This is a genomic window from Dysgonomonas sp. BGC7 (genome assembly GCF_001261735.1).
In the GTDB taxonomy this organism is placed as follows: domain Bacteria; phylum Bacteroidota; class Bacteroidia; order Bacteroidales; family Dysgonomonadaceae; genus Dysgonomonas.
In genome coordinates this window covers 1-57671 of the sequence record NZ_CVRP01000007.1, presented here as the reverse complement: position 1 = coordinate 57671, position 57671 = coordinate 1, and the positions used below count along the sequence as shown (strand labels likewise).

General features: G+C 37.2%; 55 protein-coding genes and 2 pseudogenes (1 of these 57 running past the window's edge). 17 read left to right on the top strand and 40 right to left on the bottom strand.

The features are described 5' to 3' along the window. A protein-coding gene (locus BGC7_RS05450; RefSeq protein ID WP_050700560.1) for a polysaccharide biosynthesis/export family protein crosses the window boundary here: on the bottom strand, positions 1-52 show its beginning. 758 nt of this gene lie to the left of the window's left edge; only the first 52 of its 810 coding nucleotides appear in the window; it begins with the start codon at positions 50-52; its stop codon lies beyond the left edge, outside the window. A 200-nt stretch (positions 53-252) separates the two neighbouring features. Next, complete coding sequence (locus BGC7_RS05445) at positions 253-843, bottom strand: D-sedoheptulose 7-phosphate isomerase (protein WP_050700559.1); 591 nt, start codon at positions 841-843, stop codon at positions 253-255. Positions 844-1047: 204 nt separating this feature from the next. Here BGC7_RS05445 and BGC7_RS05440 point away from each other — a divergent pair, with 204 nt between their 5' ends. Beyond that, positions 1048-1929, top strand: a complete 882-nt coding sequence (locus BGC7_RS05440) for an HU domain-containing protein (protein WP_050700558.1) — start codon at positions 1048-1050, stop codon at positions 1927-1929. 74 nt (positions 1930-2003) lie between these two features. On the opposite strand, the gene upp is transcribed toward BGC7_RS05440, so the two are convergent. From upp to BGC7_RS05425, 3 genes are all read right to left on the bottom strand, one after another. Beyond that, complete coding sequence (upp, locus tag BGC7_RS05435) at positions 2004-2660, bottom strand: uracil phosphoribosyltransferase (RefSeq protein WP_050700557.1); 657 nt, start codon at positions 2658-2660, stop codon at positions 2004-2006. 54 nt (positions 2661-2714) lie between these two features. Next, on the bottom strand, positions 2715-3458 hold the full coding sequence (locus BGC7_RS05430) for a shikimate dehydrogenase family protein (protein ID WP_050700556.1): 744 nt from the start codon (positions 3456-3458) through the stop codon (positions 2715-2717). Positions 3459-3560: 102 nt separating this feature from the next. Further along, positions 3561-4175, bottom strand: a complete 615-nt coding sequence (locus BGC7_RS05425; protein ID WP_050700555.1) for an OmpH/Skp family outer membrane protein — start codon at positions 4173-4175, stop codon at positions 3561-3563. Positions 4176-4392: 217 nt separating this feature from the next. Here BGC7_RS05425 and BGC7_RS05420 point away from each other — a divergent pair, with 217 nt between their 5' ends. The 5 genes from BGC7_RS05420 to BGC7_RS05400 all read left to right on the top strand — a co-directional run bounded on the left by BGC7_RS05420 (position 4393) and on the right by BGC7_RS05400 (position 10070). Further along, positions 4393-5850: an aminoacyl-histidine dipeptidase gene (locus tag BGC7_RS05420; protein WP_050700554.1), complete on the top strand. Its 1458-nt coding sequence runs from the start codon at positions 4393-4395 to the stop codon at positions 5848-5850. A gap of 151 nt (positions 5851-6001) precedes the next feature. Beyond that, a complete protein-coding gene (locus BGC7_RS05415; protein ID WP_255351455.1) occupies positions 6002-6718 on the top strand; it encodes a DsbA family oxidoreductase in 717 nt (238 codons plus the stop codon). Continuing rightward, a complete protein-coding gene (locus BGC7_RS05410; protein ID WP_255351454.1) occupies positions 6681-8129 on the top strand; it encodes a choice-of-anchor Q domain-containing protein in 1449 nt (482 codons plus the stop codon). The genes BGC7_RS05415 and BGC7_RS05410 overlap by 38 nt, the downstream gene beginning before the upstream one ends. Further along, complete coding sequence (locus tag BGC7_RS05405) at positions 8113-9165, top strand: endonuclease/exonuclease/phosphatase family protein (protein ID WP_242034415.1); 1053 nt, start codon at positions 8113-8115, stop codon at positions 9163-9165. Before BGC7_RS05410 ends, BGC7_RS05405 begins: the two co-directional genes overlap by 17 nt. Positions 9166-9197: 32 nt before the next feature. Further along, the gene (locus BGC7_RS05400) at positions 9198-10070 is read left to right on the top strand and encodes a beta-1,6-N-acetylglucosaminyltransferase (protein WP_050700551.1); all 873 of its coding nucleotides are present in this window, start codon (positions 9198-9200) and stop codon (positions 10068-10070) included. Between the two features lie 7 nt (positions 10071-10077). On the opposite strand, the gene BGC7_RS05395 is transcribed toward BGC7_RS05400, so the two are convergent. Then, on the bottom strand, positions 10078-10548 hold the full coding sequence (locus BGC7_RS05395; RefSeq protein WP_050700550.1) for a MarR family winged helix-turn-helix transcriptional regulator: 471 nt from the start codon (positions 10546-10548) through the stop codon (positions 10078-10080). 148 nt (positions 10549-10696) lie between these two features. On the opposite strand from BGC7_RS05395, the gene rpsF reads away from it, so the two are divergent. The 7 genes from rpsF to pgl all read left to right on the top strand — a co-directional run bounded on the left by rpsF (position 10697) and on the right by pgl (position 16389). After that, the gene (rpsF, locus tag BGC7_RS05390; protein WP_050700549.1) at positions 10697-11053 is read left to right on the top strand and encodes a 30S ribosomal protein S6; all 357 of its coding nucleotides are present in this window, start codon (positions 10697-10699) and stop codon (positions 11051-11053) included. Beyond that, the gene (gene rpsR, locus BGC7_RS05385; RefSeq protein ID WP_183305946.1) at positions 11054-11323 is read left to right on the top strand and encodes a 30S ribosomal protein S18; all 270 of its coding nucleotides are present in this window, start codon (positions 11054-11056) and stop codon (positions 11321-11323) included. Positions 11324-11341: 18 nt separating this feature from the next. Continuing rightward, positions 11342-11785, top strand: a complete 444-nt coding sequence (rplI, locus tag BGC7_RS05380; RefSeq protein ID WP_050700548.1) for a 50S ribosomal protein L9 — start codon at positions 11342-11344, stop codon at positions 11783-11785. A gap of 144 nt (positions 11786-11929) precedes the next feature. Next, entirely contained in the window at positions 11930-12712 is a 783-nt protein-coding gene (locus tag BGC7_RS05375; protein ID WP_050700547.1) for a hypothetical protein, read from the top strand. 235 nt (positions 12713-12947) lie between these two features. After that, positions 12948-13844 (top strand): phosphogluconate dehydrogenase (NAD(+)-dependent, decarboxylating), encoded by an 897-nt coding sequence (gene gnd / locus BGC7_RS05370; RefSeq protein WP_050700546.1) that lies wholly within the window; start codon positions 12948-12950, stop codon positions 13842-13844. A gap of 287 nt (positions 13845-14131) precedes the next feature. Continuing rightward, positions 14132-15667, top strand: a complete 1536-nt coding sequence (zwf, locus tag BGC7_RS05365) for a glucose-6-phosphate dehydrogenase (RefSeq protein ID WP_050700545.1) — start codon at positions 14132-14134, stop codon at positions 15665-15667. After that, a complete protein-coding gene (gene pgl / locus BGC7_RS05360; RefSeq protein ID WP_050700544.1) occupies positions 15664-16389 on the top strand; it encodes a 6-phosphogluconolactonase in 726 nt (241 codons plus the stop codon). The genes zwf and pgl overlap by 4 nt, the downstream gene beginning before the upstream one ends. Before the next feature lie 74 nt (positions 16390-16463). Here the strand turns inward: pgl and BGC7_RS05355 are convergent, their stop codons facing one another. From BGC7_RS05355 to lon, 6 genes are all read right to left on the bottom strand, one after another. Then, a complete protein-coding gene (locus BGC7_RS05355; protein ID WP_050700543.1) occupies positions 16464-16706 on the bottom strand; it encodes a DUF4834 family protein in 243 nt (80 codons plus the stop codon). Positions 16707-16844: 138 nt separating this feature from the next. Further along, complete coding sequence (locus BGC7_RS05350) at positions 16845-17420, bottom strand: manganese efflux pump MntP (RefSeq protein WP_082206555.1); 576 nt, start codon at positions 17418-17420, stop codon at positions 16845-16847. Continuing rightward, a complete protein-coding gene (locus BGC7_RS05345; RefSeq protein ID WP_050700541.1) occupies positions 17417-17935 on the bottom strand; it encodes a nitroreductase family protein in 519 nt (172 codons plus the stop codon). The genes BGC7_RS05350 and BGC7_RS05345 overlap by 4 nt, the downstream gene beginning before the upstream one ends. A 53-nt stretch (positions 17936-17988) precedes the next feature. Further along, positions 17989-18936: a glycosyltransferase family 2 protein gene (locus BGC7_RS05340; RefSeq protein WP_050700540.1), complete on the bottom strand. Its 948-nt coding sequence runs from the start codon at positions 18934-18936 to the stop codon at positions 17989-17991. 3 nt (positions 18937-18939) lie between these two features. Then, a complete protein-coding gene (locus BGC7_RS05335) occupies positions 18940-19497 on the bottom strand; it encodes a DUF4199 domain-containing protein (RefSeq protein ID WP_050700539.1) in 558 nt (185 codons plus the stop codon). Positions 19498-19571: 74 nt separating this feature from the next. Beyond that, the gene (gene lon, locus BGC7_RS05330) at positions 19572-22058 is read right to left on the bottom strand and encodes an endopeptidase La (protein ID WP_050700538.1); all 2487 of its coding nucleotides are present in this window, start codon (positions 22056-22058) and stop codon (positions 19572-19574) included. 131 nt (positions 22059-22189) lie between these two features. On the opposite strand from lon, the gene BGC7_RS05325 reads away from it, so the two are divergent. Further along, a complete protein-coding gene (locus tag BGC7_RS05325) occupies positions 22190-22903 on the top strand; it encodes a tRNA1(Val) (adenine(37)-N6)-methyltransferase (RefSeq protein WP_050700537.1) in 714 nt (237 codons plus the stop codon). A gap of 22 nt (positions 22904-22925) precedes the next feature. Here the strand turns inward: BGC7_RS05325 and BGC7_RS05320 are convergent, their stop codons facing one another. The 3 genes from BGC7_RS05320 to panC are packed head-to-tail and all read right to left on the bottom strand — an operon-like array spanning position 22926 to position 25554. Further along, positions 22926-24281 (bottom strand): MATE family efflux transporter, encoded by a 1356-nt coding sequence (locus BGC7_RS05320; RefSeq protein WP_050700536.1) that lies wholly within the window; start codon positions 24279-24281, stop codon positions 22926-22928. A 54-nt stretch (positions 24282-24335) separates the two neighbouring features. Beyond that, positions 24336-24689, bottom strand: a complete 354-nt coding sequence (gene panD, locus BGC7_RS05315) for an aspartate 1-decarboxylase (protein ID WP_050700535.1) — start codon at positions 24687-24689, stop codon at positions 24336-24338. Between the two features lie 16 nt (positions 24690-24705). Beyond that, on the bottom strand, positions 24706-25554 hold the full coding sequence (panC, locus tag BGC7_RS05310) for a pantoate--beta-alanine ligase (protein WP_050700534.1): 849 nt from the start codon (positions 25552-25554) through the stop codon (positions 24706-24708). Positions 25555-25784: 230 nt separating this feature from the next. On the opposite strand from panC, the gene BGC7_RS05305 reads away from it, so the two are divergent. From BGC7_RS05305 to BGC7_RS05295, 3 genes are all read left to right on the top strand, one after another. Continuing rightward, on the top strand, positions 25785-26591 hold the full coding sequence (locus BGC7_RS05305) for a glycogen/starch synthase (RefSeq protein WP_050700533.1): 807 nt from the start codon (positions 25785-25787) through the stop codon (positions 26589-26591). Between the two features lie 97 nt (positions 26592-26688). Then, a complete protein-coding gene (locus tag BGC7_RS05300) occupies positions 26689-28092 on the top strand; it encodes a DUF4270 domain-containing protein (RefSeq protein WP_050700532.1) in 1404 nt (467 codons plus the stop codon). A 299-nt stretch (positions 28093-28391) separates the two neighbouring features. Next, positions 28392-29039, top strand: coding sequence for a LysE family translocator (locus tag BGC7_RS05295; protein WP_050700531.1), 648 nt, complete (start codon positions 28392-28394; stop codon positions 29037-29039). Between the two features lie 4 nt (positions 29040-29043). Here the strand turns inward: BGC7_RS05295 and BGC7_RS05290 are convergent, their stop codons facing one another. The 25 genes and pseudogenes from BGC7_RS05290 to BGC7_RS05175 all read right to left on the bottom strand — a co-directional run. Continuing rightward, a complete protein-coding gene (locus BGC7_RS05290) occupies positions 29044-30432 on the bottom strand; it encodes a DUF3329 domain-containing protein (RefSeq protein WP_050700530.1) in 1389 nt (462 codons plus the stop codon). Between the two features lie 225 nt (positions 30433-30657). After that, positions 30658-32055 (bottom strand): asparagine--tRNA ligase, encoded by a 1398-nt coding sequence (gene asnS / locus BGC7_RS05285; RefSeq protein ID WP_050701046.1) that lies wholly within the window; start codon positions 32053-32055, stop codon positions 30658-30660. A 25-nt stretch (positions 32056-32080) separates the two neighbouring features. Further along, positions 32081-33439: a pseudouridine synthase gene (locus BGC7_RS05280; protein WP_050700529.1), complete on the bottom strand. Its 1359-nt coding sequence runs from the start codon at positions 33437-33439 to the stop codon at positions 32081-32083. Positions 33440-33507: 68 nt separating this feature from the next. Beyond that, positions 33508-34851 carry an adenylosuccinate lyase gene (gene purB, locus BGC7_RS05275; protein WP_050700528.1) on the bottom strand — a complete coding sequence of 448 codons (1344 nt, stop codon included), beginning with the start codon at positions 34849-34851 and terminating at the stop codon, positions 33508-33510. A 162-nt stretch (positions 34852-35013) separates the two neighbouring features. Then, the gene (locus BGC7_RS05270; RefSeq protein WP_050700527.1) at positions 35014-36117 is read right to left on the bottom strand and encodes a DegT/DnrJ/EryC1/StrS family aminotransferase; all 1104 of its coding nucleotides are present in this window, start codon (positions 36115-36117) and stop codon (positions 35014-35016) included. Between the two features lie 10 nt (positions 36118-36127). Beyond that, positions 36128-37786: a DNA repair protein RecN gene (gene recN / locus BGC7_RS05265; RefSeq protein WP_050700526.1), complete on the bottom strand. Its 1659-nt coding sequence runs from the start codon at positions 37784-37786 to the stop codon at positions 36128-36130. Between the two features lie 23 nt (positions 37787-37809). Then, on the bottom strand, positions 37810-39012 hold the full coding sequence (locus tag BGC7_RS05260) for a metallophosphoesterase (protein WP_050700525.1): 1203 nt from the start codon (positions 39010-39012) through the stop codon (positions 37810-37812). Further along, positions 39009-40151: a metallophosphoesterase gene (locus BGC7_RS05255; RefSeq protein WP_050700524.1), complete on the bottom strand. Its 1143-nt coding sequence runs from the start codon at positions 40149-40151 to the stop codon at positions 39009-39011. Before BGC7_RS05255 ends, BGC7_RS05260 begins: the two co-directional genes overlap by 4 nt. 134 nt (positions 40152-40285) lie before the next feature. After that, on the bottom strand, positions 40286-40975 hold the full coding sequence (locus BGC7_RS05250) for a zinc metallopeptidase (protein ID WP_050700523.1): 690 nt from the start codon (positions 40973-40975) through the stop codon (positions 40286-40288). Between the two features lie 108 nt (positions 40976-41083). After that, a complete protein-coding gene (locus tag BGC7_RS05245) occupies positions 41084-42349 on the bottom strand; it encodes an adenylosuccinate synthase (RefSeq protein ID WP_050700522.1) in 1266 nt (421 codons plus the stop codon). Further along, the gene (locus tag BGC7_RS05240) at positions 42346-42855 is read right to left on the bottom strand and encodes a Fur family transcriptional regulator (protein ID WP_050700521.1); all 510 of its coding nucleotides are present in this window, start codon (positions 42853-42855) and stop codon (positions 42346-42348) included. The genes BGC7_RS05245 and BGC7_RS05240 overlap by 4 nt, the downstream gene beginning before the upstream one ends. A 143-nt stretch (positions 42856-42998) precedes the next feature. Further along, the gene (locus BGC7_RS05235) at positions 42999-43754 is read right to left on the bottom strand and encodes a NigD1/NigD2 family lipoprotein (protein WP_050701045.1); all 756 of its coding nucleotides are present in this window, start codon (positions 43752-43754) and stop codon (positions 42999-43001) included. A gap of 133 nt (positions 43755-43887) precedes the next feature. Continuing rightward, positions 43888-44337 (bottom strand): nucleoside deaminase, encoded by a 450-nt coding sequence (locus BGC7_RS05230; protein ID WP_050700520.1) that lies wholly within the window; start codon positions 44335-44337, stop codon positions 43888-43890. Beyond that, the gene (locus BGC7_RS05225) at positions 44334-44549 is read right to left on the bottom strand and encodes a hypothetical protein (protein WP_050700519.1); all 216 of its coding nucleotides are present in this window, start codon (positions 44547-44549) and stop codon (positions 44334-44336) included. Before BGC7_RS05225 ends, BGC7_RS05230 begins: the two co-directional genes overlap by 4 nt. 65 nt (positions 44550-44614) lie before the next feature. After that, positions 44615-45700, bottom strand: a complete 1086-nt coding sequence (gene dinB / locus BGC7_RS05220; RefSeq protein WP_050700518.1) for a DNA polymerase IV — start codon at positions 45698-45700, stop codon at positions 44615-44617. Positions 45701-45763: 63 nt separating this feature from the next. Next, positions 45764-46603 (bottom strand): glutamate racemase, encoded by an 840-nt coding sequence (gene murI / locus BGC7_RS05215; RefSeq protein WP_050700517.1) that lies wholly within the window; start codon positions 46601-46603, stop codon positions 45764-45766. 62 nt (positions 46604-46665) lie between these two features. After that, on the bottom strand, positions 46666-47187 hold the full coding sequence (locus BGC7_RS05210; protein WP_050700516.1) for an OmpH/Skp family outer membrane protein: 522 nt from the start codon (positions 47185-47187) through the stop codon (positions 46666-46668). Between the two features lie 197 nt (positions 47188-47384). After that, complete coding sequence (infB, locus tag BGC7_RS05205; RefSeq protein ID WP_050700515.1) at positions 47385-50246, bottom strand: translation initiation factor IF-2; 2862 nt, start codon at positions 50244-50246, stop codon at positions 47385-47387. Between the two features lie 121 nt (positions 50247-50367). Continuing rightward, complete coding sequence (nusA, locus tag BGC7_RS05200; protein WP_050700514.1) at positions 50368-51630, bottom strand: transcription termination factor NusA; 1263 nt, start codon at positions 51628-51630, stop codon at positions 50368-50370. A gap of 5 nt (positions 51631-51635) precedes the next feature. After that, a complete protein-coding gene (gene rimP, locus BGC7_RS05195) occupies positions 51636-52106 on the bottom strand; it encodes a ribosome assembly cofactor RimP (protein WP_050700513.1) in 471 nt (156 codons plus the stop codon). 134 nt (positions 52107-52240) lie between these two features. Beyond that, entirely contained in the window at positions 52241-54487 is a 2247-nt protein-coding gene (locus BGC7_RS05190) for a RelA/SpoT family protein (protein ID WP_050700512.1), read from the bottom strand. Positions 54488-54584: 97 nt separating this feature from the next. Beyond that, entirely contained in the window at positions 54585-55202 is a 618-nt protein-coding gene (locus BGC7_RS18295) for a LysM peptidoglycan-binding domain-containing protein (protein ID WP_369799080.1), read from the bottom strand. 81 nt (positions 55203-55283) lie between these two features. Next, positions 55284-56507 (bottom strand): annotated as a pseudogene (locus BGC7_RS18290) (transglycosylase SLT domain-containing protein); the annotation flags it as partial. Between the two features lie 56 nt (positions 56508-56563). Beyond that, positions 56564-57256, bottom strand: a complete 693-nt coding sequence (locus BGC7_RS05180; RefSeq protein ID WP_050700510.1) for a DUF5683 domain-containing protein — start codon at positions 57254-57256, stop codon at positions 56564-56566. 26 nt (positions 57257-57282) lie between these two features. Continuing rightward, positions 57283-57671: pseudogene (locus BGC7_RS05175) on the bottom strand (chromosome partitioning protein ParB); the annotation flags it as partial.

Here is a 57671-nt window from a genome sequence, read left to right as displayed (position 1 = left end):
ATAAAATTGGTATAAGAAATACCAAATACATTTTTCTAAATAAAAACTTCATCGTTTTTGTAATTTTTGATTCGATCAAAACGTTTTTCTATCCAAGAATATCCCCTACTCTTCTGTTAGTCTCTTTATGTTTGCCCTACATTCTATTTTAGGCGGAGCAAAGGTATAATTTTTTTTAACAGATAACAAGTAGATTATTACACATTTTTGAGTTTACAAGGGTAGTACATATTGTATATACAACACTGAGCATTATCTTCGATTTCCAAATAAATTCTCTTCTACCAAACAACAGATTATATGCCCAAGCAGAATATGAGATTCCTGTATTCGGGGTGTTTCCGATGAAGGAACTTTCAGACAGAGATCACAAAGAGTGGTAACCTTCCCTCCTGATTGCCCTGTAAGAATGATTGTCTTAATATCTTTTTGACGACACATATCCAATGCCCTCACAATATTTTCAGAGTTACCAGATGTTGTAATTCCAATAAAAGTATCTCCTGCCTGTCCTTGAGCTTGAACTTGTCTTTCAAACAGCCTGTCGAATCCATAATCATTACCTATGGCTGTCAGAATAGAAGTATCTGTAGAAAGAGAGATAGAAGGAATACCCGGACGATCAAAATAAAAACGGCTAACAAATTCACCGGCTATATGCTGGGCATCAGCAGCACTTCCTCCATTACCAGCCAAAAGAGTTTTCCCTCCTTGCTGATAAGTATCTGTTACCATACGAACAGCTCTCTCAATATCCTTAATTAAATTTTCATCTTTAAGAATCAATTCTTTAACTGCAATAGATTCTTTAATCTGACGTTTTATAATATCCACTATATCTATTTTTTATATAAAATGTAAAAATAATATTTTGAATCAACATACCCATTATAAGAACAAAATATATTTATTTTCTTCGGCTTATATTCTATTCTTCAAAACGAGATATATTATTAAGCAATTTACTTATCTTTTTGTTCATAATTTGTTCAAAAGAATTAATCTTTTTATTTCTCATTATATCGAACATCTAATTATCTTTGTAAGATGAACACAGAAATATTGAAATACCTGAATATTTTATTACCTACGCACAAGTGTGTAGTTATGCCCAATTTAGGTGCATTTATTATCAATCTGGAAGAAGCAACAATAAATAAAGATAGGATTACTCCTCCTTATTATACGTTAGCATTTAACCCCGAATTGAAATACAATGACGGCATAATAGCATCACACTTTAGTAAAGACTGCAATATAACCTATAACGCTGCATTAGAAAAAATAAAAGATGCCGTAATATTAATTAAAGCAGACTTAAAAGCAGGGAAAAGCATACTATGTGGTAATATTGGTACTTTATCCTTAAACGATGAAGGTAAAATTTTATTTTCTGCCAATAAATCTTATTTATATCCGGATTTTTTAGGTCTAAAGCAAACAAACATAAAAAAAATAGACTCAATAAAAATCTCTCATAAAAAAGATAGACAAAGAAATTCAATCAGATATATAACAACAGGATTGGCTGCTGCATCTATCGCCTTATTACTATTTGTTACTCCTTCGACCAGCATAAAAGACAATAAAATTCAAAATGCAGATTTCATCTCAACCGTAACATCTTCTCTTTCGATTGCCAACTCAAAGAAAGATGCGCAAGTTCAAGAAAGTGAGATAAAAAACATTTCCACTCGCTCATATTATATAGTCATTGGAGGAGAGAGCGCAGAAAACAGAGCAAGTATTCTTTTGAAGAAGATACAAGAATCTGATTTTCCGAATGCAGCTATTATCAACTCAAACGATAGATTTAGGATTTATGTTGCTTCTTTTGATGACAAACAGGAAGCTGAGAACTATCTCAAATCTTTCCGCTCGAACAATTCTAAATATACATCTGCATGGTTATATTCTAAAAAGAATTAAGAATTCATACAAATACGATATAATAAAAAAGTCCGAATAAATTATTCGGACTTTTTTATTATATAATCATCGATTTATTCTTTTTCCCCATAAGCCAAATCTCCGGCATCTCCTAAACCGGGCACTATATAGGCCGATTCATTCAACTCCGGGTCTATAGCAGCAGCCCAAATAGTAGTCTTGCTATTCGGAAAAGTTTCTTTACAATATTCTATAGCCGCCTGACTGGATATGATTGTAGCAATATGGATATGTTTAGGCTCACCCTTAGTTACAAGTGCCTGATAAGACAAATCCATACTCCCTCCGGTTGCAAGCATCGGGTCTGTAAGAATTAGCACTTTATCATCTATTCTAGGAGATGCGATGTATTCAATATGAACATGAAAGCTCTGATGATTTTCCCGATATCTCCTATATGCAGAAACAAATGCATTTTCAGCTTTATCGAAGCAATTAAGGAAGCCATGATGGAAGACCAAACCGGCTCTCAGAATAGTTCCGATCACAACAGAGTCTGAGGGAACATTTGTCACAGAGATACCCAATGGGGTTTGTGTTTCGATAGGAAAATAATCCAATTCTTTACTTATTTCATATGCCATTATCTCACCTATACGTTCCACATTCCTTCTGAAACGCATACTATCACCCTGAATATTTACATCACGCAGTTCGCTGACAAAACGGTTCAAGACTGTATTCTGCTCTGATAGATTTACTACTTTCATTTTTTATTTTGGCTAATTTATTGTTTCTTTTTTAAAAGATGGAGTATACCCTGGTCATCTATTCCAGATATCCCAAGCCTCAATAGCCTGCAACTCCAACATTTCCGCACCATTTTTCACTGTAGCTCCCATAGCCTTACCCTGTTTCAGAAAGCTGGTTTCGGCAGGATTATAAACAAGGTCGTACAGCAAATGATCTGCTGTGAGATACTGATATGGAATATCAGGAGACGAATCTATATCGGGGAAAGTTCCGACAGGAGATGAATTTACTATTACCTTATATTCACTAAGAATCTCTTTACTCAAGTCCTGATATGTATATGAACCATTCTTAGAGGTGCGAGATACGAATTTCGTCTCTAAGCCTAAATTCTGCAACCCATGCTTCACTGCTTTAGAAGCACCTCCGGTACCTAATATCAATGCTTTTTTATGAATCAAATTATTGATAAGCGGTTTTATAGAACTTTGAAATCCAACTATATCTGAATTATAACCAACAAGCCTAAGCCCTTCCTCATCTCTCAAAAACTTGATAACATTAACTGCACCTATTTTTTCTGCCTCCGGATCTAAGCTATCCAAATACTGAATAACCTTTTCTTTATATGGTATTGTAACATTCAGACCATTAAGACCTTTGTGTAACTCCATTATTTTTTCCAAAAGGGCGATATCCGGAATATCGAAAGTATGATATTCTGCATCAATACCTTCTTTTGCAAACTTTTCGGTAAAGAACCGTTGAGAAAAAGAGTGCTTTAAAGGGTGTCCTATAAGACCATATATATCCATACTTATTAGTTTTATCTGGTTAAATAAACAAAAGCGACCCGAGAGTGCAAAAAAAAGGATAACCCCAGATAGTTGTTATCCCATTTTATAATATATATTTTACTATTTTGAAGCTTCCGGTTTATACCGACTATTCAAAAGCTTCGATATCTGCTGCGTAATATCATAAGAATCTTTAGCTAGCAGAATGTTGTCCATTCCTGTATTAGTAAATATCATTTGATAATTAGCAGTCTTATTATAATCCTTCAAACACAAACGTACAGAATCCGCAATCTGCGAATTAAGCTTGGCTTGTTCCTTTAAATAATCTTCCTGTAATTTTTGAGCTAACGCATGAAGGTCTCCTTCCATTTTCTGAAGACGTACAGACTCTTGTTGCGCACGCTCTTGGCTTAAAAAAGCATTATTCTGTACCTTTTTCTGAAAATCTGCAACCTCTGTCTCAAATTGTCTTTGTTTTTGATTTAATGTTGCATTTGCACTATTCGACTTTTTCATCAAAGCATCATTTGCATCCTTATATAAATTATAATGTAACAACAATGAGTCTAAGTTGACATAAGCCAAAGGCAATACGCTGGCAGAATCTCCACCCGAAAAAGTTAGAGCAGCTGAACCATCTCCATCTTTTTTATTAGAAGTAAAAAACAAAACAAAAAGGACAATTATTGCCACCGCAAGAACGCCATTAATTACATAAGAGATATTCTTCATTTATTATTTTGCATTTAGTTAATCTAAACCTTTGTGATTCCGGAAAATTGGCGTATCATCCAAAATGACTTGGCAAAGATATAGCTTTATGTTAAAACAAAGCTATAAAGAAACCTTTAAAAGTTGTAAAAAAATTGCTTTTTATATGTCATATACCTATTTTTATATGATGTTAATGAAAAATGAAAGAGATTTAATCAAAAAATAATTTAAGTATATGACAATAAAAGATCTAAAACCGAATATCGTTTGGAACTATTTTTACGAGTTGACTCGCATTCCTCGCCCATCAAAAAAAGAAGAAAAGGTAATAGCTTACCTTCTGGATTTTGCAAAAAAACATAATCTGGAAGCCATAAAGGATGAAGCCGGCAACGTACTCATCACAAAAGCAGCAACTAAAGGTATGGAAAACCTACCCACAGTAATACTGCAAGGACACGTAGATATGGTTTGCGAAAAAAACAGTGGCACAGTACATGACTTCGACAATGACCCTATAGAAACCGTAATAGAGGGAGATTGGTTGAAAGCAAAAGGAACAACCTTAGGCGCAGACAACGGAGTAGGTGCAGCTGCGGCTCTTGCAATATTAGCATCGGACGATATACAACATAGCAAGCTGGAATGCCTGTTTACAGTAGATGAAGAGACAGGACTTACTGGAGCTTACGCCTTAGGAAAGGATTTTCTGAAAGGAGATATCCTTATCAATCTGGATACAGAAGAAGAAGGCGAGGTCTATATAGGATGTGCAGGAGGGAAAATTACCACTGCAACTTTTACATACAAACAAGCGGCTACCCCTGAAAACTATTTCTGGTTCAGAGCACAAGTAAAAGGACTTAACGGAGGGCACTCCGGATCGGAAATACACAAAGGACTAGGCAATGCGAACAAGATACTGAATCGCTACCTATGGACTCTTAGCAAAAAATACGACCTAGTATTAGCAGAAATAGATGGAGGTAATCTTCACAATGCTATTGCCCGTGAGGCATATGCGATAGCAGGAGTACCATACTCGAAAAAAGAAAATGTAATTATCGAGTTGAACACCTTGGCTCCTGAAATAGAGGCTGAATTAAAAGCGGTAGATCCTAATCTGAAGATAACTATAGAATCAACAGATACTCCGTCTTTTACTATCGACAAAGATACTACAGCAAATTTCCTCAATGCGATATACGCATGTCCTCACGGAGTACTTGGTATGAGCCATGAGATCTCGGGATTAGTGGAAACTTCGACAAACCTAGCATCTATAAAGATGAAGGAGAATAATACAATATTAATCACTACCAGCCAGAGAAGTTCAACCAACTCGCTTAAAGACGATGCGGGAAATATTCTGAACGCTGTATTTACACTAGCCAAAGCCGAGGTAAAACATTCTGCCGGCTATCCGGGATGGCGTCCAAACCCGGACTCGAAGATACTATCTGTTGCAAAGAAGGCCTATAAAGATCTTTTCGATAAAGAAGCTGAGATTATGGCTATACATGCCGGACTTGAATGTGGTTTATTCTTAGAGAAATATCCTCATCTGGATATGATCTCTTGTGGGCCGACAATAAGAGATGCACACTCTCCTGACGAGAAAGTGCATATCCCTTCTGTAGATAAATGGTGGGTATTCTTGTTGGAAATTTTAAAAAATGTTCCTGCAAAGTAATTCTAGAGTTAAGATATTAGCATATAAAGAATATTCGCTGAAATATAATTGGCGAATATTTTTTTATAACGAAACGTATAATTTCAAGAACTAATTTATTGGTATCTTTGCATCAATGTTTCACCCTGTAAAAAGATAAAACATGAATAAAATGAAAATAGATATATGGTCGGACATAGCCTGCCCATTTTGCTATATAGGCAAAAGGAAACTAGAAATGGCTCTAAGCCGGTTCCCTCACAAAGAAAACGTTGAACTTGTGTGGCATAGCTACGAACTCGATCCGCGATTACCCAAACAGGCTCTTCAAGAATCTATATACACCTACTTTGCAAGAAAGTATAGTATGACAGAGGAGGAAGCAAGAGAGAACATGGATAATACAGCCAGACTTGCTAAAGAGGTCGATCTAAATTATGATTTCGATAAACTGATTGTGGCCAATACTTCCGATGCTTTACGCTTAGTTAAACTTGCTAAAGAATATGGTTTAGCAACAGAAGCAGAGGAAATTCTATTCAAATCCTATTTTGTAGAAGGAAAAAACATAAGCGACCTTGTCGTATTATCAGACCTCGGCTCTAAAATCGGATTGAAAGAGTCTGAAATAAAGGAAATGCTAAACAGTGATAAATACTTAGCCGAAATAAAACAAGATATAGAATATAGCGAAAACGAATTACAGCTAGAGTATATCCCGTTTTATGTTTTCAACAACAAACAAATCGTTCAAGGATCAATTGCTGTAGAAAATTACTTAAAAGTTCTTCACGAAGCCTATAGCGAATGGAGTACAAATGGTGCATCTGACCAAAAAGGGGAAACAATAAGTGGCCAGTCTTGCTCTATCGATGGAGTGTGCAGCTAACAAATTAATCATAGAACTCAGAGTGAAAAAGGCCGTTTACTGTATACTCATATCCATCATCCTCTCATTTTTTGCTTGCGCCAATGATGATGACTTCTCGTCGGATGGAAATTTATCGCTGACTTTCTCGTCTGCAACAATAAATTTCGACACCATATTTACGGAAATGGGGTCTGCAACCAAGCAGTTCAAAATATACAATACAAACAGCCAATCGTTACAAATAGCATCTATAAAATTAATGAATCCCGAAAAAAGCGGATTTTACATAAATATAGATGGACAAAAAGGCCCACAATTGAAAAATGTGGAAATATTAAAGAAAGACAGTCTATTCGGGTTTATCCAAGTTAGGATAAACCCTTTAGACTCGAATAGCCCTGTGCTTATACAAGACTCTATCCAATTTATTACAAATGGCAATATTCAATATGTATATGTGGATGCTATAGGACAAGATGTGCATATATGGAGAAGAATGGCCGTTACCAAAGATTCTGTTATCACCAATACCAAGCCATTGCTCATTTTTGACTCTCTTGTTGTGAAAAAAGGGGCTACACTGACTATTGACGCAGGTGTTACAATCTTCCTTAAGGATAATGCATATATAGATATACATGGCAACATAGAAGCCAATGGGAGCATATCGAAACCTATTACGATAAGAGGAGCCCGATTCGACAAGATTGAGAGTAATATTCCATATGACAATGTACCCGGGCAATGGGGAGGCATTTTCTTCTATCCGAATAGCTACAATAACATATTTAAGAATGTACATATTCGTAATGCTATTGGTGCTCTGACCTTTTACAGATCAGATATATCGAAGAAGAAAGCCACATTGATTAATACTTCGGTACAGAATACCTCTCTATATGATGTACGTGCTACAAACTGTAGTATAAATGCTACAAATTGCCTGTTCGCTAATTCGCAAGGAGCATCAGTAGAGCTCAGAGGTGGAGAATATTCGTTCCTGCACTGTACTATTGCTAATTATTATAGTTGGGGCAACAGAACCAAAGAAAGCCTTGTTTTAACCAGTTCGAACGATCCTCTCGGAAAATGTGATATTATCAACAGTATTATATACGGCTCGGTAAGTAAAGAGCTAGCCATAGGACAAAACATTTCGAGTATGAACTATCAGTTTATCAACTGCCTTATAAAAGGAGTGGAGACAAACGAAGCTCATTTCTCCAATATAATATGGAACAAAGACCCTTTATTCAAAAACATAAACAATAATAATGATTATTCATACAGCTTCGAGCTGACTGAAGGATCTCCGGCTATAAACAACGCCGATAAAACGTACTCGACATCAGCCCCGACCGACATAAAAGGGAAATCGCGATTAAGCGACACCAACCCCGATATAGGATGCTATGAATGGAGCAAGTAAGTCTATATTTTTACTCCCCTTTCTCTTTTTCTTGTCAGGACAAATCAGCCATGCACAGGAAAGGTTTCGAGTGATGTTCTACAACACGGAAAACCTTTACGACACAAAAAACAACCCAAACACCAGCGATGACGACCTCACCCCTGAAGGAAATCTCAGATGGAACAAATATAGATATTGGAAAAAGCTGCATGACATTAGCAAAGTTATTTCCTCGGTAGGATCGGGACACCCTCCTGCATTAGTAGGATTGTGCGAAGTAGAGAATGACTCTGTTTTATTCGACCTGACTAAGCGTGCAGCACTGCAACGCCACAAATACGAATATATAATAACCAATTCGAAAGACTCCCGTGGATCGAATGTAGCCCTACTCTACCAACGCGATCAGATAAAAATAATCGGAACAAAGAGTTACACTCCTGTTATATATGAGACGCAAGATTCTGTTGTCACCACAAGAGACATTCTACATGTAACAGGAAAAGTCGTCAATGGAGAAACAATAGATATATTCATTTGCCATTTTCCCTCCAGGAGTAAGGGCATAAAGAAAAGCAGGCCTTATAGAATTACCTGTGCAAAACTATTGAGACAAAAGACAGATAGTCTGTTTTCTATTCGCAAAAGAGCTAATATCATCATCATGGGAGACTTCAACGACTATCCGTACGACACTAGCATAAAAGACACACTGAACACATTCGGGACAGATCCTAGTCCTGACAAATCAAAACTGTACAATCTCTTTTACCATCAAGCTACAGAGAAAAAGGAAGATACAGGATCGTACAAGTATAGAGGAAAATGGAACTATATAGACCAGTTCATTGTAAGCGGAAATTTACTGAATATCAACAACATTTCTATAAAAGAAAATACTGCACATGTTTACAACGCAGACTTCCTGTTGGAAACTGACAATAATAAATACGGAGGGAGCAAACCTTTCCGAACCTATTCGGGATATAAATATCTTGGCGGATTTAGCGATCATTTGCCAATCTATTTTGATTTACTGATCAAAGAGAATTAACTTTACAGTCTAAATTTAAGCCGAAAGAAAGGATGAAGCAAGCTATATTAATAACAGCCTACAAGAATATAGATCACCTGATCAGAATGGTAGATTTCTTCAACAACGATTATTCTTTCTATATCCATATCGACCAAAAGAGCAAACTTTCGGACGAAAAAATAAGCATACTGAAAAATAACCCGAAAGTAAAACTTCTTTCACGCAGATATAAAGTAAATTGGGGTAGCATCCAGCATTTGGAAGCAATCTTACTTCTGGCTCGTAAATGTATAGAGAACAAAGATGCCGAATATATCCATTTAATCACAGGACAAGACTTTCCCATAAAGACACCCAAGCAAATATCTGAGTTTTTACAAAACAATTCAGGGACAGAATTTATGACAGGACAGTCACTACCTCACCAACTCTGGAAAAACGGAGGAGCAGACAGGATATATTATTACAGCCCCTACGAAGTATTCAATGGAAGAAATTGGCAACGTATCTTTATAAAAGCGTTTGTCTTACTACAAAAGGCCATTAGCTACAAAAGAGAATTACCTGCTAGCCTGCCCCTTCTTTATGGAGGCTCTACTTACTGGACTCTTACTTCGAGTGCTGTAGAATACATTATTGATTACCTAAACAAGAACAAAGAGATATTATCTGCTTTCAGATATACATTTTGTTCCGAAGAAATTTTACTGCACACTATATTAATGAATTCACCCTATAAAGACAATATACGACAAAACAGCCTTCGCTTTATAGAATGGAAACACAGGGATGGAATATCTCCCGCCAATTTAGACGAAAGGGACTATGACAACATAATGAATTCGGACGCCTTGTTTGCCCGTAAATTTGAATATCCCGTATCGGAGAAACTATACGAGAAATTAATTGAGGCTCTAAAATAGATAAAGATCAGCCATTCAAAGCATCCTGTATATTTCCAAAAACAGAAGCAAGCAGAAAACGTACCTGTTTCAACCCATCCTCATCTATACCAGCAAGAGCAGAATTCATTGTTTCATAAACAGCTTTATTAGCCTTATCCTTTATAGATTTCCCCAAATCGGTAAGATAAACATAATTGGAACGCCTGTCGGTGGTAGAAGCATTACGATACACCAGATTTTGTTTCGTCAAATTATCAATAAGACGTGTCATACTCGGTTTATCTTTAAACGTGGAATTACACAAAGTCTGCTGCGTCACACCATCTTCTCTCCATAGAAAAGCCAGAACCGTCCATTGTTCAGGAGTTATATCTAGCCCCTCTTTCCTAAAGTTGCGATACATCATCCGGTTTATGGCCATCGACACCTTTCCGTTTATAATAGGAAATATAAGATCCTGATCCTGATCTACACTTAGTATATCTTCTTTATTCATATATTCACCAATATTGATGTACAAAAGTAAGACAAGAAGTCTGTTTATCAAATAATTTTAAAGCTTTTACTTTTGTTTTTTTATAAAAAAGCCTATCTTTGCACCTCATTTGAAAAAATCAGATGTTTAATTTATAACTAATTAATTTATGAACAATTACGAAACCGTTTTCATTTTGACTCCCGTTTTGTCTGATGTACAGATGAAGGAAGCGGTAGAAAAATTCAGGACTATTTTGACCAACGAAGGTGCAAAAATAGTAAATGAAGAAAACTGGGGACTTCGCAAATTGGCTTATCCAATTCAGAAGAAATCTACCGGTTTTTATGCTATGTTAGAGTTCGAAGCTGATCCGGCTGTGATCGCTAAGCTAGAAATCAACTTCCGTCGCGACGAGCGTGTAATCCGCTTCCTGACTTTCCGTCAAGATAAGTTTGCACACGAGTATGCGCAAAAGAGAAGAAATTTGAAATCATCTAAAAAAGAAGAAGTAAAGGAGAACTAAATTATGGCACAGCAATCAGAAATCAGATATTTGACTCCGCCTTCAGTTGACGTGAAGAAAAAGAAATACTGCCGTTTCAAAAAGAACGGTATCAAGTATATCGACTATAAAGATCCTGAGTTTTTGAAGAAATTCCTTAACGAACAAGGAAAAATTCTTCCTCGTCGTATTACCGGAACATCTCTTAAATTCCAACGTCGAGTTGCACAAGCAGTAAAAAGAGCTCGCCATTTGGCTTTGCTTCCTTATGTAACAGACTTAATGAAATAAAAAAAGGAGGATAAAGAAATGCAAGTAATATTGAAAGAAGATATCCTTAACCTAGGATACAAAGACGAAGTAGTAACTGTAAAAGACGGCTACGGACGTAATTACCTTATCCCTCAAGGAAAAGCTGTAATAGCATCAGAATCTGCGAAGAAAGTATTAGCTGAAAACCTAAAACAACGCGCTCACAAACTTGAGAAAATCAAACAAGATGCTCAAGATCTGGCTGCAAAACTAGAAGGTGTTTCATTAACTATAGGAGCAAAAACTAGCTCTACAGGCACTATCTTCGGATCTGTAACAAACATTCAGATAGCAGAAGCCCTAGAAAAACTAGGCTATAATGTTGATAGAAAAATCATCGTTATCAAAGAAGCTGTAAAAGAAGTAGGAAGCTACAAGGCTGTAGCAAAACTACACAAAGAAGTATCTGTAGAAATTCCATTCGAAGTAGTTTCTGAATAAGGAATAGGATACAATTATAATACAAGAAGGGTTACATCAAGTGAGATGTAACCCTTTTTTTGCATAGCACAAATACGATATACATGCAACCTAACAAAAAAAGATACTTATCTTTATTAGATATAATCAATTAAAAAAATACTTATGAAAAATTTAACAAAAATGACAATTACGGTCATCTCTATTCTAGTCATCTCTATATTCTTTATTCAATGTAAAGATGCGAAAAAGGTTGCTATTACAAAATTTTTGGAAGTACAGGTTAAAACCATAAATGACCAATGCCCTATACAATTGAATCAGTCAGTCAGAATCGACAGTTGTAAAGTATCAGACAAGATGACAATGAAAACTTTTGCTACAATATCTTATATCAATGCTAACGATTTCAATACAGAAGAATTTATACAGATGTCCAAGCCGGCACTTTTATACACTATCCAAACCAATGATGCCTTAAAATTAGCAAGAGAACAAGGTGTCATATTTACATACTCATACAATGACGATTCGGGCAAAACTCTTGGCGAAATAACCATAGGCCCTGATGAATACAATCAACCAATAAAAGAAAACGACAAAGGCGACTTTACCTCTATGTCTTCACAAGATGCAGACAATTTACTAGACAAAATTGTATCAGGAATTCGCCAGCATCTGCCGATGCAAGTAGATGAAATAACAGTATTAACAGATTGTCAATCATTATCAAATAAGACTATAAAGTATGTATATAGAATCAATGCCGACAAGAAGGAGCTAAATGCAGATTTTGCAGAACAGATGAAAAAAAATATCAAGAACAATATAATTAATGTACCCGATTCGAAGAAACTGATAGATGGAGGAGTAACTATGATCCATATCTATAACGACAAGAATGGGATAGAAATATGCAATCTGAATCTTTCATCAAAAGATCTCTAAAACATAAACGAAATAAATATACTAAACAGCAATATCGACGCCCTCTATAATCTATTAATTAACTGATACCCAGAATAAATAAAAGAAGAATGAAAGAAAAGAGTATATTTTTTAGACATATAGTTATAAAAGTATTAACTTCGTAAAGTTTGAAAAATTAAAGAAACTATTTAAAGATCAGAATATTCGAAAGGATAAATCATTCACAATATAAAATCAAAAAATAGAATTTAACATGAAAATAGGATTCGTAGGATTAGGTAAAATGGGCGGAAAAATGGTAGAACGCCTTTTAAATTTCGGACACGAAGTAGTAGTTTACAATTTAACTCAGAAAGAGATAGACGAGGTAGCTGCAAAAGGAGCAATACCATCCTCTAGCCTCGAAGATCTGGTTAGCAAATTGGGAGACAGAAAACTTGTATGGTTGATGGTTCCTGCAGGAAAACCCGTAGAAGAAAATATAGCACAACTACTCACCTTACTCAAGCCTAACGATATCATTGTAGACGGAGGAAATAGTTATTGGCGCGAAACTGTTGAACGCGGTAAAAAAATAAAAGTAAAAGGTATCCACTACCTGGACTGTGGCACAAGCGGCGGCGTATGGGGTCTTCAAAATGGGTACTGCCTTATGTATGGAGGAGACAAAGAAGCATGTGATTTTGCTGAACCAATATTCAAAAGTCTGGCTCCCGAAAACGGATATATCCGATGTGGAGAAAGCGGCTCGGGGCATATGGTGAAAATGGTGCACAACGGAATAGAATACGGTATGATGCAGGCTTATGCCGAAGGTTTCGAAATAATGAAAAGCTCTCCTTACAATGTTGATCTGGAAAAAATATCACGCGTATGGATGCAAGGTTCAGTTGTTCGCTCTTGGCTATTGGAACTGATAGGAAATGCACTGGAAGGCAACGAAAATCTTGATGGTATAAAAGACTATGTATCAGACAGCGGAGAAGGGCGCTGGACTGTTCAGACAGCCATAGACTTCGATGTTCCGGCTCATGTTATTACAGCTTCATTATTTACTCGTTTCGAATCGAGACAAGAAAGCTCTTATGCAATGAAGCTTCTTGCTGCTATGAGAAACCAGTTTGGCGGACACGAAATCAAAAAGGATTAAAGACTGTTTCTATCGCTAATATAAATCTATAGCCGAAATTATCACTAAGACCTAAAAGCTTTATCTATAAAGAAAATATCTTTTTCGAGATAATGTTAAATGACACAAGTAAAAACAAATGAAAAAGTGTAACTTTTGTCACCTTTTAGTTAAAATAGTTCTTTACTGATATCAGCAAGGTAGTTATTCTAAGTAAAGTAATCTATAGATTTTCAGTAAATAGAAATAAGAATTAAACAAATTATAAATTATCACTTCACTCTGTTGAAGATGCTTAGGAGGATTCAATGAAATCAAAAGCAACACAGGATCTGGCTCTGATAATTTTCGGAGCTTCGGGAGATCTAACATATAGAAAACTTATTCCCGCGGTATTCGACCTGTATAAACAAGAGGCATTACCGTCAAACTTTGCTGTATTGGGAGTAGCTCGCAGTGCATTTAATGACGACTCTTTCCGCGAAAAGATGAAAGACGGTATCAGGCAATTTGCAACAGCAAAGGATGCTTCTGACGAAGAACTGAATACATTCTGCCAAAAGCTTCACTATCTGTCTATAAATACTGACGATGGTAAAGAATATTCTAAGTTGAAAGATCGGCTCGACGGGCTGGATAAGGAAGAAAACACTGCCGGTAATTACATTTTTTACCTTTCCACCCCCCCTTCCTTATATCAACTTATCCCCAAATTCTTAGCAGAGCAAGGACTGAACAATGAAGATAAAGGGTTTAGACGTATCATTATAGAAAAACCGTTTGGTACAGACCTAAAATCGGCTATAGACCTAAATGCTTCCCTCTTAGAGAACTACGAGGAAGAACAAATCTATCGGATAGATCATTATTTAGGTAAAGAAACTGTACAGAATATGTTGGTCACCCGTTTTGCAAACGGAATATACGAACCTCTCTGGAACAGAAATTATATTCAACACGTAGAAATAACTGCGGCTGAAAGTATTGGTGTAGAAAACAGAGGTGGCTATTATGACCATTCGGGAGCACTGCGAGATATGGTTCAAAACCACTTGCTACAGATAGTAGCCCTTGTTGCAATGGAGCCTCCAATGTCTATAGATTCAGTATCTATCCGCAACGAGAAGCTCAAGGTATTTCAGGCTTTGAGACCAATGTCTGACGAAGACCTCTTTAAGAATATTATACGAGGGCAGTATACTGCATCGAATATAAAAGGTAAATACGCAAAAGGATACAGAGAGGAAAAAGACGTAAACCCTGATTCGAGAACAGAAACTTACCTCGCCATGAAACTGTTTATCGACAACTGGCGGTGGGGCGATGTACCTTTCTATATACGTACAGGCAAACGCTTACCAACGCGGGTATCAGAAGTCGTAATACACTTCAAGCCGGCTCCGCAAAAGCTCTTCCCTCAGAGTGTAGACCTCAACAATGACGAAAATCAGTTGGTGCTGAGAATACAGCCTGACGAAGGTATATTGTTAAAAACAAAGATGAAAGTACCGGGCAGCGGATATCAGGTAAAAAATGTAAACATGGATTTTCATTACTCTCAACTCACAGACACCTATCTTCCCGAAGCGTACGAAAGGCTTCTGCTCGACTGCATGACAGGAGACTCAACCTTATATATCAGGGGAGATGCTTTAGAAGCTACATGGAAATTCGTTCAACCTCTAATCGACTTCTGGGATAAAAATCCTGACGCGCCGTTGCATGGCTATCCTGCCGGATCGTGGGGCCCGAACTGTGCCGACGACCTTATAGAAGGCAAGGGGCTTACGTGGAGATACCCATGCAAAAACCTATCTGATGATGGAATATATTGTGAATTATGATAAAAGAAGAAATTAAGATTTTTCAGGATCCTACAGATCTAAGTAAAGGATTTACCGAGTTTTTAAAGAAACTAATGAATGTATATCCACATGTAAACCTGGCTCTGTCAGGAGGAACTACCCCAAAGGTAATATTCGATTATTGGGCAGAGCATTGTAAAGACACATTAGACTGGAATCGTATTTCATTTTTCTGGGGTGATGAAAGGTGTGTACCTCCGGAAAATGTAATGAACAACTTTGGAATGACAAAGGATCATTTATTTGATAAAGTTCCAAATATTCCAAATAATAATATATACAGAATACATGGTGAAAATGAACCTGAAGAAGAAGCTCTTTGGTATAGCAAAATACTAAGCAGCAAGCTTATGCAACGGATGGACATACCTAGCTTTGAGATAGTTATGCTTGGGCTGGGCGACGATGGACACACAGTTTCTATTTTCCCCAATCAGATTGGGCTATGGGACAGTAAAGATATTTGCGTTGTAGCAGAACACCCTGAAACAGGCATGCAACGCGTAAGCATCAGTGGACGTGTTGTCAACAATGCCCAATATGTCATTTTTCTAGCAACAGGTAAGAACAAGGCAGAAAAAGTAAGAGAGATAATAAAGGATAGAAAATCTCTCATAGACAAGTATCCTGCGGCAAAAGTAAATCCTAAAAAAGGATATTTATACTGGTTCCTGGACGAAGACGCAGCGAGCCTTTTATAAGAAGAGAAGAAAAAGGGCGATATAGTTATAATACCATATCGCCCTAATAATATTTTAATATATTAGTCTACTCGTCAATCTTTAATCTCCTCATAAGACACATATTCTCCTTCATTCTTTGAGAACACTTTTTTAGATTCACCGGCTGAGTTACTATCTCCTCGGCTTGTTGATGACCTGTATTGATTTCCCGATGCAGCATTATAAGAAGAAGACGGCCTGCGAAAAATGAGCGAAGCTACTCCCTTAATAACTGAGAGCAACATCATTACTCCCAATATCATCACTGCAAATATAATAAAGAATATAAGACTCATTTTATGTGCATTTTAATTGTTCTAGTTTATCTATATCAAATATAACGCCAATTAAAGGAAATTGGTTATCTTATTTTTTATATTTAACAAACCTTTATTATTATAAACCAAAGACAATGTATCTTATATTATATCACTCTATAGAAGGGCAATGGTACCCGCATTGAAAATAGTGTGTTCTAGCAAGATGCTACAACCTATGACTATTAGTATTATGCCACCTAAAATATTTATCCTTAGGTTGTATCTTTGTCCGACTTTACATCCAAAAATAATACCCATAGAAGAAACTATAAAAGTGACCAAACCAATAAGAATAGCCGGAGACAACACTTCTCTTCCTACTAGAGACAATGACAATCCGACAGCCGTAGCGTCTATACTGGTAGCAATGGCCAAGCCTAGCATAACCTTAAAACTTAAAGGATTGAAAGGGGCACTTTCCTCTTCTTTCATACTCGAAATTATGACTTTAGCTCCGAGAAAGAACAAAATGCCAAATGCAAGCCAATGGTCGAAGTCTGCAATATACTGAGCAAATGTAGAACCAATAAACCAACCGAAAACAGTAAGAGACATCTGGATGAAAGCCAACATTCCGGCTATTTTAAGAATATTTACTGTATTATGATTTCCTATTATAGCTCCACTCGTTAGAGCAATAATAAGGCTATCCATAGACAGACCTATCGCTAGAACAATCATTTGAATCATATCCATTCCGTAATTTCTGCAATACCCTTACGCCTCTTGATCGGAGATGTACCCTTTGTAGTATCTACATAACCAATAGGGAATATCGCAATAGGTTCTATATGTGCAGGCAAGCTTAATATCGAAGAAACCATCTCGGGGTTGAAGTTACAAATCCAGCATGTGCCCAAGCCTATTGACGCTGCTGCCAGACAGATATGTTCTGAGGCAATCGCCGCATCTATATCAGAATGATCTTTTCCATCCGACGCTGTACGTTTCCACGATGCAGATGTATCTTTACATACAACAATAGCCATCGGTGCTGTCCTGAACCACTCGCGGTGGTACGATTCATAGAGCTTCGACATTGCAGCGCTATCTCTCACCACATAAAATTTCCAAGGTTGGTTATTAGATGCTGAGGGTGCCAATCTGGCACATTCGAGAATATACTCTATTTTCTCCCGTTCTACCGATTGGGGCAAATAAGCTCTTACTGAATAACGTTCCTCAATAAGTTCTTTCAAATTCATAGTTGATCTTACAATTACAAAAAAGCCGATATTTTAGTATCGGCATATATAGTTTATAGTTCTTCCTCTATCTTATAATCATTCCTGCTTGACGAACTTCGGGAGGTAATCTCTCCGAGGAAACCAGCCAGAAACAGTTGCGTACCCAATATCATCAAAGTCAATGACATATAGAAATATGGAGAATTAGTAACTAAAGGATGTGGTATTCCCTGACTAATAGCATATAGCTTATTTGCACCGACAAGAGCAGCGGATATAAACCCAAGCAAAAACATAACAGACCCCCACAGCCCAAAAAAGTGCATGGGCTTACGTCCAAAAACAGACAGAAACCAAAGTGTCATCAAGTCGAGATAACCATTGACAAAACGACTCAATCCAAATTTGCTTTTTCCATACTTACGGGCTCTATGTTGTACAACCTTCTCTCCGATCTTATTAAACCCCGCAATCTTAGCTAAATAGGGAATATATCGGTGCATGTCATTATACACCTCTATATTTTTGACAACATCGTTGCGATATGACTTTAGTCCACAATTAAAATCGTGCAACTTCACACCCGATACTTTACGGGCAGTTGCATTAAATATCTTTGTAGGAATAGTTTTAGACAGGGGATCGTAACGTTTCTTCTTCCATCCCGAAACAAGATCATAGCCTTCTTCCTTTATCATTCTGTACAATTCAGGTATTTCATCAGGACTGTCCTGCATGTCGGCATCCATTGTTATTACAACATCACCTTGCGCTTTCTGAAAGGCACAGTAAAGAGCTGGTGATTTACCGTAATTGCGACGAAAACGTATTGCTTTTACATTCGAGGAAGACTCTTGCAGCCCTTTTATGACATTCCATGAATTATCAGTACTGCCATCATCAACGAATATAATCTCGTAAGAAAAGTCATTCTCTTCCATTACACGAACTATCCAATTATATAGTTCAGGAAGAGACTCTTCTTCATTCAGCAAAGGTATTACAACAGATATATCCATGTTTCACGAGCTCTTTTTTACGTTAGCAACAACAAAGTTAAGTATAACACCCAGAAATAAACCTAGAATTATATTTTTCACGAATTCGATGGCTATATAAATAAACTTACTAGAATATATAGATCCTACAATTTCTTTTACCATGGCATACTGAGCCTCATCAGTACCCATCCGGGGAGTAGCTTCAATAGCCTTCAATGAAGTCGATACCAAACTAGAAAAATAAGCAGGATCAATAAACTTGAAATGAGCATACATTATAGCTCCCTCAAGAAAAGAGGCATAGAAACTCATCAACACCATAAAGAAAATACAATATATTGCTCCTTTAGGCTTACTCTCATCCAAGAATTTAAATTTATTGAAGAAGACATACATCAAAAGCAATGTCCCTATATTCAGAAGATAAAACAAGAACAAAAATCTATCGGACACACCTGCTCCTGCTACAATAAAAAACAAGTATCTGAATACCCAAAATGCACCCAACAATAGTCCGTAGTACATTGCATATTTATTGATAACAGAAAAGATTCCCTCTATTTTTTTCTCATTCTCCATAAGTGGTACAAATGTACATAATTTGTTTTAAACAAATGAGTGCAAATTTTAGGATTTGCACTCATTATTATTTATCAATTACCTTTCTCTTGTTTCTCTTCTTTAATATCTAAGTTGAGCGGATGTTTCACTTTCTCTTTCAACAAAGCAATATCGAGTACTTGAGTTATATCATCTACATAATGGAATGTCAACCCTTTCAGATAAAGAGGTTTAATCTCTTCTATATTTTTTCTATTCTCTTTACACAAGATAATTTCTTTGATACCTGCACGTTTGGCGGCCAGTATTTTTTCACGGATTCCTCCTACAGGAAGAACCTTTCCTCGCAACGTGATTTCTCCTGTCATTGCCAAATTTGCTTTTACCTTACGTTGGGTAAATGCTGACGCAAGAGAGGTAATCATTGTAATACCTGCCGAAGGGCCATCTTTTGGTATAGCACCTTCCGGTACATGCACATGAACATTCCAATTATCAAATACCTTTTCATCTATGCTCAATACATTATTATGGGAACGTATATATTCTAAAGCCAGCACAGCAGACTCCTTCATCACATCACCCAGATTACCGGTAAGAGTAAGTTTTCCTCCTTTACCTTTACTCAGAGATGTTTCTATAAACAAGATCTCTCCCCCGACCGAAGTCCAAGCTAAGCCCGTAACAACACCCGCATAACCATTACCTTGATATTGATCTCTGGTATATTCTACAGCTCCCAGATATTCGTGTAAGTCTTCGACCTCCATTATCTTTTTATATACTTCCTCTGAGGCAACCTTACGAGCAACCTTACGCATTATTTTTGCGACTTTCTTATCCAGCTCACGCACTCCCGATTCGCGGGTATAATTTTCGACGATTTTCTCCAGCGTTTTCTTAGGAATCTCTATCACATCCTTATTTAGTCCATGATTTTCCAACTGTTTTGGAATTAAATGACGACGGGCTATCTCTACTTTCTCTTCTATTATATAACCGCTAACGTCTATAAGCTCCATACGATCGAGCAGAGGTTGCGATATTGTAGACAGATTATTCGCAGTGGCTATAAACATCACTTTCGACAAATCATAATCTATATTAAGATAATTGTCATGGAATGCGAAATTCTGTTCAGGATCGAGCACTTCTAATAATGCAGAAGACGGATCTCCTTTAAAATCGTTTCCGATCTTATCTATTTCATCTAAAACAAATACAGGATTTGAAGAACCAACCTTCTGTATATTTTGTATTATACGACCCGGCATTGCCCCAATATATGTGCGCCGATGCCCCCTTATTTCCGACTCGTCATGAAGCCCTCCGAACGATACCCGAACATAGTTTCGATTCAAAGCCTTTGCTATAGATTTGCCCAATGACGTTTTCCCTACTCCGGGAGGTCCATACAGACAGATTATAGGAGATTTCAAATCACCTTTTAGCTTAAGAACTGCTAAATGCTCTATTATACGTTCTTTTACCTTTTCCAATCCGAAATGATCCTGATCCAGCACTTTCTGTGCATTTTTCAGGTTGAAGTTATCTTTGGTATATTCTCCCCATGGCAAATCGAGAAGAGTCTCCAGATAAGTAAACTGTGTCGAATAATCAGGAGATTGAGGATGCAAACGTTCCAGCTTATGTATTTCTTTTTCGAATACTTTTGCCACATCTCCGCTCCATTTCTTTTTTTCGGCACGCAACCACAGATCATCAACATCTGCCTGCTGCGGGTTACCCCCGAGCTCATCCTGAATAGTCTTAATCTGTTGCTGCAAGAAATACTCTTTCTGTTGTTGATTCAACTCTTCACGAGTCTTCATCTGGATATTGAGTTTCATCTCCATCATCTGAGTCTCACGGTTGAGAACTACTAACAGACGGTAAGCCCGTTCCTTATCATCGTCTACATCCAGCAATGACTGTTTTTCTGCTCCTGACACCGGTAAGTTTGCACAACAGTAATTTACCAACAGAGGCGAAACCAAATCAGATTTCAGCCGTTGTATAAATTCTTTTGGCGGCTCTCCATACATGCGTAGCATCTGAATCATTAGATCTCGTATCGAGTCCATCAAAGCCTTATACTCTGTATCAGCTTTCTGCACAGGAGTTGTTTCTTTTATTTCAAAATGTCCTTTCAGATACGGATCAGCTTGTGTCAGTTCTGTCAGTCGAAAGCGTTTTTTTCCTTGAAAAATGACTGTCACATTTTCATCATCGGGCAATTCTATCACTCTGATAATTTCACCGATAACTCCGATTGAATACAGATCGTTCATGTCCGGGTCTTCGTTTTCTGCTTCTTTTTGGCAGACAAGACCTACATACTTCCCTTTCTGACGATTTACCGCTTTTATCAATTTTAAAGATTTCTTACGGGCTATTGATATCGGCATACTTGTACCCGGAAAGATTACCGTATTGCGAAGAGGCAAAATAGGTAAATCTTCTTTCAAATCTTTTTCATTTATATAACAATCTCCGTCATCGAAATCGTTGGTAATAATAGAGATAACCGGTTCACCACCTTCTTCGACACTGAGTAATCCATTCTTTTTATTAAACATAATCTTTATCCTCTTTTATTGGATTCTATCCTTTATATTTTAAAGGACTGTAAAAGTACAGAATTATAACTAACTTTGCTTTAATATAACAAAATTCGTGCCATTAAAAACAGACAAATAGTTCTGCTTATATGCCAAATCCGTTTTTCCATTTCAAACAGTTTACAGTTTATCATGATCGTTGTGCAATGAAAGTAGGTACAGACGGTGTACTACTAGGTGCATGGACAGATATTTCTGATGCAAAAACAGCTTTAGACATAGGCACAGGCACGGGACTAATCTCATTAATGATAGCTCAGAGAAATAGCAATATCACTATAGATGCTATTGACATTGAGATAGATGCTATAGCCCAAGCAAAAGACAATATAAAAAACTCTCCTTTTGCGACTCAGATAAAATGCACTCAATGCTCCGTACAGGAATTTGCTGAGAAATACGAGAAGAAATATGATATCATAGTCTCAAACCCTCCTTTTTTCGCAGAATCCTTAAAATCACCTGACAACCAAAGATCTTTGGCCAGACACGACGACACTTTGAGTATAAATGACTTACTAAAAGCATCCGCTAAGCTACTCAACAACAATGGTAAACTATCCTTGATATATCCTTACGAATACAAAAGAGCAATACTTGACATAGCAAAACTGAATAACCTGTTTATAAATAAAGCAACGAATGTTTATCCAACATCAAGCTCTCAACCTAAACGCATTCTACTAGAGATATCAAAAAACCAAACCTCTATTCAAGAGAATAGTCTTACAATAGAAGAAAGCCGTCATATTTATTCTGATGAATTCACAGAATTGGTCAAAGACTTCTATTTAAAACTATAATCTCCGATTTTACCTACAACCCTTATATCCTTTTATTTTGCCATTTGGCACGTGAAAGATATATAATAGAAAAGACAAGCAGAGGTCCCCAATAAAAATATTCTACAGTCCAACACCAAGCCACAGACATCTGTTTATAGATTACAATCCAAAACATAGCCAGTATATATATAACCATTGTGATCATCTCAAGAATAAGTGCGGCCCTCGTATTGCCGGTTCCCGATATAGAACTAAATATAACAATACTTAGAGAAGATATTGGTAGAGAAAACAGCAATACAATAAGAGGCAAGACCGTATCTGCTATAATAGAAACTTCATCTCTGGGTGCAATAATAGATATCCAAAATTCGGGTGAAACGAGCGTAGCTACAACCATAACAAGAATAATAGCCAGATTAAGCACACATATCCGCTTGACAAGCGGTATAACCCCCTTTATATTTCCCATCCCCATTGTGTTACCCACCAATGTGTTAGCCGTAGTAGCTAAAGCATTCATTGGAATAAAATATACAAGATAGAGGCTTCGAACCAGATTTGTAATTTTAAGAGCATCTTCGGAGTGTTGCTCAACAGCAACAAAGAAGACAAACCATGTTGACATCGAAATCAGGTATTGCAACATAGTGAACGATGAGATATTAAGAATACTTTTTATTATCGACATCTTAAATCTCATTTTTACAAATCCATATTTCTTAAAGTCGATAGTAGCAAATGTGTATATCGCAAAAAACAATACAGAAGCAATCTCTGACAACACCGCGGCAATCGCCGCACCCTCAATACCCAGTTTAGGAAAACCCAAATTACCGAATATGAGTAAATAGTCACCTATTACATTTATAACTGCCATTGCAATAGCATTGAACGTAAGAACCTTTGTTCGAGCTATTCCAACATAAAAAGCCCTGAACATGACATTGATGGCAGCAAAAAAGAAACCATAAACTCGCCACGAGAGATAAGCCTCTGTGGCCGCATAAATCTTGGGAGATTTCATGAACATTGACAGAACGTTGTCTGCTAAAAAGCCAGACAGAAAGAAAAGAATGAGAGCAAAAATCTGAAGAAAAATAATACCCTGTATCACAATGCTTCCTATCTTATCATAATTCTTTTCACCATTACGGCGACTAATCATAATCTGTCCACCAATACTAAATCCAAAGCAAATGGTGAATATAGCCACATAATAGATACCTGCCAATCCGGAAGCACTTTGGTATATACCTGCTATACCCGGCTGACTAGGATCGGAAACATGACCAAGAAAAAAAGTTCCGGTAAGTTGAACAATATTTTGAGCGAGCAATCCCAGCATGATGGGAACACTTACCCTCCATATATCTTTATACGAATATGAATGCATAATATGAGCTAATAACTACCAACCAGCAGTTATCAGCAGGTTAGATGTATAGTTTTATTTAATCAGTTTATTTGTTTTTGTATCAGGAAAAGCTACCCAAGGTTTAAACTTTTTAGCTTTTTCAAAGTCCATCTGAGCATACGACATTATTATGACAATATCCCCCGGCTGAACTTTACGGGCGGCAGCACCATTCAGGCATATAGCACCAGAACCACGCTCGCCTTTTATAATATAGGTCTCTAAACGTTCGCCATTATTGTTGTTTACGATCTGCACTTTTTCCCCTTCTATCAGGTTTACAGCGTCCATCAGGTCTTCGTCTATCGTGATACTACCTATGTAGTTTAAGTTGGCTTCAGTTACAGTGACACGATGCAACTTTGATTTTACAACTTCTATTATCATACTTTTATTTCCTATTTTAGCTATTCGCCTTATATACTACATTATCAATCAAACGAACATTGCCACAATAAACAGCAATACAACCCACGACATAAGAAGAATTCCAATTGGCAAGAGACTGTAGTGTATATCCATCTACAATTTCATAATATTCGACTTCTAATTCTTCAATAGAGTTCAGTTTACTTACTACTTTTTCGACAACTTCTTCTACAGTACAATCTGCCATCCATTCACGGCTTTCGAAAAGCACCTTGGATATATTAACAGCAATCTCCTTTTGATCATTTGTCAGACGTTCGTTTCTGCTACTCAGCGCCAGACCGCTAGCCTCACGCATTATTGGCATAGGAACTATCTGAACAGGTAAACCCAGTTGTTTTACCATAGCTCTTATTATAGCCAACTGTTGAAAGTCTTTTTGTCCAAAATATGCTTTATCCGGTTTAACTATATCAAACAGACGACTGACAACCTGTGCCACTCCATTGAAGTGTCCGGGACGATGTACACCCTCCATCACTTTATCAATCTGTCCGAAATCGAATTGCCGCATATCAGGCTCCGGATAAACATCTTCCACTCCGGGTGCAAATACAATATCCACCCCAGCTTTACTAAGTAGTTCACAATCACGATCGAGAGTTCTTGGATACTTCTCTAAATCTTCTTTGTTATTAAACTGTGTGGGATTGACAAAAATACTGACAACGCAAGCATTATTATCTGCAATACATTGTTTTACCAGGGACAGGTGCCCTTCATGCAAAGCCCCCATTGTAGGAACAAAGCCTATTGTTTTACCTTCCAGATGCAAAGATGCAACAACACTTTGCACCTCTTTTGCTGTTTTTACTAAGATCATTTATCTATATAATAAAAGCGGATACAAAGCAACTAAATATTTGTGGAAACTCGAAACAATAGTTTCTTTTTGTTTCAAAATTTAACGAAAATATTACGACAACACAAACACCAAAGCTCTAAAAAAGAGTAAACACTAGATTTTGAGAGGTAAAGTTTGCAAAAAACAAGATTTTTTTTTATTATCTTTGTACGTCCAAATATATAATGGAATAATCGAGAAATAAATAAATGAGTACGAAAAAGATTTTATACATTACGCAGGAGATCACTCCTTATTTACCAGAGTCACCAATTTCAATAAATTGCAGATACTTGCCACAAGCTATACAGGAAAAAGGCCAGGAAATAAGAACCTTCATGCCAAAATTTGGAAACATAAACGAAAGAAGGAATCAATTACATGAAGTAATCCGCCTTTCGGGAATGAACCTTATCATTGATGACACAGATCACCCTCTAATCATAAAAGTAGCTTCTATTCAGGCAGCTAGAATGCAAATATACTTTATCGACAATGATGATTATTTCAAAAGGAAACATGCCGTTGCTGATGATAAAGGTGTTGAGTTCGCCGACAATGACGAACGAAGCATATTCTATGTACGCGGAGTATTGGAAACAATAAAGAAATTAAGATGGATACCGGATGTTATAGATTGTCATGGATGGATGACAGCTCTGACCGGACTGTATATAAAAACTGCTTATGCAGACGATCCCTGCTTCAAAAATTCGAAAGTAGTATATTCCTTATACAACGATGACTTTAAGCAACCTTTCGACAAAGGCTTTCTTGACAAACTTAAGTTTGATGGGATAAAGGATAAAAGCCTCTCAGACTTAAAAGATGTTGTAGATTTCGAAACACTTTCTAACTTTGCCGTTAAATACGCTGATGGGGTAATTCAATGTGAACCGGAAATAAATAAAAACGTACTAGACTACGTTAATAAATCGGGGAAAAACTATTTACCATACAACGGCGGAGTAGAAGAATCTGTAGATGCTATCAATAATTTTTACCAGAATCTTTAAAGTATCTAAAATAAAATCAGAAAAATACTGTTTTATTCTTTGTAAGCCGTATTTTTTGGGATATTTGAGCCCTAAAATTGATTTAACATTAATTTGAATGAAAATTAAAACTCTTTTAACGCTGGCAATAGCCTCACTTTCGATCATCTTTATAGCTTGTAATGACGATCTGAACAGCACCGGATTAAGCATACAACCTGACGGAGATGGTATATCGGTAGGAGCAGATACCCTAACTATCAAGGCAGAAACCGTATTATTCGACGATTCTATATATGCACGTACCGTCTATGGGATCCTCGGTGAATATATAGATCCGATATTTGGCAAAATAAAGTCAGATTATCTATGTGAATTCTATTGCAAGAATGCTTATTTCGAACAAAATACATCAGAAGAAGACACACCTATTACAATAGATTCAGTATTTTTAGATACAAAATTCTCATCTTTTCTGGGAGACACGATTTCCCCTATGGGGGTTTCTGTTTATGAAGTAACGTCTTCTTTGAAACCATTTTTCTTCACAAACATAAATCCTGAAAAATATTGTGATATGACTAAGGTTTTAGGTCAAAGTATTTATACGATTAAAGATCTACCCTATGTATCATATTCGAGCACTTATGTTAAGCAATTATCTACAGAGCTAGATGTAAAGTTAGGAAAGAGATTCTATAAAGAATGGTCAGAGAACAAAGGTACATTTACAAACTCTGAAACCTTGAAAGAGTTCTTCAAAGGAGTATACGTCACTACTAATTTTGGTACAGGCAGCATTATTAATACCGCAGCTACCGACTTGAATATCTATTACACTTATCATATAAGAAACAATGCAAATACAGGAGACTCTGCTGTAGTCGGTAAATTCAATTTACCTGTAACTCCGGAAGTAATTCAGATGAACCGCATTAAAAATTCGGCATCAGTGCTGGAAAAGCTAAAAGAAGATAAGGACACGAAGACTTATTTGAAAACTCCGGCAGGAGTATACACTCAAATTACAATTCCATTGCAAGAGATAAAAGATGCAGCTAAAAAGAAAATGAACAATAACCAAAGCTTTACTATAAACTCAGCTGCACTGAAAATAAAAGGGTATACAGAAGAAGAAACAAAGTCTGGGCTTGCCCGACCGTCGAGTCTACTTCTGATAAATAAAGATTCACTACCTAATTTCTTCTTCAACAGGAAGAAGTATGATAATCTTACAAGTTTTAAGATTGACAGAACTACATCTAACAACACCTATAATTTAGGCAATATAGCAACTATAGTAAATTACTATACAGACAAATTTAAAGATCAGGAACAGCTACCGGATTTGCATTATCTGCTAATTCCTATATCTGTCTCTTATTCAGAATCTTCAACTTCTTCCAATCCGATCGTTGCAGACATATACAATATGATGGCTCCAACATCTGCTATATTGAGAACCGACACAGAAAACATGAGAATGTCTCTTATATTCAGCCAATATAATAGTCGAAAATAAGACAGACAAGAATCATTATTAAACATAAAGTACACAGTCAAAGTATTACTCTCTCTAAAGAGAATCTTTGACTGTGTATTTTTTTACATTCTCCTATAGCTATAGAGTTTGGCAAATCAGTGTAATTTAGTTAACAGAATAGATCTGTTAAATTAAAAATACTTAACGACTCTTTCCCTTTTACTATTCATCGTACCATTTTATGGGATTTTGATGTTATCTTTGTGACTCTATATGCGTCTGTTTTTGTATAAAACTATTTCATACCTTGAAAAAGCAGTTGCTGAAAAAATAGGTTGATGGTATATATCATTATAAAAGGATTATTTATTGGTTTTTTATCTTCCGCCCCTATGGGACCTGTGGGAATGCTGTGTATTCAGCGAACCCTCAACGAGGGAAAAAAGCACGGACTATTCACTGGTATTGGTGCTGTTGTAGGCGACATGGTCATAGCACTACTAGCTATTATTGCTGCCTTGGGCTTAGGATTCAGTACCGAATTTATACAACAGCATGAAGGTCCATTAAAGGTTGTAGGAAGTATAGTCTTGATCGTATTCGGATACTTTGTATTCAATAAAAACCCCTCAAAGAACCTTACTAAACTAAAAGAGAAAACTACTTCATTCTGGAAAGTGTTCATTTCTTCATTTATACTCACCATATCTAATATAGCCACTTTATTTTTATACATAGCCCTATTTGCACGGTTCAATGTGATAGATTCAGAAAAGCCTTTTGGTTATGACCTCATCACTATTTTCTTCATCGGAATAGGGGCATTCCTTTGGTGGCTACTTGTTACATATATAGTGAATAAACTGAGAACAAGATTTAACCCGAGAGGACTACAAATATTCAATCGAATAATAGGACTTCTTTTAATAGGTTTGGGCGTGGCTGGTATAATAACAGGATCACTTATGGGAATAGATATCTTCTGATATTCTATTTCAATTTTATAGTTATTCCATAATATCTACTCATCAGTTTTTCGGAGAACGGATCTTCCCCATGTATATAAATACCTCCATCGTAACGTTCAAATTCGCAGTAATTTCCGCCCGATTCTATTGTATTTTCTATAAGGATGTTTCTTTCTAAAAGAATTTGCCTATATGTATTAATTTCTTTTGAAGCCAGATAAAATGTAAAGAAGAACCCTATTGTGCCAATAATCAATACTGAATTTCTTATTTGTCTCAAGAAACGATTACTATAATCAATAGTATAAACCAATATACCTACCCCTATAATTAAAAATGAAACAACCCCGAACAAGGCTCTTCTTGGGAACGTAGGAGACAATAACATAGCATACACAGCCGCCACAGCTGCTATATAATAAATAAGCGTACGTACCAAAGTATCTTTCACTTCGCCCTCCCTATTCTTATTGTAATGATAAGACAGGATAAATACTACAACACAGACCATAATAAGAGGGCCGCAGTAGTAAAAAAAAGTCAAAGTAGCATTAAAGACCCGATAGGCTAGTAAAAAGAAGCTAAGCCCCCCCTCTCCTGCTCTTTCAAAATTTCCGGGAGCTAGTATCATTACAGCAAACCCAATAATAGCGCCGACTATACCACAATAACCCCAAATAGGCATAAGCCACTTCTTACGACAAAAATAAAACATATACAAGAAAGCTATGAGAATCATTGCCCCTGCTGTATTCTCGTTGGTCCAACCGGCAATTATACCAAGAATAAACATTCCTACCGAAATAATAATGTTAGAGGCTACATTTATCTTTCTATCTCTATAAAGGCGAAATGGCAATAAGAATAGCAATATAAAGAAAGTTCCCCACAAATAATTTGCTGAACCGGTAATCCAAAAAACGGTATCTCCCAAAACAGGCTGAAAGAACCAAACCGTAAGATTGATAAACATGAATAGAGAAACACTATTTTTACCATTTCCTTTTACATGCCAATAAATAAGAAATACATATCCTATATATATAAGCGAATTGAGAATATCGGCAATACAAGGAGGCAATAACAGTAACACCTGCGCAATAAAATGAACTACACTACGTCCTCCCCACAGGTAATAATGATTGATCTGAGACTGTATTATATCTCCTATTGATTCTACTCTCACATTCTCATTATAAATAAACAGATAGGCAAAATCGTCGGAGATAAGAGGTGTCAATATATTCAAAAACAAAATAGAAGAGAAAGAAGCTACGACCATAATAGCCCATAACACTTTTAACCCGTTAGGATTATTTGTAATAGAATAGGAGAGGTCTTCGAAACACTTATATACCCTATCCATATAACCATTCCTTCCGTCTTTTATATCTACTTGTTGTTTAATCATTTCTAAATATACTGTTTCTCTTTTTAACTAAAAGGTGACAAAAGTAACACAATTTCATCAACTTTCATATTGTTACTTTCCGTAAGTTTTACCAACAAATACATTTAATTCTCTGATAAAGATAATTCTTTTCAAAGATAAAGATATACAAGCAATATAAATTATCTTTAAACAAAAAAGCAGTAAGGCTTACCCTACTGCTTTCCTATATTCAGTTATTGTATTTTAGAACTCTGCATTATTTGGTGTGCGAGGAAAAGGTATCACATCGCGAATATTCGCCATACCAGTAATAAACAGTATCAGACGTTCGAAACCTAAACCAAACCCGGAATGTGGTGCTGTTCCGAATTTACGGGTTTCCATATACCACCATATAGGATCTGTATTCATATTTAATTCTTTAGTACGCCCTACCAATTTATCATAATCAACCTCACGTTCCGAACCTCCGATTATCTCTCCAATTTTCGGAAAAAGAACATCCATCCCACGAACAGTCTTCCCATCTTCGTTTTGCTTCATATAGAAAGATTTGATCTCTTTAGGATAGTCGGTAAGAATAACAGGACGCTTGAAATGGTTTTCTACCAAATAGCGTTCATGTTCTGACTGAAGGTCTGCTCCCCAATATACAGGGAATTCGAACTTATGTCCACTTTTCTCCAGTATTTCCACACCTTCTGTGTAAGTAAGCCGAACAAAATCATTTGCAATCACAAAGTTCAAACGATCTACAAGTTCTTTATCGAAATGTTCGCCAAGGAATTCTATATCGTCTTTGCAATGCTCTAAAGCATATCGAATCAGATATTTAAGAAAATCCTCTGCTAAATTCATATTATCCTGGATATCATAAAAAGCAACTTCAGGCTCTATCATCCAAAACTCAGCCAAGTGTCGTGGCGTATTGGAATTCTCAGCTCTGAAAGTAGGTCCAAATGTGTAAATAGCACCAAGAGCCATTGCCCCAAGCTCACCCTCCAACTGACCTGAAACTGTCAAATTGGTCTGACTGCCGAAGAAATCTTCGGTATAATCAACTTTTCCTTCTTCGTTTCTAGAAACATTATTTAAGTCAAGAGTAGTAACCTGAAACATAGAGCCGGCACCTTCAGCATCAGAAGCCGTTACTATAGGTGTATGAAAATAGAAGAAGCCGTTATCGTTGAAATACTTATGTATAGCATAAGACATATGATGGCGTATACGAAATATTGCCCCAAATGTATTTGTACGTGGCCGTAAATATGCAATTTCTCTAAGAAACTCAAGGGAATGACCTTTCTTTTGCAAAGGATATGTCTCCGGATCGGCAGTTCCGTATATTTCGATACTATCTGCCTGAATTTCGGCGCTCTGTCCCTTACCTTGCGATTCTACTAAAGTACCTATTACATGAATACAGGCCCCTGTTGTGATTGGCTTAAAAAAGTCATCTCCAAACTTCTGAACATCTGCTACAATTTGAAGATTATGAATAGTAGAACCATCATTGAGGTGAATAAAATTCACATATTTGTTACCACGAATGGTACGAACCCATCCTTTAACATCTACAGTAGTTCCAAACTTGGGATCTTTAAATAGATCCACAATCTTTGTTCTGCGAATACTCTCCATCTTTATATCTATATTTTTTCCTTTTTTATTCAAAAGCTCCCATACGAAGCATGTTTACTTCTTTTTCTGTCAGATAGCGCCATTTTCCACGAAGTACATTTTTCTTTGTAAGTCCGGCAAAATATACGCGGTCTAATTTCATCACCTGATATCCAAGTTTTTCAAATATACGGCGTACGATACGATTACGTCCCGAGTGTATTTCTATACCAACTACATTAAGCACATCTTCTGCCTGATAAGCGATAGAATCCGCATGGATTTCTCCATCGTCTAATTCTACACCATCAGCGATAGTCTGCATATCCTCAATAGCTACATCACGATCAAGAGTAACCTGATAGATTTTCTTTTTCTTAAACTTAGGGTGCATCAACTTAGATGCTAAATCGCCGTCATTAGTAAGCAATAATACACCTGTTGTATTTCTATCAAGACGTCCTACCGGATAGATGCGTTCGGGACAAGCATTTTTCACTAAGTCCATTACTGTCAAACGATTTTGAGGATCATCTGACGTTGTAACACAATTCTTAGGCTTATTCAGAAGCACATATACTTTGCTCTCTAACCGCACCGGCTGATCTTTAAATGTCACCATGTCGCCACGGGTTACTTTAGCGCCTAATTGGTCTACAACCTCTCCGTTTACTTTTACCACTCCTGATGTAATAAATGCATCAGCCTCGCGACGTGAACAGACTCCGGCATTTGCCAGATATTTATTTAAACGTAAAGGAGTACTTGGATCTATATTCTCTTTATATTTTACAGGCTTAACCAGTTTTTTCACACCATCAAAAGACCTTGATCCGCCAGAGTGTTGTCCTCCTGATGGACGACGATTATCATATCCTCCACCTCTGTTATTTCCATACGAGCGATTATCTCCACCTCCCGAATAGTTAGAATAGCCTCCGCCTCTGTTGTTAGAATAGCCTCCTTCACTACGGTTATTTGAGTATCCACTGCCTCCGCGATTATTTGAGTACCCACCGCCTCCGCGGTTATTAGAATAACCTCCTTCGCCACGATTGTTGGAGTAACCTCCTCCTCTATTGTCGTCTCCATATCCTCCTCTATTTCCTGTTGTACGAGGCTGGCTGTTGTACGAACGACGTTCTCCGTCATCTCGTCTTTCATAGCTTCTTGGTCGATCTTGGTTATTATATGACGGCCTATCTTGCCTGTCATCTCTGTCTCCTCCATCATTAGATCTGTAAGGGTTCCTTTCTCTTCCGCGTTCCGGATTCACATCATAGGCCTGTTTGCGCAAATCCCCTACACGGGCACGCTTTTTCTTTACAGGCTCTGATCCATTGTTGTTTTCTGATGATGAGTGGCCCTCTCGGCTTTCCCTATCATTTCCTTTGTCTGTCACCATTTTTTTGTTTTTTTAAATAAAAAATATACAAATACTTTAATTAAATAACCTCGCGGTTACACATTCCTTTATACACCTGTATAAGAATGAGGTGTAATCTTTCTTAATTCACTTTTCACATCTTCACTTACATCTAGCCCATTAATAAATCCGGCTATAGAATCAGCCGTAATTGTATTATTGGTACGAGTCAGCGCTTTCAGAGCTTCGTAAGGCTTCGGGTATCCTTCTCGACGCAAAATCGTCTGTATACCTTCAGCGACAACAGCCCAACAATTATCTAGATCGCTATAAAGTTCTTCTTTATTCAATAATAATTTATCCAAACCTTTCTGCGTACTCTGTAACGCTATAACAATATGCCCGAAAGGGACACCAACATTACGAAGTACAGTAGAATCTGTCAGATCTCTTTGTAGACGCGAAACAGGCAGTTTGGAAGCAAGATGCTCGAGTATAGCATTAGCTATACCCAAATTACCTTCAGCATTCTCAAAATCTATCGGATTCACCTTGTGAGGCATAGCGGACGAACCTATCTCTCCTTCTTTGATCCTTTGCTTAAAATATTCCATTGAGATGTATTGCCAAAAATCACGATTGAGATCTATCATTATGGTATCAATACGTTTCAAACCATCGAATATTGCAGCCAGATTATCATAGTTAGAAATCTGCGTAGTCCATTGCTCTCTTACAAGTCCCAGATTTTTTTCTACGAATTCATTACCAAACTTTTTCCAATCATAAGAAGGATATGCTACATTATGTGCATTATAATTGCCTGTAGCCCCTCCAAATTTCGCCGATAACGGTATAGTCTTCAATAGAGCCAACTGCCCTTCGAGACGACTTACAAAAACCATAATCTCCTTACCCAACCGAGTAGGAGATGCCGGTTGCCCATGCGTTTTGGCAAGCATAGGAATATCGCTCCATTCTTCAGCCTTAGCTTTCAGTGAAGATATAAGCTCTTCGAGCATAGGATAATACACTTCTACCAAAGCATCTTTCAAAGACAATGGAATAGAAGTATTATTTATATCTTGTGAAGTTAATCCGAAATGGATAAATTCCTTATACTCGTGCAGACTTAACTCTTCAAATTTTTCTTTGATAAAATACTCTACAGCCTTTACATCGTGGTTCGTTATCTTTTCAGTATCCTTGATACGGATTGCATCTTGCTCTGAAAAATCAGAGATAATATTTCTCAGTTTAGGGAAAACAGCCTTATCAATATTCTCCAATTGAGGTAGAGGCAACTCACATAGTGCAATAAAATACTCTACTTCTACCAGTACCCGATATTTTATAAGCGCATATTCTGAAAAATAATCTGCTAGTTTTTCTGTTTTACTACGATAACGTCCATCTATAGGCGAGATAGAGGTTAAGGGTGTTAATGTCATTATATTACAAAATAATTTGATTCTTGTGTTTTACTGAATAAGCATTCCTTTCGATATCTCTATTTACTTTGAATCTACATTACAAAGATATAACAAATATTAGAGTACAAGTGTTTTTGGACGAGGTAAAATGTTATTTTTTTATATATTTTCTCTCTTTTTTTACCATTTATTTAATACTTCAACCACTCTTTTCTGTTCTAAACGAGTAAGAGATGGATATAAAGGAAGGCTCAACACCTCGTTTTGGATACGTTCTGCAACAGGAGCTTTTACTTCCGAGAGCTCTTGGTATGCCTCTTGTTTATGTATTGACAAAGGATAGTGTATTTGAGTACCGATGCCGTTATCGTGTAAATAGCCTTGCAAAGACTCTCTCTCATTTGTCCGAATAACATAAAGATGAAAGACATGACTATTATCAGGAGGAGTATGGAGCAAAATCAGCTTATCATTCACAATATTTTCTGAATAGAAAGAAGCTATTTTAATCCGACAATCATTATCACGATTCAGATACCTCAGCTTTACAGAAAGGACAGCAGCCTGAATTTCATCGAGACGAGAATTAATCCCCTTATAGCGATTCATATACTTTTCTTCCGAACCGTAATTTGCTATGGAGCGTATTACTTGCATTAGTTCGGCATCACTAGAAACAACGGCTCCGGCATCGCCCAATGCACCCAGATTTTTCACCGGATAGAAGCTGAATGCAGCCGCATCAGCCAAACTGCCTACTCTCCTACCCTGATAGACAGCCCCATGAGCCTGAGCAGCATCCTCAATTAGCTTAAGATTATTCTCTTTAGCTATTTTCTGCAACTCCTCCATTGGAGCTACCTGCCCATACAGATGAACCGCAACTATAGCTCTAGTCTTTTCTGTCAATTTCTCTACTACCGATCGGGGGCAAATATTATAAGTATTGATATCACAATCGGCAAAAACAGGGACAAGTCCACTTTGGGAAACAGCTAAGGCTGTAGCAATAAAGCTATTCGCCGGAAGAATGACTTCATCTTTCTCTTTCAAGAAACCAAGTCTGATGTAAGCCATGAATATAAGCCGGAGGGCATCGAGGCCATTGCCCACTCCTACACAATCTTTAGCCTCACAATATGTAGCAAACTCGTTCTCAAAAGCCTCCTTTTCCGTTCCTAAAATATACCAACCGGAATCAAGCACACGCATCACAGCTTCTCTTATATCGGAAGCATAACGTGCATTCTCGCGCTTAAGATCAAGGAAAGGGATCTCGTTCATTGTCTTAAAATTAGAAACCTAACATTACTTTTGCATTTTGAATAGCGGCCTCAGTCACTATTGCGCCACTTAGCATACGGGCTATTTCTTCAAGCCGCTCCGAATTATCCAAACGTTCGAGATGAGTAGTTGTGGCATCCTCATCATCCTGTTTATAGACCTTATAGTGTGCCTTTCCTTTAGCTGCTATCTGAGGTAGATGCGTAATTGCAATTACTTGCATCTTCTGACCAAAATCACTCATCACCTGCCCCATCTTATCTGCAATTTCTCCCGAAACGCCGGTATCAATCTCATCGAAAATGATAGACGGCAAAGCTGTAGCTCCTGCTATCATCGACTTGAGGCACAACATAAGACGAGACACCTCTCCTCCCGATGCAATATTAGCTACAGGCTGCAATGCTGCATTCTTATTGGCAGAGAAAAGAAAGACCAAATCATCTGCACCATAGAGATTAGGTAAGTCTTCGGGAGTAAGCTCACACTTAAACCGAGTATTGGGCATACCTAAATATGCAATCTTGTCGATGAGCTCACTTTCGAATCTGGGAATAATCGAAGCCCTGCTTTTAGTTAAGCTATCTGCCAACTCAAGGACTCTCGTATATTTACGAGCCACTTCTTTTTCCAATGCTTCAACCTGCTGATCAGAAGAATCAATATTTTCCAATTTGCGAGCTATATCTTTATACAAATCCAGCAAATTCGAAACCGAGTCTACATGATGTTTTTTCTCCAAAGAATATATTAAGTCGAGACGTGATTCAATAAATGTCAGCCGTTCGGGATTAAACTCCACATCGTTTGCCAGCCGCTCCATATCCGAAGATAAATCTTTGAGATCAATATATGCGGTTTCTATCCGCTGGGTAATAGTCTCGGCTTTCGTATATACTTTTCCTAAAGCCGAAGACGTATTAAGGCAATCTTTCAATTCGGGCACAATCCCCCGATCATCATCAGACAATAGCGAATGAATTTTATACAATGCAGTTTTAATATCTTCTGCATGATTCAATGTTTCCAGTTCGCTTTCCAAATCGTCTTGCTCTCCTTCCTGCAAAGCTGCTTCGGATAAAGATTCGTACTGAAAACGCAAATAATCTTCCTCCTCTTTACTTTTGCGAACAACATCGCGAAGGGCAACTAAAGCTTGTTCTTCTTGCCTGTATGCAGAAAACGCATTCTGATATTCTTTGAGTAAGTCTTTATTTCCTGCTAAAGCATCTATCACCTGCATTTGAAAACGGGTATCACTCAATAATAAATTCTGATGTTGAGAATGTATATCTATCAATTGACTGCCCAATTCTTTTAAATCGGCCAGAGAAACAGGAGAGTCATTTATAAAAGCCCTCGATTTGCCTGACGATAATATTTCCCTACGCAAGATATAGCTATCAGGATCATATTCTATCCCCTTCTCTTCGCAAAAAGATTTCAGATCGTAGGCAGAAACATCAAACACTCCTTCAATAACACATTTATTTTCACCCTGCTTTATTGCTTTTATATCGGCACGTTGCCCTAATATAAGTGACAATGCCCCCAGTATAATAGATTTTCCCGCACCAGTTTCACCCGTTATAACAGAAAAGCCTTGTCCGAAATCAATTTCAAGACTATCTATAAGAGCATAGTTTTTTATATAAAGCGACTTCAACATAAATAAATATTATTAACAGTCAATTATTTATTAAATTTCACATTAAGAACTACCAGTTCGGAAATAGTACCTATACGAAACTGAGGCCCGGCCAAACCCAGCCCGGAAGAAACATAAACATGTGTATTTTCTTTTTTCTTATATCCAAAAGGTATTTCGTACATAAATCTCATTTTCATATTTTCGGGCACTATACCTGTATTATATATTTTCGAAGATAAGGCCATGATTGTATTATTCGGGAAAAATTGCCCGTTGTGTGTATGCCCATACAACGCTATATCTGCACCTGCATCGACTTCTTCCTGTAGACGATGGGGTTCATGGTTCATAACAATCACAGGATACTGACGATCTACCCCCTTCATTATATCCGGTAAGCTTTTGCGAGTTTTACATTTATCATCTTCTCGCCCAACTAGATAGAACGAATCGGCAATCAATACAGCAGTATCACGCAAAACCGTCATTCCCCCTTTCTGACTAAGCCATAATATTTTCTCATCTTCTACTTCATTATTTATCTCTATATATTCATGATTGCCCGTAGAAGCATAAACACCATAAGGAGCTTTTAGACGGAGAAATTCGGTCTCCATACGCTGTTCGTACAACGATTTGGCATCATAGTCTATTATGTCGCCTACCAACAGTATAAGATCGGGCTTCTGTTCCATTATTTTATCCACATACATGGATATGATACTTTTATCAATGAGATACCCTGCATGAACATCTGTTGCAACCACAATTTTAAGTTCTTTTATATTAGGGGAATGCTTCTCGATAGTCAAATCCATCTTTGTAACCACAGGATGAAAAAAGCAATAATTACCATGTACCATCACTCCGCAAACAATGATCAAAGAAAGGCAAAAATAGAATAGCCTAGGCTTTTTCGCCTTCAAATCTAACGATGCCGGAAATATTTTTCTTTTTTTATCTATGAATTTAAACAGATCGTAGATCAACAATAAGCCTGTCATGTAAATGGCAAAGATCATCCAGGTAGTACCTACCCAAGCCAAATCATGCAAAGCCTCAAAGCCCAGCAATCCGGTTCCCGAAATAAAGAAACCAATAAAATATATAGCCAACTCTATACCGAAAATAGCAGCATAAGGTATCTTTATATATTTTTTATCGGGTAAGCCTTGCCAACCTCGCCAATAGATATAAGCACTAAGAAATATCTGAATTATTATGGCATTAAAGAATACTCTCATCTTTTTCTATCAATATCTATTACAACATATTCCGACTGTGTACCTATCCTAAACTTTCCTCCCCAGATTCCTATGCCCGAACTGACGAATATATCCGTATTTCCTTTCTTGAGAAACCCATGATCTATTTCATATAAGGCTTTAGTGATAGCCGAGATAGGCCACACCTGTCCTTGATGCGTATGTCCCGATATTTGCAAATCTACTCCTTGCTGTTCAGACTCTTCCAAATTATAAGGTTGATGATCGAGAAGGATAATAAATTTAGAATGATCGAGCGAATCGGTAAGTTCCTTCAAAGATTTTCTGCCTTCATTGGAACGATCGTCTCTACCTATCACATATATACAACTATCTACCTCGGCAACAGAATCACGCAATAGCCTCACTCCTGTCTTCTCAATAAAATCGAGACTACCTTTTATTCCGCTTATATATTCATGATTACCTGGACAGGCATAGATTCCCATAGGGGCTTTTATCTTATGGAAACTCTCAGCAAAATTTCCTTTTTCCAACGGACGAACGCTATTGTCGATAATATCGCCGGCAATGAGAACCATATCGGGTTTCTCGGCATTAATAAGCTCTACCCACGTTTCAAACTCCTTCTTACCGATACCATAACCTAAATGCAAATCGCTAATGGCAACTATTCGCAACGGCTTCGTCAATATAGAATCTCCTATAATTTTAGATGTCTCGACAGGAAGTTCTACCCGCACTTTCGATTGATATTTGAGATAGCCGCAAACCATAACCAAAGTGATAAAGCCAACCATAAATCCCAGTCCTACCCAGTTTTCTTTGGTGTATCGTGTAATCGCATCGCCCGGCATAAAGTGCAATAGCTTATTCGCCAACCCAAACAGGTCTTTGGCTGCCATCACTATAAAAAAATAGAGTAGAATGAACAACCATGCCGTACCTATTTTATAAAGACCCGAAGCCAACCATACAGGCATGGAGTCTCCCAGAAAAAAAGAAAGGAAAAAAGAAGATACAGCTATAACAGCAAACGAAACAAGACTTACACGCCCTATTGTATTGGGTGGCATAGCCATCCATATATGATGAAAAACATAAAAGTTTGCAAGAATATATACTACAAATATTATAAGAAATCCTATTATTTTCATTTGTATTTTATCAGTGTGCGTAGATATTACCAGTAATGCAAAGATACAGAATCTTACTTACTATAAGATATTTGTGATAAAAAAAGAGTAGCCTATGAGGGTTACTCTTCTTATTCGATACCTTATACGAAAGGTTAATTTCGCCTTCCGCTAAGGGCAATCATTACGTAATATATCAATGTGGCCAAAGATCCTATTGCGGCAACAACATAGGTGTATGCAGCCCATTTAAGAGCATCTTTTGCCATATCATGATTATTTACATTAGTTATACCCGCAGTATTTAGCCAAACTAAAGCTCTACTACTTGCATTTATTTCTACAGGAAGAGTGATAAAACTAAATACAGTTGTAACAGCAAACAAAGCTATACCAATCCATAATAAAGTTGTAGAATGAGTCATTTGTATCATAAAGATACCTCCGAGAAGCACCCACATCACCCATTTGGAAGCAAGACTAACAACAGGCACCAACGCAGAGCGCATTTTCAGTGGCCCGTATGCGTATGCATGCTGTACAGCGTGTCCGCATTCGTGAGCTGCAACTGCTACGGCAGCAACACTATTGCTGGCATAAACCCCTTCGCTCAGATTAACTGTTTTATTTGCAGGATTATAATGGTCTGTAAGCATACCAGGTGTAGATGTTACTTTCACATCGTATATACCGTTATCGTGAAGCATCTTTTCTGCAACATCGCGTCCGGTCATCCGACTATCCAATGGAACCTTCGAATACTTATTAAATTTACTTTTCAACACCTGAGAGACTATCATACCTCCCACTCCAATAACAATAAGCAGAACCCAACCTATAAACATATTTATTATATTAAATTTATTTTTTTGATCTAATTTCTTATTAATTTAAACACAAAAAATGTGCCAATTGTTTTAATCGGCACATACATGAATCTTATAAAAGCTTAATTATTTCCTAATTATTGTCTGATCTCTATCAGGACCTATAGAAACTATGCTAATAGGTACTCCGAGTTCTCTTTCGAGAAAAGCCAGATATTGATTAAATTCTGTAGGAAATTCATCTTCTTTACGCATTTTTGTCATATCTGTTTGCCAGCCTTTCAAGTCAATATACACAGGTTTAATAGCATCATCTACTTCGAACGGAAAATCTGTCACCTTTTGCCCATCTATTTCATAAGCAACACATGCTCTAATAGTCTCGAATGTATCCAGCACATCACTTTTCATCATTATAAGTTGTGTAACTCCATCCACCATTATAGCATAACGAAGAGCAACCAGATCTATCCACCCACATCGGCGTGGACGCCCTGTAACCGAACCGAACTCGAATCCGAATTCTCTTAGCTTATCTCCGGTTTCATCAAACAGTTCTGTTGGGAATGGGCCACTTCCTACACGGGTACAATATGCTTTGAAAATACCATATACTTCACCAACAGCTTGCGGAGAAATCCCAAGTCCGGTACAAGCTCCTGCCGAAATAGTATTGGATGAGGTAACAAAAGGATAAGATCCGAAATCTATATCAAGCATTGTACCTTGTGCTCCTTCGGCCAATATCTTTTTATTGTTTTTTATTGCATCGTTTATATAATGCTCACTATCTATAAAAGTGAATTCTTTCAGTTTCTTAACTCCTACAAACCACTCTTTCTCAATATCAGCCAAAGCACTTATATCGAACCCGTACTGAGCCAATATCTTCAGATGCTTATTCTTTGCCTGATTGTATTTTTCTTCAAAATTGTGTAAGATATCTCCTACACGCAAGCCATTACGACTTATCTTATCTGTATAAGTAGGGCCTATACCTTTTCCTGTTGTTCCTATTTTAGAATCTCCTTTTGCTGCCTCATAGCATGCATCTAAAAGACGGTGAGTCGGTAAGATTAAGTGGGCTTTTTTAGAAACAAGTAAACGCTTCGTCAGGTCGTGGCCAGAAGCTTCCAAAGCTTCTATCTCGCCCTTAAAAAGTGCAGGATCGAGAACAACCCCGTTTCCTATAATATTTATTTTATTTCCTTGAAAAATACCGGAAGGTACCGAGCGTAACACATACTTCTTTCCTTCAAATTCGAGAGTATGACCGGCATTTGGCCCGCCCTGAAAACGTGCTACAATTTCATATTCGGGAGTAAGTACATCTACTATCTTACCTTTTCCTTCATCACCCCACTGTAGCCCAAGCAATACGTCTAATTTCATTTTTTCTTAATACGTGTATTTTTATTTTCTGTTACTTTATTCTTCTTCTCATCTGCTTTTTTTGCACGCATACACTTATTACATGTGCCGTATATATACATACTGTAATAGCTTATCTTAAAACGTTGCAGTTTCTTTTGCTGTGCAGGAGTAAAAAGATTTCCGTTCTTATGCTCTTTTACTTCTCCACAACCGAGACAAATAAGATGATCGTGATTTTCATTTCCGTATGCACGCTCATATTGCGAGACATTGGCTCCAAATTGATGTTTTACAACCAATCCGCAATCCAACAACAACTCTATTGTATTATAAAGCGTAGCACGGCTAACTCTAAAAGCAGATTCTTTCATAGCATTATATAGAGAATCCATGTCAAAATGACCTTTGGCAGAATAAATATGCTCTAATATGGCATATCTTTCCGGAGTTTTACGGTGTTTATGAGAATTCAAATATTCCGTAAACTCATTTTTCACCTGTTCTTTCAACTTCGAATTGTCCATTTTTGATAAAATCTGTTACGAACAAAAATACATCTTTTTTGACGAATAAACGGCGTATCTGAAAGAAAATGTACGGGTATAGGTAAAAAACAAAAAGAGAACTCTCACGAGCTCTCTTTTTCGAAAGGAAATCAAAAAGAATATTAATAAATATTCAGGTTAGTATCTGTATTTTCAATAAAACCTTCATCAGGTTGAGTAGTCTCAGTACCGAATTTATATTCTATTGTTTTTGTCTTAGTTTCTCCGCCAAAATCTTTCCATGAGATTTCAAAAACGGCCTTTTCTTTACCTTCTGCTTTGTATGGTGCCAGGTTGAATGAAACATACCCTCTTACAGGGTAATTTTCATAATCGCCTCTAATATTATGTCTGAATTCTAGCTTTACAACTTCATCGTTTATACCCAGATCAGATTTTGCCGATACAAGGTTTAACATATGGGAGTCTTTACCTCCTGCATTGTAACCGAAATAGACATTAAGGTAACCTCCACCTTCCCACATCGAATGTACTTTTATAGGATTGTTTCCTATACTGTCTTGCTTCACCTGATCGTCAGAGGCAATATATATTGCACCCTTTGTCAGTACATCATAAAAACCATTGAGTCTGATATAATGATCATATCCTTCTACTTTATCAGACAAAATTGTATAGTTAATTATTGCTCTGTCATACTTAGGTTTAAGATTCAGTCCGGCTGGAGCTGCCACCCATAGTTTCTTGCCGTTATCAAGAGTGAAATCATAAGTACCATTACCTATCTCGTTGACAGTAACAATAGATTCCCAAAAGTCCCCAAGAGAATACCCATCATCATCCGAACATGATGAGACTCCCAACAACAAAACTGATGATAAGATCAGTGCTGAAAATAGTTTCATATACTTTCTCATATCTTTTATTTTTATAAGTTCATTGATTAGTTTACTCACACTAATAAGATGTGATTTTTGCAGTCATGCTGCATGACAAAATTGAAATAAATGTTAAAGTTCACAAGAAGTAAAAGTTTAATAAACAGATCTGTTACTTTCTTTTCTCTTTGAAGAAATCTTTCATCAGAGTAATACACTCCTCCTCCAACACTCCTCCTTTTATTGTCGTCTTCGGATGAAGAATACCCGGACTAAATAGGGAATAACCTCTTTTTTGGTCACGAGCTCCATAAATAATTGTCGATATTTGAGACCAAAGCAGCCCTCCAGCACACATCGGACATGGCTCTAAAGTAACATAGAGTGTACAATCTGTCAGATATTTTCCTCCCAAAATATTGGCAGCAGCTGTAATTGCCTGCATCTCTGCGTGAGCCGTCACGTCGTTCAATGTCTCTGTAAGATTATGAGCTCTCGCAATAATCCGCCCTTTACAAACTATTATGGCTCCTACAGGGACTTCATCTTTCTCATAGGCGATACGGGCTTCATTTAAAGCCTGACGCATATAGTATTCATCGTTAAGTAAATTTGTATTCACCGGCGCATTTCATTTTCACCAAAAAGAGTAGGATAATCCTGTTCGAGATTTTTCAATACGTGGGCAATTATAGTCTCTCTGCACCAACGTGATCGGTTCTCTATTTTATATTTTTTCATATAAGATACAATAAGAGCATACTCTTCTTCATTCAGAGAAAAAAGTAAATGTTTGTTGCGATTAGTATGTATCCCTTTCTTTTTTAGTTTCATCTCTGCAAAAGTAACTACTTATCTGTATATGCAAAAGTATTTAATAGAGAATATTTACATCGAAACTATTCTACCTCATCTTTATCTTTGAAATTGATACGCAACTGAACAGCATTACTCCAATTTATTTCATCTTCATTGTTTTTTAGACCTAAGCCTATCAGTCTGACTTTAGGTGTCAGGTCTACAGTTTTCAACAGATCGAAACCAGTTTTGTAAAACATTTCATAATCTGAAACAGGCATAGAAAACGTTTTGCTACGGGTAATAATCTTAAAATCCGCATACTTAATCTTCAACGTGATAGTACGTCCGCTAAATCTCTTCTTAGCTATGTCTTCGAAAGCATCTTTAGCCACTGTATCTAATTCGACAGCCAATTCGTCAACATTATCAATATCCCGATCGAAGGTGGTCTCTGAACTAATCGATTTACGAATACGCTCCGATTCGACAGGTCTGTCATCAATAGCTCTCGCATTGAGATAGTAGATATGTCCGGCTTTGCCAAAGACACCGATCAATTCTTGTTCCGATCTCTGTTTCAAATCCCATCCGGTATAAATACCTAACTCATGCATACGTCGAGCAGTGACTTTGCCTACTCCAAAGAATTGCTCAACTTTAAGTGTTTCGATAAATTTTTCAGCAGTCTTTGGTTTCACCACAAATAGTCCATTAGGTTTATTTTGATCGGATGCTATTTTTGCCAAAAGCTTATTGAATGAGACGCCTGCAGAAGCAGTCAGACCAGTAGTCTCAAATATCTTTTGCTTTATCTCCTGAGCGATCTGGGTGGCAGAAGATATATTCATAAAATTTTCGGTTACATCAAGAAAAGCTTCATCTAGGGAAAGAGGTTCTACAAGATCGGTATATTCATGAAATATACTCATAATCTGCCTCGACACAGATCTATATACATCGAAACGTGTTGGTACAAAAATTAAGTGAGGGCACTTTCGCAATGCCGTCTTTGAAGCCATCGCTGAACGAACACCATAACGGCGAGCCTCGTAACTAGCAGCGGCAACAACTCCCCGCGGGCCGGCATACCCTACAGCCAAAGGCTTACCTCTATAGTCCGCATTGTCGCGCTGCTCTATAGAAGCGTAGAAAGCATCCATGTCTATGTGAATTATTTTTCTCATAACTTTTCCGTTCGGCTACAAAACACTCACTTAAACCACAAATGCAATCTTCGGTAATGGCTATCAATCGAATGTTATACGCTCTACTTCAATACTTTTATTCAAAAAGATAGTAGCAGCTTCAGAAAATTTTTCGGTAGATTCGGTTGTGAAATAGCGTGTAGTTGAATTTTTCGTACACATATTATCCATTTCGGGATGTCGATAGAAATAATCCTGCAAACTACGTGCAACATATTCTCCTTGCGCAAGAGCTGTGACACCGACAGGCAAGAAAGATTTTATTTTATGCAGCAGCAACGGATAATGTGTACACCCCAATATAAGTGTATCTATCTGTGGATCTTTAGTCAATACATTATTCAAGTTCTTCTTTATAAAATAATCTGCACCTTCATTTTCGTATTCTCTGTTTTCTACTAAAGGTGCCCACATAGGACATGCTTCACTTGTAATTTCAATATCTGGAAATAATTTATGTATCTCTATCGGGTAAGATTCTGACTGTATTGTTCCCATAGTACCAAGCACACCAATATGCCGGCTACGAGTTATACTTCCTATTATTTCGGCAGTAGGTCTGATAACACCGAGCACTCTTTTATCGGGATCTATAAGAGGCAGATCTTTTTGCTGTATAGTTCTGAGAGCTTTGGCGGATGCAGTATTACATGCTAAGATAACAAGATTACACCCCATGTCGAACAGAGCTAATACTGCTTGTTTTGTAAATTCATACACAATATCGAAAGAACGTGTTCCATATGGCGCACGGGAATTATCACCCAGATAGCAATAATCATATTCAGGTAATAATTTCTGTATTTCAGAAAGGATCGTCAATCCTCCGTATCCTGAATCAAAAACACCTATAGGCCCAGGTTTTAGCATTATCTTAGTCATTATTTAGATACAAAAAATGCTCTTATTTCAAGAGCATCTTTTTTACATTCTTCCTGTCAGCTTTATTGTACTCCCAATTTCTGCTTTACTTGCGGATTGGCATCATGAGCATCGGGAGTGATAAAAGCAATTGTAGGATTTGCCATATCATATATACAAATATATCCTTGTTCTACTCCAACCAGATAAATAGCATCTTTTACTTTTTGACGTAGTGGTGCTATAAGGTTTTTCTCCTGATTTTGGATGTCATCTTGAGCTACTTTCATAAAACTATTAATCTGACGTTCGAGTTCATAGAGTTCCTGCATACGACGAAGACGTACATTGTCAGCCATAGAGTTTTGATAAGAGATAAAGTCCGAGTATTTTTTATTATAATCATTTTGCATTACCTGCAACTCTTCTTTATATTTCCTATTCAGATCATTGATCAGATTAGCAGCAGTAACTTTTTCCGGAATAGCATCTAAAAGTTCATTCGAATTTACAAAAGCTATTTGCTGCGCAGACTGAGCATAAATATCATTTACAAATAATATTGAAAACACTAAGATTACTGATAAAACTATTTTTTTCTTCATGACAATTGCTATTTTGTAGTATTGCAACTTATCGAATCAGACGAAGAAACCGAGTTAACCTTTAAACCTGTTGATAGTTGTGTGTTTCGGTGGTATGGTTAGTACCACCGGATTTCAAGGCAAGATTGCTTGGCAACAACTATCAATTGGTTTTCTTTAGGTTATATTGTGTACAAAGATATATAATATTTTGAATATTACAATGTTTTCTTTATTTCTATTTCTTCGAAAGGCTCAATTACGTCGCCCACTTTTATATCATTATAGTTATGTATATTCAAACCGCACTCATATCCGGCAGATACTTCTTTTACATCATCCTTAAATCTCTTGAGAGATCCCAGTTCTCCGGAATACACTACAATACCATCTCGTATAATCCTTATCTTATTAGCTCTCTTAAGCTTACCTTCTTTGACCATACATCCGGCAACTGTGCCGACTTTAGTAATTTTAAAGACTTCACGTACTTCAACATATCCAGTCTGTACTTCTTTTATTTCAGGAGACAGCATACCTTCCATAGCTGATTTCACTTCATCTATAGCATCGTATATAATAGAATATAGGCGAATTTCAACTCCATCTTTTTCTGCCGCTCTACGTGCAGCCTGAGACGGGCGTACCTGGAATCCTATGATAATAGCATCTGATGCTGCAGCTAACGTAATATCAGATTCGGAAATTTGCCCTACCGCTTTATGGATTACATTTACTTGAATTTCTTCTGTAGACAATCTTATTAAAGAGTCGGAAAGAGCTTCGACTGAACCATCCACATCTCCTTTGACAATAACATTTAACTGCTGGAAGTTACCGATAGCTATACGGCGGCCGATATCATCAAGCGTAAGAATCTTCTGAGTACGAAGTCCTTGTTCACGCTGCAACTGCTCTCTTTTGGTTGCAATATCACGCGCCTCTTGTTCTGTTTCGAGTACGTGGAATATATCTCCTGCCTGAGGTGCCCCATTAAGTCCTAGAACCAAGGCCGGACTTGCCGGAGGAGCAGCATCTATACTAGCATTACGCTCGTTAAACATCGCTTTTACACGTCCGAAATATGTTCCCGCAAGTACTATATCTCCTTTTTTGAGTGTACCGTTTTCTACCAGTACAGTAGATAGATACCCACGCCCTTTATCAAGAGACGATTCTATAACCGATCCTGTAGCTCGCCTATTAGGATTAGCTTTCAGGTCAAGAAGTTCAGCTTCGAGTAATACTTTTTCAAGTAATTCATCTACTCCTAGCCCTTGTTTTGCCGAAATGTCCTGAGACTGGTATTTACCCCCCCATTCTTCAACCAGATAATTCATACCTGCTAAAGTTTCCTTTATTTTTTCAGGATTCGCAGATGGTTTATCTATTTTATTGATCGCAAACACAATAGGCACACCTGCCGCAGAAGCATGATTGATAGCTTCCACAGTTTGAGGCATGACATTATCGTCTGCTGCAACAATAATTATTGCTATATCTGTAACTTTAGCTCCACGTGCCCTCATCGCAGTAAATGCCTCATGGCCGGGAGTATCGAGAAATGTAATACGTCGTCCCGATTTCAGCTTCACATTATATGCTCCAATATGTTGGGTAATTCCTCCTGCTTCACCAGCAATAACATTCTCCTGACGGATATTGTCTAAAAGGGATGTTTTACCATGGTCAACGTGTCCCATCACTGTTACAATAGGTGCGCGTGGCTCTAATTCTTCAGGACTATCTTCTTCTTCGTTAATGGCTTCAATAACTTCGGCACTCACATACTCTGTTTTAAAGCCAAATTCTTCTGCTACTATATTTATGGTCTCTGCATCAAGCCTTTGATTTATAGAAACCATAATACCGATACTCATACATGTAGATATAACCTGAACTACAGGCACATTCATCATGTTGGCCAAATCATTTGCAGTTACAAATTCCGTGATCTTAAGAACACGGCTTTCCTGTTCCTGCAATTCGAGCTCTTCTTGCTGTCTTTGAGAAACAGCATCACGTTTATCTCTACGGTATTTAGCCCCTTTACCTTTATTTCCTTTGCCTGTTAATCGGGCAAGAGTCTCTTTTATTTGTTTTTGAACATCCTCCTCGTTAACCACATGCTTAACAATAGGTTTACGTAGATTATGACGTGTTCTGTCTCCTCCCGAATGTTGTCCGGGCTGAGGGGTAGCACCTTTTTCGATATCGACTTTGCCCTTCTTGATACGATTTCGTTTTTTCTTTCCGGCATCATCGTTATCTTCGTTGGCTTTACGCTTCTTAGCTTCCTCGTCGGTTTCTTTCTTCAGCAGACGAACAGTATTCTCTTTTACTTTTTTCTGATCTTGCTGTTCTTTCTCAAGACGTTCTTTTTTCTTTTCTGCTTTAGTTTTTTTAGCCGGACGAGTTTTGTCATTTATTGTACTAAGGTCAATAGAACCTTTAACTACTATATTAGACTTAAGCGTAGCTTTATTTAATCGGAAAACACTATTAGTTTCCTTTTGTTCTTCTTTTTGTTCAGTTATAACCTCCGAAGCTTCTTGTTCTGGTTCTTCTTTTTCTTTTATCAACACAGGTTCTTCTTTTTCTACTTTTTCTTCCTCTTGTATCGGAATTACCGGTTCAGGTAGAGGTTCTTCTTTTACGACAGGTTCTATTACAGGTTCTTTTATTTTAGGTTCAGGCAGAGGCTCCTCATGCTTCACTTCAACTTTCTTGGGTCTGTTTATAGCATCAAGATCTATTTTATCGATTATCTGCACATGAGGCTTAACTGATTCCGGAACTTCGGTTTTTATTTCCTCTACACTTACCTCATTCTTTGGCTCTGCGACTTCAGGTTGTACCTCATTTTTGACTTCTTCTTTCTCTCTTTCTTTTCTGTTATTGAAAAAAGATTGAAGATCTGTAGCATTACCAAATTCTCTGATAAGTATTTCTTGTTGCCCACTGTCAATTTTAGTATTAGGATTTGACTCTACATCAAACCCTTTTTTTTGCAAGTATTCAACTAAACTGCTGATACCTACATTCAAATCTTTTGATATTTTTATTAATCTTATAGACATATATGTATTTAAAATTCTAAATGAACAGTGAACCTGAAATAATTAAGCTACCACGGCTTGAGAACGATATAATCTTGCCACTTAAAACACAAAAGTATTAAGAAAACAAACAAAAACCAAATCAAGCGTGATCTTCGTCGTCAAATTCAGCACTTAATATACTCAAAATTTCATCTACTGTATTTTCTTCAAGATCTGCTTCTTGAATAAGCTTTTCACGGTCTGCAGCCAATACATTTTTTGCAGTGACACAACCAATCTTCTTCAACTGATCAATAACCCATCCGTCTATTTCGTCACGGAATTCATCTAAGTAGATATCTTCTTCGTCGAAATCATCAATATCTCGGTACACATCAATAGTATAGCCTGTGAGCATACTCGCAAGTTTGATATTAAATCCTCCTTTACCAATAGCAAGCGAAACTTCTTCGGGACGCAATAACACTTCTGCCCGCTTCTCTTCTTCGTTCAACTTTACAGAAGTAATCTTAGCAGGACTAAGGGCACGCTGTATATACAAATTGGTGTTTGGCGTATAATTAATTATATCAATATTCTCATTTCGCAGTTCACGAACAATGCCATGAATACGAGAACCTTTCATTCCCACACAAGCTCCTACAGGATCGATACGCTCATCGTACGATTCTACAGCAACTTTAGCTCTTTCTCCAGGGATTCGTGCTATATTCTTGATAGTTATCAAACCATCATTAATTTCAGGAACTTCCAACTCAAGCAATCTTTCCAAAAATACAGGAGAAGTTCTGGAAAGAATAATTTTTGGATTATTATTTTTATTCTCTACCCTTTCGACTACTGCACGAACGTGTTCTCCTTTGCGGAAAAAGTCGCTTGGTATTTGTTCTGTTTTAGGAAGCAAAAGCTCTTCTTTCTCGTCATCTAAAAGCAAGATTTCTTTCTTCCAGATTTGATAAACTTCGCCGGAAACAATCTCTCCTACTTTCTCTTTATATCGGTTATACAGGCCTTCTTTTTGAAGTTCAAGAATCTTAGATGTGAGTGTTTGACGAAGATTCAAGATAGCGCGACGTCCGAAGTCTTCAAAAAACACTTCATCAGTTACATCTTCTCCTACTTCGAAATCTTCATCTATCTTTCTTGCTTCGGTAAGAGATATTTGAATATTCGGATCTTCTAGTTCATTGTCCTCTACAATTGTACGGTTGCGCCAGATTTCAAGATCTCCTTTATCCGGATTGATGATAACATCATAATTGTCGTTCGCACCAAATAGTTTCGCTATAACGTTACGAAACGAATCTTCAAGAACACTTATCATTGTCATTCTGTCAATGTTCTTCAGTTCTTTAAACTCAGAGAACGTATCAATCAGACTAATAACTTCCTTTTTAGCCATAATAGTTATTTAAATCTTATTAAATATTTTGTATATTTTACTTCATCGTATGCAAAAGATAAATCCTCTTCCATTGCTGTTTTCTTCTTAGCGCCTTCTGGTTTGACCATTTTTGTTATTGTTATAACAAACTTAACAGCATCTGCAGATTTAAGCACACCTGATAGTTTATTTCCCGATTTAGTCAAGACTTCAACTTCATTACCTATATTTTTCTCATATTGGCGAAGAATCTTGAAAGGAGACGTAACCCCTGCCGAACCAACTTCCAATTCGAAATCCTCAGCATCTCTGTCCAACTCGGATTCGATACTACGACTAAGGGCAATGCAGTCATCGATACTCACACCATTATCACTATCAACCTCTACAACTATTACATTGCCGGGTCTAATAACAACTTCCACAAGAAACATATCTGCAGTTTTGTGCAGAAAACCATTAGCAATATCTTCGATCAGACTTTTCTCTATCATACACATCAGTTCTAAGAACAACAAAGAGGAAGCCACAGCCTCCTCTCTCCCTCTATATTCGATTGCAAAAATAATAAAAATATTTTCCTATTCCAAATTTCGAAAGCAAATATATTGTATTCTTCTCTCTCATTTTAAGATTGTTTTCTATTTACAGCTTTTACTCCTTTTATTTTGGCTATACGGGAGCATAAGGTCTGAAGATCATTCACATCGTGAACATATACAACTATACGACCTTCGAAAACACCATCGTTAGTTTCTATATTCATTTCTTTTATATTCAACGAGCCTGCTGTTATCACTTTTGTTATATCATTAAGCATCCCCATACGATCTATACCTGTAACTATAATAGTAGACATAAACGGAAACTGAGTATAACTACCCCACTCGAGATTAACAATACGGTCTCCTTGACTGGCTTTCAGTTTTAAGCCGACGGGACAATGAATACTGTGCACTTCTACTTCATTATTGTCTGTCAAATAACCAAACACTTTATCTCCCGGTATCGGATTGCAGCAAGATGGCATTCTAAAATTCTTACTAAAAGAATCTTCTTCGAGAATATATGTTTTTTTCGGGTTTATGGGTTCGCTATCCTCCGGTTTACTAACCTTTTCTTTCTCTGGCCTTTTCACTACATGAAAAGCCTGCTTCATATATCTAAGCAAAAGATTATCCTGCCCTTGTTTCTTTAGTGCTAACAGTTTCTCTATCTTTTGCGGCAAAATAATATCATGATTTCCTATAGCAAAGAACAGATCATCTTTTGTTGTTTTCTGATAATAATCTATCATTTTCACCAATACGTCCGGAGTAAATTCAATACCTGCTTCGGCAAATCCATTAGTTATAATTTCCTCTCCGCGCTTCGACGTTTCACGACGTGATCTTCTTAATGCATATTCTATTTTAGTTCGGGCTTTGGCTGTGGTAACAAGTGTAAGCCATTCGGATTTTGGACGTTGTGTTTTTGAGGTTAAGATTTCCACCTGATCTCCACTATTGAGTTTTTCGCTCAAAGGGACAAGCTTGTGATTTACTTTTGCGCCAATACAATGATCTCCAATATCGGAGTGAACATCGTAAGCAAAATCAAGAGCTGTTGCTCCCTGTGCCAGAGTCCGAATTTCTCCTTTAGGGGTAAAAACAAATATTTCCTGCGAAAATAGATTAAGTTTTATGGTATCGAGAAAGTCCATTGCATTAGGACTTGGACTTTCGAGGATTTCTTTAATTGTTTTGAGCCATTTGTCTAGCTCAGTATCCTCTTCTATTTTTCCTTCTTTATACTTCCAATGAGCTGCAAAACCTTTCTCTGCAATATCATCCATTCGGCGACTCCGTATCTGAATCTCTATCCACTGACCATCGGGTCCCATCACTGTAAGGTGTAATGCCTGATACCCATTAGACTTTGGTCGGCTTACCCAATCCCTTATCCTATCGGGACGTAATTTATAAATATCAGTAATAACAGAATAAATGTCCCAACATCGCTTTTTTTCATCTACACCGGGCCCATTCTCAAAAATAATGCGGACTGCAAAAATATCATATATTTCTTCGAAGGGGACTCCTTTGGCCTGCATCTTGTTCCAGATGGAATAAATAGATTTCTCTCTTGCCCTTATTTCGTATTTAAAACCCAATTCATTGAGCTTATCGACTACGGGACGAGCAAAGTGCTCATATACATTAGTTCTGGCACTATGAGATGCCTGTAGCTTTAAAGCTATCTCATTATACACCTCCGGATTCTCCCACTTAAAACTAAGCTCTTCTAATTCTGTTTTTATAGCAAACAGCCCGAGCCGATGTGCTAAAGGGGCATAGATATACATGGTTTCTCCTGCTATCTTATATTGTTTGGCAGGAGCCATAGAACCCAGTGTACGCATATTATGCAGACGATCGGCAATTTTTACCAGAATAACACGTATATCGTCTGACATAGTAAGTAGTAGTTTTCGGAAATTTTCGGCCTGAGCAGAAACATTCTCTCCAAACATTCCACTGGATATTTTTGTCAATCCATCTACTATCTGCGCTATTTTATCACCAAACAAAACACGCAGATCTTCGACAGTATATTCTGTATCTTCAACAACATCGTGCAGAAGAGCAGCACAGATTGAAGTAGATCCCAGTCCTATCTCACCACAAACAATTCTGGCAACTGCTATCGGATGTAGTATATAGGGCTCTCCCGAACGACGGCGAGCACCTTTATGAGCTTCCTTAGCCAACAAGAAAGCCTTAGTAATAATATCAACTTTACGCCGATGATTAGTTTTAAGATAGTCGCTGATAAGATTATTAAATTCTTGTTCTATCAGCAAATCATCATTAATATGTATATCCTCTTTTCCCATAAACAGTGATAAGGTAGCAAAAATAATAAAATCAATTCTAATGGTAGTTAAATTACCTATCAAAATTGATTTTATCTTATTCCTAACATTTTAATCTCTACAAAGTTGAAGTCAATGGTGTTTTACTTCCTGTTTCTTTAACTCCCGTATCGCCCATATTACTTGTACCGGATTCTTGACGATCGGGCAAAAGAATTAATAATCTCTGCCCCACCTTAGCTATATTAGACGACAACTTGTTCCAAGACATAATATCTTTTTTAGAAACATTATAGCGTGACGCTATCTGAGTCATTGTTTCACCTATCTTTACTTTGTGATAGATTATTTTGGTATCGTCCATCCTATTGCGCTCCTGTTGCTCATCCCCATCTGTTGGAGATATACGTACCAATGGTAATGAAGACTCGTCCCGAACAATATTCTTTACATAATTATTTATAACATCGGCAGTGTAGGTAGAATCAATAAGAACTACGGACAACTGAGGCTCAGGCAACTTTACAGCTTCTTGAATTTCCACATATTCTGTTTTCTGTATTTTCAAAGAAGTCCCTGCAATCAGCTTATTAGATTTTATATTGTTCCACGATTTTATATCCGCAATAGAAGCCTTATTCTTTTTAGCTATACCAGCCCATGTATCGCCTCTTCGAACTTTGTAATACGAAACAGTTGTTTTAGGAACGGCAACTGTACGCGTAAGACCCGACACCGAAAGCACAGTAGTATCAGATTGGCTACTAAGAGCACTATTATTATCAGCCAAAACATTGGTCTGCAACTCCTGCTGCTGACGATATATTTTTAGTCTGCGACCAACAGAAAGCTTATTGGAAGAAAGCCCATTCCATTGTTTTATCTGACTCGAAGTTACTCCGTACGTGCCGGCAATACGAGCCAAAGTATCGCCCCTTTTTACACGATAAGTTATTGTTGAAGCACCTAGCGGAGCACCTCCTACAACATCCAGCCCAGCCACTTTTCGATGAGGTAATAATTCGTCTTTCTTGTAACCGTATATTGCATCTTCATTCTTAATAAAATCTGTCAGATTATTGATAGGTAAATTCAATGTATATCCTTTATAATCTCCAGGTATAACATCTTTCTTAAACTGAGGATTGAACTTACGAATATCATCTACTGGAATGTTCAAAACATCAGATATTTGCTGAAAATGAACAGTCTTGTTTACAATCAGTGAATCCATTGTTGCCGGTTTAGGGCAATTCATAGGAGTAATATTATGCTCTTGAAAATAGTTCATTATATATGTAGCGGCGATAAAGATAGGTACATAGCCTCTTGTTTCCTTCGGCAAATAAGGGTAAAGTGCCCAATAGTCAGTCTGCCCTCCGCTTCGGCTTATGGCTTTATCTACACGCCCGGGCCCACAATTATATGCAGCAATTACAAGATTCCAATCATTGTACTTAGCATAAAGGTCTTTTAAATATTTCACTGCTGCCACTGTGGATTTGTGAGGATCGAAACGCTCATCAACAAGACTATTAACCTCAAGATCGTACATCTTTCCGGTAGCCGCCATAAATTGCCATAAACCAGATGCACCTACCCTGGAACGGATAACAGGGTTGAGAGCCGATTCTATGACCGGAAGGTATTTTAACTCCAATGGCAAGCCTTCTTTATCGAGCACCTGCTCGAAAATAGGAAAATAATACTTCCCCTCACCCAACATATAACTTACCTGATTTTTTCGCTTTCCGGCATATAACTCGATCTGAGCCTTTACCGCAGGGTTGAAGACAAGCTCCATTTCTGTAGGCAAAGAATGCAATCGCTTAATATATACCGAGTCGTCAAACAATACTGTTTGATCAGAAAATCCATTATCTGTCGTAACTATACCTTTTTTAGATAATAGTAAATCATAATTACGCTTAAACTCGGATGGTGTATCCGTACTATCATCATTCACAACTCCTGTATATTGAGCTGAAGCTAAAACTGTGAAACCAAATAATAGCCCTGTAAATATTATTCTTTTAAACATTAGGTGTTTTTTTACGGTATGTACGGCAACCGCATTACAACAATATACCGTTTTACTTAAAAATTTATACTACACTGAAGCCCGAAGCTTGTTTTAGAGTATGAGGTGGGACCCAATATAATAGGAACAACTCTCATCGAAAGATCCGTAGACATATCAAAATCGTACAATTGAGCATCAACATATGCATCAATCATACATAAAGCATATACTCCCACTGCCACAATAATGGCCAAATCTCTATTGCGACGATAAAAATCCTTCCTGCGTTTCAGTAAAGATGCATAATAATCTTTTCTTGCATATACATCAGTATCTACTCCCAAAAAATCCTTATAACTGTCGCCGGGACCTACCATCAAATCCCTATATGCTTTATTGTAATCGTTATAAACGCGTCCATTCCATGTAATGGCATAGGTAAGCCCAATAGCGCCACCATATATAATAGGCAATTTCCAGTACTTACGATTATACAACTGCCCTAAGCCCGGAAAAATAGCCGAATATATGACTGCTTTTTTTGAATCTGGTTTAAATTCAGGTTTGTTAAAAATAACAGAATCCTGTAAAACTATTTTTTTTTCGGCAATAAACGGGGCTACAGTATCCGAATTTGTTTTAACCTCCCTTTGTCGTTTCTGAGGTATTGAATCTTGAGAAACACGACCAGATGTACCTTGTGCACTCAAGAAAGACAAAAACCCTCCCAAAACAAGACACAAACCAATCACTGACTCTCTTCTCATATATTTAATACGAAAAATAATCTTTTTTATTTTTTTAGTTGATCGAATATCGAAATTATCCTTTCCAATTCTTCTTCCGACTTGAATGGAATACTTATTTTACCTTTACCATTCTCATTACATGTCAGTTGAACCTTTGCAGCAAAGAATTTTGACAAATGAGTTTTTAGCATTTCGAACTCTTCCGGAGTAGCTTTCTTTACACCGGATTTCTTCACTACTTCTACAGCTTTCTCTTCTTTAAGCAGCTCTTCTAACTTTTCACCTTTAGTGATTGCTCGCACATATTCTTCCACCTTGCGAACAGAAAGACCTTCTTCGAGTATAAGTTCGTAAACCTCAAGCTGTGCTGCAACATCTTCGAGAGGAATAAGGGTACGTGCATGAGCCATATCTATTTTTTTGTCGCTTATAC

Bases quoted from the DNA above. Each gene is read 5' to 3' on its own strand.
- BGC7_RS05440 (WP_050700558.1), top strand. From the start codon at position 1,048: ATGAACACAGAAATATTGAAATACCTGAATATTTTATTACCTACGCAC.
- upp (WP_050700557.1), bottom strand. From the start codon at position 2,660: ATGAAAGTAGTAAATCTATCAGAGCAGAATACAGTCTTGAACCGTTTT.
- BGC7_RS05430 (WP_050700556.1), bottom strand. From the start codon at position 3,458: ATGGATATATATGGTCTTATAGGACACCCTTTAAAGCACTCTTTTTCT.
- BGC7_RS05425 (WP_050700555.1), bottom strand. From the start codon at position 4,175: ATGAAGAATATCTCTTATGTAATTAATGGCGTTCTTGCGGTGGCAATA.
- BGC7_RS05420 (WP_050700554.1), top strand. From the start codon at position 4,393: ATGACAATAAAAGATCTAAAACCGAATATCGTTTGGAACTATTTTTAC.
- BGC7_RS05415 (WP_255351455.1), top strand. From the start codon at position 6,002: ATGAAAATAGATATATGGTCGGACATAGCCTGCCCATTTTGCTATATA.
- BGC7_RS05405 (WP_242034415.1), top strand. From the start codon at position 8,113: ATGAATGGAGCAAGTAAGTCTATATTTTTACTCCCCTTTCTCTTTTTC.
- BGC7_RS05400 (WP_050700551.1), top strand. From the start codon at position 9,198: ATGAAGCAAGCTATATTAATAACAGCCTACAAGAATATAGATCACCTG.
- BGC7_RS05395 (WP_050700550.1), bottom strand. From the start codon at position 10,548: ATGAATAAAGAAGATATACTAAGTGTAGATCAGGATCAGGATCTTATA.
- rpsF (WP_050700549.1), top strand. From the start codon at position 10,697: ATGAACAATTACGAAACCGTTTTCATTTTGACTCCCGTTTTGTCTGAT.
- rplI (WP_050700548.1), top strand. From the start codon at position 11,342: ATGCAAGTAATATTGAAAGAAGATATCCTTAACCTAGGATACAAAGAC.
- BGC7_RS05375 (WP_050700547.1), top strand. From the start codon at position 11,930: ATGAAAAATTTAACAAAAATGACAATTACGGTCATCTCTATTCTAGTC.
- gnd (WP_050700546.1), top strand. From the start codon at position 12,948: ATGAAAATAGGATTCGTAGGATTAGGTAAAATGGGCGGAAAAATGGTA.
- zwf (WP_050700545.1), top strand. From the start codon at position 14,132: ATGAAATCAAAAGCAACACAGGATCTGGCTCTGATAATTTTCGGAGCT.
- pgl (WP_050700544.1), top strand. From the start codon at position 15,664: ATGATAAAAGAAGAAATTAAGATTTTTCAGGATCCTACAGATCTAAGT.
- BGC7_RS05355 (WP_050700543.1), bottom strand. From the start codon at position 16,706: ATGAGTCTTATATTCTTTATTATATTTGCAGTGATGATATTGGGAGTA.
- BGC7_RS05350 (WP_082206555.1), bottom strand. From the start codon at position 17,420: ATGATTCAAATGATTGTTCTAGCGATAGGTCTGTCTATGGATAGCCTT.
- BGC7_RS05345 (WP_050700541.1), bottom strand. From the start codon at position 17,935: ATGAATTTGAAAGAACTTATTGAGGAACGTTATTCAGTAAGAGCTTAT.
- BGC7_RS05340 (WP_050700540.1), bottom strand. From the start codon at position 18,936: ATGGATATATCTGTTGTAATACCTTTGCTGAATGAAGAAGAGTCTCTT.
- BGC7_RS05335 (WP_050700539.1), bottom strand. From the start codon at position 19,497: ATGGAGAATGAGAAAAAAATAGAGGGAATCTTTTCTGTTATCAATAAA.
- lon (WP_050700538.1), bottom strand. From the start codon at position 22,058: ATGTTTAATAAAAAGAATGGATTACTCAGTGTCGAAGAAGGTGGTGAA.
- BGC7_RS05325 (WP_050700537.1), top strand. From the start codon at position 22,190: ATGCCAAATCCGTTTTTCCATTTCAAACAGTTTACAGTTTATCATGAT.
- BGC7_RS05320 (WP_050700536.1), bottom strand. From the start codon at position 24,281: ATGCATTCATATTCGTATAAAGATATATGGAGGGTAAGTGTTCCCATC.
- panD (WP_050700535.1), bottom strand. From the start codon at position 24,689: ATGATAATAGAAGTTGTAAAATCAAAGTTGCATCGTGTCACTGTAACT.
- panC (WP_050700534.1), bottom strand. From the start codon at position 25,554: ATGATCTTAGTAAAAACAGCAAAAGAGGTGCAAAGTGTTGTTGCATCT.
- BGC7_RS05305 (WP_050700533.1), top strand. From the start codon at position 25,785: ATGAGTACGAAAAAGATTTTATACATTACGCAGGAGATCACTCCTTAT.
- BGC7_RS05300 (WP_050700532.1), top strand. From the start codon at position 26,689: ATGAAAATTAAAACTCTTTTAACGCTGGCAATAGCCTCACTTTCGATC.
- BGC7_RS05295 (WP_050700531.1), top strand. From the start codon at position 28,392: ATGGTATATATCATTATAAAAGGATTATTTATTGGTTTTTTATCTTCC.
- BGC7_RS05290 (WP_050700530.1), bottom strand. From the start codon at position 30,432: ATGATTAAACAACAAGTAGATATAAAAGACGGAAGGAATGGTTATATG.
- asnS (WP_050701046.1), bottom strand. From the start codon at position 32,055: ATGGAGAGTATTCGCAGAACAAAGATTGTGGATCTATTTAAAGATCCC.
- BGC7_RS05280 (WP_050700529.1), bottom strand. From the start codon at position 33,439: ATGGTGACAGACAAAGGAAATGATAGGGAAAGCCGAGAGGGCCACTCA.
- purB (WP_050700528.1), bottom strand. From the start codon at position 34,851: ATGACATTAACACCCTTAACCTCTATCTCGCCTATAGATGGACGTTAT.
- BGC7_RS05270 (WP_050700527.1), bottom strand. From the start codon at position 36,117: ATGAACGAGATCCCTTTCCTTGATCTTAAGCGCGAGAATGCACGTTAT.
- recN (WP_050700526.1), bottom strand. From the start codon at position 37,786: ATGTTGAAGTCGCTTTATATAAAAAACTATGCTCTTATAGATAGTCTT.
- BGC7_RS05260 (WP_050700525.1), bottom strand. From the start codon at position 39,012: ATGAGAGTATTCTTTAATGCCATAATAATTCAGATATTTCTTAGTGCT.
- BGC7_RS05255 (WP_050700524.1), bottom strand. From the start codon at position 40,151: ATGAAAATAATAGGATTTCTTATAATATTTGTAGTATATATTCTTGCA.
- BGC7_RS05250 (WP_050700523.1), bottom strand. From the start codon at position 40,975: ATGTTTATAGGTTGGGTTCTGCTTATTGTTATTGGAGTGGGAGGTATG.
- BGC7_RS05245 (WP_050700522.1), bottom strand. From the start codon at position 42,349: ATGAAATTAGACGTATTGCTTGGGCTACAGTGGGGTGATGAAGGAAAA.
- BGC7_RS05240 (WP_050700521.1), bottom strand. From the start codon at position 42,855: ATGGACAATTCGAAGTTGAAAGAACAGGTGAAAAATGAGTTTACGGAA.
- BGC7_RS05235 (WP_050701045.1), bottom strand. From the start codon at position 43,754: ATGAGAAAGTATATGAAACTATTTTCAGCACTGATCTTATCATCAGTT.
- BGC7_RS05225 (WP_050700519.1), bottom strand. From the start codon at position 44,549: ATGAAACTAAAAAAGAAAGGGATACATACTAATCGCAACAAACATTTA.
- dinB (WP_050700518.1), bottom strand. From the start codon at position 45,700: ATGAGAAAAATAATTCACATAGACATGGATGCTTTCTACGCTTCTATA.
- murI (WP_050700517.1), bottom strand. From the start codon at position 46,603: ATGACTAAGATAATGCTAAAACCTGGGCCTATAGGTGTTTTTGATTCA.
- BGC7_RS05210 (WP_050700516.1), bottom strand. From the start codon at position 47,187: ATGAAGAAAAAAATAGTTTTATCAGTAATCTTAGTGTTTTCAATATTA.
- infB (WP_050700515.1), bottom strand. From the start codon at position 50,246: ATGTCTATAAGATTAATAAAAATATCAAAAGATTTGAATGTAGGTATC.
- nusA (WP_050700514.1), bottom strand. From the start codon at position 51,630: ATGGCTAAAAAGGAAGTTATTAGTCTGATTGATACGTTCTCTGAGTTT.
- rimP (WP_050700513.1), bottom strand. From the start codon at position 52,106: ATGATAGAGAAAAGTCTGATCGAAGATATTGCTAATGGTTTTCTGCAC.
- BGC7_RS05190 (WP_050700512.1), bottom strand. From the start codon at position 54,487: ATGGGAAAAGAGGATATACATATTAATGATGATTTGCTGATAGAACAA.
- BGC7_RS05180 (WP_050700510.1), bottom strand. From the start codon at position 57,256: ATGAGAAGAGAGTCAGTGATTGGTTTGTGTCTTGTTTTGGGAGGGTTT.